A 57,024-nucleotide genomic window follows, 5' to 3' on the forward strand; every position below is an offset into this window, starting at 1 on the left:
CTACGGTGGCGCGGTGCCGCTGTGGGGCGGCGACATGGCGGATCTGACCCGGCCGATCTCCCAGGGCGGTTCCTTCTGGGTGTTCAAACTACCGGACTTCGCCAAGGACATGGCGAAGAAATAACGGCGGTCGTCAACCCGCGAAGGAGCGGCCCTTCAAGGTGCCGCTCCTTCACCACAACAATAACACCGGCCCGCCACAAACCGGGCCCAGGGAGCATGTCATGGCACTGCGTTCCAAACTCCTGCTAAGCAGTCTTCTGGTGGCCGCCGGCGCAATGACGCTGGGTAATACCCCGCACGCCGCCGAAGACGACCTCTGGACGCCACCGGAACACAACGGTTGTGTTCTCGAGGCACAAACCCATTGTCCCGGTGCTGACCTGTCCGGCGCCGACCTTTCCAACCTGGATTTACGCGGCGCCGATTTCAGCAACGCCAATCTGCGCGGCACCGATCTGCGTCATGCGGATTTGCGCGGCGCCAATCTGGAGCGCGCCGATCTGAGCGGCGCCGATCTGACCCGTGCCACGCTGTACAGCACCAACCTGCGCTCCGCCAACCTCAGTCAGGCGAAATTGGTGGCGGTACAAAGCTGGAACCTGTTCGCCCAGAACGCGCGTTTCGACGGCGCCGATCTCACCGGCGCGGATCTGCGGTTCGGCCGTCTCACCCGAGCCAGTTGGCAACACGCCACATTGCGCGCCGCCAATCTGGAAATGGCCTGGATGAATAAATCAAAATTGCAAAATGCGGACCTGCGCGACGCCAACCTGCAGGAAACCAAGTTGAACCTGTCCACTCTGGAAGGCGCCGATGTCACTGGCGCGCGCCTGCGCTTCACCAATTTCCAGGGCACCTACATGAAGAACTGCAGCGGCTGCCCGCAGGACTGGTGAGATGATCACTCGTTTCCTGATCATGTTATTCGTCGCTACCGTCGCGCTGCCGGCGTCCGGTAGCGGCGGTTTCGATGCCAAAGGATATCGTCTGCCGCCCTACCGCTCCCCCACCCCGGAGGCCGTGGAAGGTGCCGTGACGCTGAATACCAAGGCATTGAAAACCATACTGTCCACCGAACCCGGCGTGGTTCTGATCGATGTCTACAATGTTGGTTACGCCAACGGCGGTTTTTTGCAGGACACTCCGCATTGGACGCTGCCCGGAGCAATCTGGTTACCCAACACCGGCAACACACCGCTGGAGCATCGCTGGCGGGACTATCTGGATCGGCATCTGCAACGGCTCACGGAAGACAATAAGGATCGCGCTCTGGTGTTTTTCTGCCGCGCGGATTGCTGGTTGTCCTGGAATGTGGCGAAACGTACCGCGGCCGATGGCTACACTTCGGTGTACTGGTATCGCAATGGCGTGGACGGTTGGCGGGAAGCCGGCGGCAAGGTGGAAGCGGCGCGGCCAGAGCCCCTTCTCTGAATTCAGAGGCAGCTACAAAGCCGCTGAGGGAGATTCTATGGTGCCTTGCGAGCTCTAGCACGCCTGGCTCCCACAGATCATGCTACAAAACCGCCGTGGGAAGCTTGCTTGCAAGCGAATGGCAACGCCCCGGGAGGCATTCGCGGCCAAGGCCGCTTCCCGCGGCAATGGGCTACGAAGCCGCTTGGGCGTTTGCCCGCGAGCCAATCCCCCACCAAAGGCCGCGTTCGCCAGCAAGCTGGTCTCCCACAGATCATGCTACAAAGCCGCCGTGGGAAGCTTGCTTGCAAGCGAATGGCAACGCCCCGGGAGGCATTCGCGGCCAAGGCCGCTTCCCGCGGCAATGGGCTACGAAGCCGCTTGGGCGTTTGCCCGCGAGCCAATCCCCCACCAAAGGCCGCGTTCGCCAGCAAGCTGGTCTCCCACAGATCATGCTACAAAGCCGCCGTGGGAAGCTTGCTTGCAAGCGAATGGCAACGCCCCGGGAGGCATTCGCGGCCAAGGCCGCTTCCCGCGGCAATGGGCTACGAAGCCGCTTGGGCGTTTGCCCGCGAGCCAATCCCCCACCAAAGGCCGCGTTCGCCAGCAAGCTGGTCTCCCACAGATCATGCTACAAAGCCACCGTGGGAAGCTTGCTTGCAAGCGAATCAACCCATCATCCCGTCAGAACATGCTGCAGCGCCAGCTTCAGTTTCATCGGTTTAACCGGCTTATACAGCAACATATAGCCCTGCGTCGCGCAGCGCTGCTTCAACGCCTGTTCACGATCGGCGGTGAGCATGATCACCGGCAAGGGTTCGCTGCGTGCCGCGTTGATCTGTCCGGCAACGGTCAAGCCGTCGTCGGTGTCCGGGTCCAGATGGTAATCCATGATCAACACCTGAGCATCTCCCGCGCCAACATCCACCTGCTGGCGCAGTTCCGGCAGGGATTCCGCCGCCACCACCTGGCAGCCCCACTGTTCCAGTAAGGTGCGCATACCGGCGCAGATGGCTCTGTCGTTGTCCACCACCCAGACCCGCAGGCCGGTCAAAGCGGAGTGTTCCTCGGAGGACTGCGCCAGGGCCTGCTGGCGGGCCTGGCTCACGTTGCTCACCGGTAGGCGCAACAGAAACCGGGAGCCCTGGTTTTCCCGGGAAGTCACCGACAGCGGATGTTCAAGAATACGGCTGATCTTTTCCACGATCGACAAGCCCAGCCCCAAGCCGCGCTCGTGATATTCCACCGCCCGCTTGCCACGCTTGAATTCCTGGAAAATGGAGCGGATCTGATCCTCACCGATACCAATGCCGGTATCCGCCACCCACACCTCCACTTCGGCGCCGCGGCGCCGGCAGCCCAGCAAAACAGTGCCCCGGTCGGTGTAACGAATGGCATTGGAGAGCAGATTACGCATGATGCGGCTGAGCAACTGCGGATCCGAACGCACCACCAGGGAGGTGGGCACGTAGCGGAAGCGCAGCCCCTTCAACCCCGCCATCTGTCTGAACTCCTCCGCCAGCACATCCAGCAGCTGACTCAGAGGGAACGCCATGGTCTCCGCGCTGACCACGCCGGCATCCAGTTTGGAGGCGTCGGACAGCGTGGTGATCAGTGATTCCAGATCGCGCAGCGCGGTGTCGATATGATTCAGCATTGGCGACGCCCGCTCGTCGGAGTCCTCCTGCAAGGCGCTGGTGAACAGACGGGCGGCGTTGAGCGGTTGCATCAGGTCATGACTGACCGCCGCCACGAATTTGGTTTTCGACAGATTGGCCTGTTCCGCTTTATCGGTGGCCTCGCGCAGCCGCTGTTCCACCCGGCGGCGCTCCTCGATCTCCGCCATCAGTTGGCTATTGGTTTCCCGCAGCGCCTGGGTACGTTCACGCACCTGCTGGGCCAGAACCACCGAGTGCTGAAACGCCGCGTAGGGCGCGGTGGGCGCCATGCCACTGCCCTCCACCCGTTCGATCAGGGCATCACAGATCCGCCGGAGGCGGGCGTTCTCCGCCATCAGACGCGCTTCGTGCAAATCCCAGGGGGACTGACGGGCGTTGTCGGAACCGTTCCTGGTATCAGCCATTACCGGCGCCCATTTTGCGCCCAATCACCACGCCGGTCAGGGTGTGGTTGATATGCATGCCATTATATTGCTCACCGTAGGTACAAAAACCCACTACCCGGTGCTGACGCAACAGCTCCGACGCCTGGGGAATCTCCTCATCGGCTTCCAGTTCCGCCCGCCGCAGACAGCAGTCACAGCCGATCACCACCCAGGGCGGTCCCAGACGCGACTCGATGTCATCCAGGGTATTGGTGAGATTGTCGTGCAGCGAGGCGTTGCGCATGGCGGTCAGCACGATGCCGTTTTCCACCGCGCAATAGAACGACAGGCTCATGTCCCGATTGGCCTTTTGAATGGCGCGGGCGTAATAGTGATCATTGATGCGCACCGCCAGCGGGTAGCGGGCGAACACCACGTCATCGAGCTGCTCCACCGGCACCCCGACCAGGCGCGCATAGGCCAGAGCCGCCGGCTCCGCATCCAACTCGTGCACCACCCGTCGTTCCGCATCAGCGGCGGTGACCACCAGCTTCGGCGTGGACGGATGCAGGTGGTGGGTGCTGAATACTTCGAAATCCAGTACCGTGCTGACCATTACGACAATGGCGGCGTCGCTGTAGAAGCGCCCCCCGCAATAGACATAGGTTTGCGCGAGCCGGTAATCATCGCCGGCGGAACCGCCGAAGCTGGGAATCGACCCCAGCGCCGCGTTGAGCGTGGCGATGACGATTTCCTCGTTCACCGACAGGCCATCGAGCAACGTCAATACAAAAGTATTGTCCTCATTCGGCGTGAGCCCCTGGGCCCGTTCCCGGCATTGCGACAGCAGGCCGTCGGTAAGTTGCTGAGCATCGAGCAGGCCGAAGCCGTCCATGTGCTCGATCAGATGATGGCCGGCGGAAAAGAAGCGGGCATCGAAGCCGATTGCCACCAGCGTATTGCGGTCGTAGCCACGGGCGGTGATTTCCCCGGCGGAGGTGCAACCGCAAATGGGCAAATCCCGAAACTCACCGTTCAGGGCATCGGCGAGACGGTCCAGGTCATACTCGATCGAACAGAAAAACAGCACGAACCCCAGATTGGGGTGAATCAGGCTCTCGGCGATCTGACGCGCCGCCACCTGTTCGTCGCGGGCGTCGCTGTAGGCGGTCAACACCGCCTGTGGCGGGGCAGCGGTCATGGTCTACTCCCGGATACTTGTTGTTATTTACCCGGCCTTCGTTACCCGGTTCATGCACTCCGACGGCCAGGACTAACGGGGACTCACCGCCGAATCCCGCGCCGCTACCGAAGGCGCTTTCAGATAGGCGGAAAAATCGATATCGCTGGCGGACAGGATCGCCTGCACCCGATTGGTGGCGCCGAGCTTGCGCAGTATCGCCGAAACGTGGGCCTTGACAGTACTCTCGGCGATATTGAGCTTATAGGCGATGACCTTGTTGGACTCGCCTTGAGCCATGCGTTCGAAAACCTGCAGTTGTTTGCGAGTCAGTGTCTCCAGCAATGCCGGCAGGAACGAGGGATCGTAACGCCCCATCGCCGCCCCGGCGCCCTCAGCTCGGATAATGTGGGAAGGCAGATACACCGAACCATCAAGAATCTGACGCAGCGCCTGAATCATCTGTTTACGGGGCGAGGATTTGGTGATGAAACCCACCGCGCCATAGGTGATGCACTGCAAAATAACGCTTTTTTCTTCTTCCGCCGAGACGATCACCGCCGGTACCGTGGGAAACTCGTTACGCAGCCGTACCAGGCCGCTGAGCCCCTGCATACCCGGCATATGGATATCCAGCAACACCAGGTCCAGGTCGTCGTTTTCGGCCACCAGGCGCAGCGTGGAATCCAGGTCCGATGCTTCCAGCAACGTGGTGCCGGGGAAACCATCGTCAATGACACGGGCGATAGCTTCACGAAACAGCGGATGATCGTCGGCAACCAGAACCTGATACATGGGGTTCCGCTCCTGCCTCAATCGGTCCAAGGTCGGTGTCTCCCGCCATCGGCCGGAGACACTTATACCAAGGAGCATAGCACAGGGTTTTGACGGTCCCCGCCATCAAATGAGGGAATTAGCCGAAAGTACTATAAAGACGGGACTTAGGGATAGGACGCCGGACGCCGGACGCCGGACGCCGGACGCCGGACGCCGGACGCCGGACGCCGGACGCCGGTAATGCAAAACCAGACCCAACGCCCTGGCAAGCACTAAAACGCTTTTTTTTATTTCCGCAATGTTCGAAGAGGAGGTGTTCTAAAGCGTCCGGCGTCCAGCCTCTTACCTAAAGCGTCCGGCGTCCGGTCACCTCGCCTAGTAATCCACCACCACGCCCTTGGGATCCTCGGAACCGCCACGCAGGCGGAAAGTGCCTTCGCCAAACGCCAGCAACCGGTCGTTGGCATCCAACACCTCCATGGACGAGTTGAAGATACGGTTACCGCCGGCCCGCTTCACGCCGATGGCACGCACCAGACCCGGGCCGGCTTGACCGGTGAAGGTGGTGGTCAGCGACAGGGTCAACGCCTTGCGCACCCGCCCCGGATAGGGGCAATAGGTGCCGGAGCAGGCTCCAGACACATCCAGCAGCGTGGCCAGCACACCGCCGTGAATCACGTTACCCAGGTTGAGATGCTTATCTTCCACGTTGAGTCCGAGCACCACCCGGTCCTCTTCCCATTCCAGAAAGTGGAAACCAATGGTCCCCAGAAACCCGTGTTTGAATTTCTCCGCGGCCTGGTTCAGGGCCGGCACCACGTCCGGCGTCATACTACTGCTCACTCACTGCTCTCCCGGACCGGACGCGGAGTCGGCTCACCGATCGTCACACGTCCCGGCCCTGCAACATTTCCTTGACTTGTCCCACCAGCTCCTTGAGCCGGGGGCCGAGATTTTCCACCAGAATCCGCCGGCTCAAACGCAGCGAGGAGCCGCCGCAGTTGAAGGGGATCACGGTGGAATCGTTGTCCAGCACCAGGGGAACCCCCACGGCGCTGATATCGCGGTTCCATTCCCCATCGGAGGTGCAGAAACCGTATTCTTCATATTCGCGATAAGCCTTCCGCAAGCCTTTCTCCCACTCCGGCCAGCCTTCCGGATCGTGCTCGCGGATCAGGCGGTGATGGGTGTCGCGATCCTCTTCGGAGAGACCGGCCAGATAGGCCCGGCCCACCGCCGACCCCGCCATCGGCACCCGTGACCCCACGGTCAATCGCAGCACCAGCGGCCCACTGCCCTGGCACACCTGGATGTAGCTCATCCACGGACCATTGGGGGCGGCGATCGCCACCATGCAATCGGTGGCATCGGCCAGATCCTGCATGAATGGACGGGCGATATCGCGGACGCCCTCCCCGGCCAGATAACGGTAACCGAGATCCAGCACGCCGGGGCCAAGGCGGTATTTTTCCAATCGCTCCACATAACGCAGGTAGCCCAATTGCGTCAGAGTAGCGGTCATTCGCGATACCGTGGGGCGGGGAATATTGGTGCGTTTGGCCAATTCCGCGTTACCCAGGTAATCGTCGGAAGGGCCGAAACAACGCAGGATCTCCAGTCCCCGCGCCAGGGCGGTGACGAAGTTCCGGTCTTTCTCCGCCGACTGGGCCTCTTTACCCATAGGGGCTCGTCGCATTGTGTTCTTTCCTCGGTCAGGCTTCGGGATTATGGCGAGCGGGTTTATCCCGCTCTTTCTTTATGAATGAATCTTATAGTTGTCGATAAAAGCGCCAAATATACCAGACTGACCCGGTATTCGCGTCAATCAGACTTTCATACCAGGCAGGTTCAACGAGGCGGTATTGCCACCGTCCACCGCCAACGCCTGACCGGTGACGTAACTGGCGTCGTCGCTGGCCAGGAAGGCCATGGCCGCGGCGATTTCCGCAGGGCGCCCATAGCGACGCAGTTCGCAACGGCTGCCCAGCTTTTCCTCTTTGTTGTTTTCGCGGGCGTAATCGAATACCGGCTTGGTCATGCCGGTCTCGATCAATCCCGGGCAGACCGCGTTGACGCGAATGTTATAGCCGCCCAGATCACAGGCGGTGGTTTTGGTCAGGCTGATCACGCCGGCCTTGGAAGCACTGTAGGCGTTACCACCAGCTCCGGAACGAATGCCCGCCACCGAGGCGGTATTGACGATGGCACCGCCTCCCTGCTCTTTCATATAAGGCGCCACCGCGCGGATGAAGAACATGGGACCGAGCAGATTCACGGACAGGATGGTGTTCCAGTTGTCGGTATTGTTCTCGGTCACTGGAGAGTGGTCGTTACCGGCGGTACCGGCGTTGTTGATCAGAACCTGGATGCCGCCGTGGGAAGCGGCGATGTCATCCACCAGCGCCTTCACCGCCTGCTCGTCGGCCACATTCACTTCACGCAGCGTGGCCTCGGTTCCGGCGGGCAGCGCGGCCCGGGTTTCCTTGAGCCCCGCCAGGTTACGGTCCACCAGTACCAGGCGCGCGCCTTCCTCGGCAAAGCGCAGGGCGGCGGCACGGCCAATGCCACTGGCGGCACCGGTGATCAGGACAGTCTTCTGATCGAAGCGGTTCATGCATTCTCCTCATTTGTTATTGGGAACCCACTGAAAACCACGACATATCGCCGTTGCCACGACCGGGCCGGCGGAACGGTTCGGATTGGGAGCGTCCGGGAAAGAGCGCAGCCGGGCAAAAACGGCCACCGGTTCGTTCAGGGGGTTCCTTGGATTGTCGTTTTCCAGGAAGATGACATGAGCGGGCCGGCCGGTCAACATTTTGGAATAGTGTTTCATTAATTTGTTTTGACCCTCTGGCCGCCCCGGGGGCATTGTATTGTCCCTGTCCTCTCACGAAGAACGGTCCACCAAATAACAAGGAGCACTCTCATGGAAAACCTGGCTCGGTTTTATATCAACGGCGCCTGGGTAAAACCCGGCGACGACGCCCGCGAATATCCCGTCATCAACCCCGCTACCGAAGCCTCCGAGGGCACTCTGTATCTGGCCGGCAACAGTGACACCGACCGTGCCATACAGGCCGCGCGCGACGCCTTCGATGACTTCGCCGCCACACCGGTGGAAGAGCGTCTGGCGCTGCTGGAAAAAATCCTGGCCGCCTACAAGCGCCGTCTGGACGACATGGCCGACGCCATCAGCCGGGAAATGGGCGCGCCCCGCCACGGTCTGGCCGCTAAAGTGCAGGCCCCCACCGGTCTCGGTCACCTGGCCACCGCTCTGGAAGTGGCACGCAATTTCGAATTCGAAACCAACACCGGCAAAACCCTGATCCGCCATGAACCCGCCGGTGTGGTGTCCATGATCACGCCCTGGAACTGGCCCATGAATCAGGTCACCTGCAAGGTCGGCCCGGCCATCGCCGCCGGCTGCACCATGATTCTCAAACCCAGCGAGTTCGCGCCACTGTCGGCCTGCGTGTTCGCCGAAATCATGGACGAAGCAGGAGTGCCCGCCGGCGTCTTCAACATGATCTACGGTGACGGCGCCGAGATCGGCCCGATGCTCTCCTCCGACCCCCGTGTGGACATGGTGTCCCTTACCGGCTCCACCCGTGCCGGAGCCTCGGTGAGCCGGGAGGCCGCCGACTCCTTCAAGAAGGTGTCGCTGGAACTGGGCGGCAAGTCCGCCAATATCCTGACCCCGGACTGCGACCTGGAGAAGGCCGTGACCCATGGCGTCATGTCGATGATGACCAATACCGGGCAGAGCTGTAACGCCCCATCCCGTATGCTGGTGCCGGCGGACAAGCTGGCCCAGGCCGAGGAAATCGCCGCCAAGGTCTGTGCGTCCATAAAGGTGGGACCGTCCGCCGAAAAGGAGACGCAGATGGGACCGATCGCCAACGCCCGCCAATTCGAGCGCGTGCAGACGCTGATCCAGCGCGGCATCGATGAAGGCGCCAAGCTGGTGTGCGGTGGTCCGGGCAAACCGGAAGGTCTGGAGAAAGGCTACTTCGCCCGTCCCACCGTGTTCAGCGAGGTGAACAATCAGATGACCATCGCCCGTGAAGAAATCTTCGGGCCGGTGCTGACCATGCTGCCGTACAACACCCTCGACGAGGCGGTGGCCATCGCCAACGATTCCGACTACGGGCTGTCCGGCTATGTCTACGCCGCGGATAAGGACGAGGCCGCCGCCATCGCCCGCCGCCTGCGTACCGGCATGGTGCATCTGAACGGCGCCCAGTTGGATCTCAATGCGCCATTTGGCGGCTACAAACATTCCGGCGTCGGCCGTGAGTGGGGCAGCCATGGTCTGGAGGAGTTCACCGAGGTGAAATCGATCATGCTGTGATAGTCGGGGCGGTTCGTGAGCGGAGCGCCAAAATTCGCTGGCACGCTATGTTCAATGCCGGACAGCGGGCCTTGGAAAGATCCATTCAGAGGTCTCGACAAGGCCGCTGTGGGAAGCTTTAGCAGCGATTTACGTGTCAGCGTGGTGGTGTACGCGGGCTGCCCTCAAACCGTGGGACAGCCATGCTTCAGGGGGCGCCATCCCTCTTTCACGCCCCTCTCTCACATCTCTTTTTCACATCTCTTTTTCACAATAATGAGTAACGGAGGCGTCCCATGACCGTCTCTCTGTCCGATATCACCAGAGCGGTGGAATCCTCTTACGACGGTATCTGGATCACCGATGCCATCGGCACCACGCTGTTCATCAATGAAGCGATTTGCCGCATCACCCACCTCAAGCGGGAAAATGTGATCGGTCTGAACATGCGAACCCTGGTCGAGCGGGGAATGTTCGACGTCAGCGCCACTCTGCTGGCACTGGAGAAGCAGGACGTCGTCACCATCCTTCAACACGTCAGCACCGGAGTGGAGACCATCGTCACCGCGACACCGGTATTCAATACCGACGGCACTATCGACAAAGTCATTTCCAACGTGCGCGACATTACCGAACTGAGCGCGCTGAAAGAAAAGCTGGAACGGGCCGAGGCCCGCAACCTGGCCTATCAGAACGAAATCGCCCACCTGAAATCCCGGCTCGACGAAGACGGCAAACTAATCGCCGAAGATCAGAGCATGCAATCGGTGATGCACCAGGCCGAACGCATCTCGGCCTTTGAAACGCCCGTGTTACTGCATGGCGAACCCGGTTCCGGCCGGCATCGTCTGGCCCGCTGGATCCATGATCACAGTGAGCGGCGGCACCAACCGTTCATCAAACTCGGCTGCGGCGCTTTGCCCGAGGAGCGGATGGAGCGGGAACTGTTCGGCAGCGAGGAGACCGGCGATACCCAGGGCTCCCCGCGAGTACGGCCGGGACTACTGGAGCTGGCCCGGGGCGGGACGCTTTATCTTGAGGATATCGCGGCCCTGCCCGTGGCGATCCAGATGAAGCTGGCCAGCGCTTTCGCCTGCGGAGTCCATTATCGCCACGGCGGCGACAAACCGGTTGAGTTGGATGTGAGGGTGCTGTCCTCCAGCATCGACGATCTTGAACAGCAACGCCGTGATGGCCGTATTCGCGACGATTTGTACTACCACGTCAACGTGTACCGTATCGATATTCCGCCGCTACGCCGGCGCCGCAAGGACATCCCACTGCTGGCCCGTCAGTTCCTCGACCAGTTGTCGAAACGCTACGGCAGAAAAATCGGCATCTCCACCGCGCTATTGGCGAAACTTCGCGATGCACCCTGGAGTGGCAATATCCGCGAACTGCGCAACACCATGGAACGCCTTTATGTGAACAGCGAAGGCCACACCATTGTTGGCGGCCTGTCATCGGCGGAAGGGGCCGTCAGCGCCCGGGGGAGGCCCGAAGCCACGTCGCTGAAACAGATCCTGGAAGACACTGAGCGGCGCGTCCTGCAGCAAGCCTACTCGCGATACGAAACCACCTACGGGGTGGCCAATGCGCTCGGCATCAGCCAGACCTCCGCGGTGAGAAAAGCGCGCAAGTACGCCATCAAAGTGCGCCAGCCAGGACGCCCCGGGCTGGCCTGACGTCAATCATCAAACTCGAAGCCGAGCGGTTGGGGACGGGCATTGGTAAACCCCGTCACCGGCTGCTTGCCACCGTCATCGATGACCAGTCGCGCCACGTCCGGGCGGGCGTAGTGCCCGACGCAGTCGATCATGTGCTTGGCTTTGCGAATATCCCCCAGGTCCAGATCCGCGTAGACAATGCCTTCCCGGTCGGTCATGGGCGTGCCGACCGGCTCGCCGAACGGGTTGTACACCGCCGCGATACCGCCGCCGGCGGCAAAGCTCTCCTTCAACTCCGGGCACAGCTGGTGGTAGAAGCGCACTTCCTCCTCGCCAATGCAGGAGGACGACGCCACCACGAAAGTCTGCCCCTCGAAAGCGATAAATCGGCATACGGTATCAATGGTGCGGGTCCGGTCACGGGGCTGACTTTTGAAGTTGGAACCGGGCCAGTTCGCCACATGGATCTGCAGCCCCTGGCTATAGAGTGCGTAACGGGACAACGCCATGGAATTCTCATAGCAGATCAGACCGCCCAGCCGTCCTATTTCGGTCTCCAGTACCATCAGATCGCTGCCATCCCCCCTGCCCCACAAGGTGCGCTCCTCACCGGTGGGCACCAGCTTGCGGCGCAAGCCGATCAGATCACCACGGTTATCGATGAACGCCTGGCTGTTGTACAAAGTGTCGCCGCCGATTTCGTTGAGGCCGATGACCACGTGAACGTTACGGCGGCGTGCCTGGTAACAGATGGACTTGAACGCATCGCCATGTACATCCACCGACTCCCCCGCCAGGCGTTCGTACAGTTCCAGGCGCTTGACGTTATCCACCGCCATCCAGATCCACCAGGGATACATGGGCAGAAAGGTTTCCGGAAACACCACCAGCGACGCCCCTTTGTCCGCCGCTTCGTTAATGATGCCACGGCATTTTTTCGCCGTGGCTTCCAGATCGAAGATCACCGGGGACGCAATCACCGTGGCTATCTTGTGTTTCATCGTCGACCTCGCTCGTCTTTGTTGTTGAATCATTCGAGCTTAGCGGCCGGTGTGCGATGGCTTCATTATCGGAATCGAACTGCTTTTGGTTTGATTTCAGGGGCACGGAAAGAGATTCAAGACGGGGTCATGCCAGAATGAGGGGCACGATCAAAAAGAGTCGTTTTCGGCTCAATAAGTTCGTTCTGACTTATTGGGTTCGCCTGCGGGGCTGGCTCCTACAGGGACTCCTTGGAGACCTCCGCAGGAGCGGCGAATAGCCCTTATTTATTAAGGAAATTCAGCGCCAGACCGGGCCTTTCCCACGGCACCGCCACCAGCCTTCCGGAACTGGACAAGGTGATGTAAGCGATGCGCAGATCCTCACCACCGAAGCAGATGTTGGTGGTGATGGCATCGTCGGTGGGGAAATGACGAATGCTGGAGCCGTCGGGAGCGAAAATGGTGATACCCGGGTTGAAGATGGTGGCCACACAGACATTGCCGTCCCCATCCACCGCCAGGGAGTCAAAGAAGTTCAGCCCCTCGGGGGAACCGACGAAGCGGCCGGGGAAAGGTCCGGGCGCCCGTTTGATCTCTCCTTCTCCGGCGATCTCGAAAGCCCAAAGGCGGCCGGGGATCGTGTCCGCCACGAACACGGTTTTTTCATCCGGTGACAGGCCCACCCCATTGGGACTGACGATGGGAAACACCACTTCCTTGACCATGGAACCGTCGGCCTTGGCGTAGTACAAACCACCCCGGTCCTGAGTGCGGCCACGCCCCTTGCCCAGATCGGTGAACCAGAAGCCGCCGGCTTTATCGAAAACAATATCGTTGGGTCCCTTGAGCGGTTCACCGTCCACCTCGGTGTACAGCACTTCCACCTTACCGGTGTTCAGGTCAATGCGCTCGATACGGCCACCGCTGTAATCCTTGGGCATGTCGCCGGGAAACAGCAGGCCGTTCTTTTCGTGGAAACGCATGCCGCCATTGTTGCACACGTAACAAGCGCCGTCGGGGCCGATGGCGGCACCATTGGGGCCACCGCCGGGCTCGGCCACCACTTCCTTACGGCCATCGGGTAATACCCGGGTCAGGCGTCCGGCGGCGATTTCCACCAGAATCACACTGCCATCGGGCATGGCGATGGGGCCTTCGGGAAACTTCAGGCCCTCGGCAATCACGGTCATCTCGGACATACGGCTCGTCCTTTGTTATGGAATCGACAGGAGCCTCAGGGGTTCTCGTTGAACATGGCGATCCGGCCGCCGTCCACCACCAGATCATGGCTGTTGATGAAAGAACCTTCATCACTGGCCAGGAACACCGCCGCGTAGGCGATATCGTCGGCGAAGCCGGAGCGCGGCATCGGCGTGGCCTTGGCCAGGTTGGACTGCAACTTGGCCATTTTCTTGTCGTTCTCTTCGTCACTGAGATTCTGAGCACGCTGGGAGCCGCCCCAGAAGATCGGCGTGGCCACCGCCCCCGGGGAAATGGCGTTGACGCGGATACCATAAGGGCCGAGGTCCGCGCCAGCCAAACGGGTCATGTGCGCCACCGCCGCCTTGGCGGAGGAATACAGGTAGCCACCTTGATTGCGGCGTAACCCGGCGATCGAGGCGTTGTTGATGATGGCCCCGCCACCACTGTCCTTCATCACCCGGGCGGCATGCTTGATGCCGAACGCCGGAGCGCCGACCAGCAATCGCATAATGCGGGCGAACTCTTCTTCATCGAAGGATTCATACGTGGTGCGGTCACCGGCACCGGCGTTGTTGAACAGCGCGTCCAGACGGCCGAACCGATCCACGGTGAAATCCACCAGGGCGGCAATATCCTCTTCCTTCATGACGTCGGTGCGTTTGAACACCGCGCGCTCACCCAGTTCCTTGGCCAGTTCCTGGCCCTTCTCCTCGGAGCGGCCGGCCAGTACCACGGTGGCGCCCTGCTCGATGAAGCGACGCGCGGTGGCTTCACCAATGCCACTGGTGGCGCCGGTAATGATGGTGATTTTGTCCGCCAAACGATTGCTCATGATTGTTCTCCTGTTATTTCGCTTGCACGCTTGCACGCTTGCACGCCGGCAAAAGCGTATGCATCCAGGTTACGGCGTCAAGATTCCAGCCTGTAATCAAGGTCGGCGAACGACTACCGCCTTTAGCGTGCCAGCGTGTAAGCGTGTCGCGTGCAAGCAGTTTCTAATCAAAACGCCGAAACGCCGCCGTCCACCGCCAACGCCTGACCATTCATAAACGTATTGGCCGGCGACAACAGCATCATCATCACCGCCACGATTTCCTCGGGGCGGCCCAACCGTTTCATCGGTGTACCGGAAGCCATCATCGCCAGTGTCTTCCCGGCATCCTCACCGGCGGCGATACCCTCATTGCCCTCCAGCATCGGAGTCAGCGTGTAATAGGGGCAAACCGCGTTGACGCGAATATTGCGCCGGCCGTAATCCACCGCCGCGGTGCGGGTGACACCAATCACCGCGTGTTTGGCGGCGGCGTAGGGCGCCAGCTTGGGCGCGCCGCCGATACCGGCCATGGAGGCGGTGTTGACCACCGCCCCACCGCCGGCTTCGATCAACGCCGGCAACTGGTATTTCATGCCGAAGATCACGCCTTTGACATTGACGTTGATCTGCCGGTCCAACAGCGCTTCATCGATATCGTGCATGGCGACGAAATCATGAGCGATGCCGGCGTTATTCACCGCCATGTCCAGCCGTCCGAACTCCGTCACGGCGGTGTCCACCATGGCCTTGCAGTCCGCTTCCCGGGATACATCGCAACGCAATGCACGCACCGGAATATCCTGCCCGGCCAGTTCCTCCGCCACCTGTTGCAAGGCAGCTTCATTGATATCCCCGATCACCAGGGAAGCGCCACGGCGCCCCAGTTCCTCGGCCAACATCTTGCCGAAGCCGCTGGCGGCGCCGGTGATCAGTCCCACCTTGCCGGTGAAGTCCAGCATCGGATCCATGCATTCTCTCCTTGGTTAATCACCTGCCTCTATGGCTCACCCGTTCGCATTAAATGGTGAAGCCGCCATCCACCACCACGCATTCGCCAGTGACGTAGCTGGACGCGTCGGACACCAGGTAGAGTACCGTGCCGGCCATTTCACGCGGCTCGGCGTGACGATGCATGGGGATCTGAGCAATGGCGCTGTTGTAGATCTCTTCCTGCTCGAACAACGCCCCGGCGAACTTGGTTTTGGTCAGACCGGGCAACAAAGCGTTCACCCGCACATTGAATTGAGCGCATTCCTGAGCGAAGGATTTGGTCATGCTGATCACCGCCGCCTTGGAGATGGAATAGATGCCCTGCATGTTGCCCGGTGACAGGCCATTGATGGAGGCGGTGTTGACGATGGCGCCGCCGCCATGGTCACGCATCAGTTTGGCGCCTTCCACGGACATATAGAAATAGCCGCGCAGGTTCACGTCCACGGTCTTGTCGAACGCGGTGACCGGAGTATCGAGGATGTGGCCGAAGTACGGATTGGCGGCGGCATTGTTGACCAGGATGTCCAGCTTGCCGTGCTTTTCCTTGATGAAGGCGAAGATGGCCTCGATTTGCGACATCTCACCGATATGACAGGCGAAGGCCTCGGCACTGCCGCCGGCGGCGTTGATCACGTCCGCTACCGCCTGGCAGCCGTCGATCTTGCGGCTGGAGACGATCACGTGAGCGCCCTGCTCCGCCAACAGCTTGGCGATTTCCTCACCGATGCCACGGCTGGCGCCGGTGACCAGGGCGATTTTTCCGGTCAGATCAAACAGGTTGGTGCTCATTCATGCTCTCCTTGAAAATTCTTGGAAGGACCTTTGGAAAGGTCTCTGGAATCCCGCCGGGCGGCAAAGCCGCCCTTTCGCTGGCAGGCCAGCTCCCACAGCGGCTTCGAAACCCGCATCAGCGAGGTGCTGTCTCAAGCGCCCTCGCGGACCACCTGCATGGCCATTTGCGAAAGTGGCTCCACCACCTGGGCGGCCCACCCAGCGGTTTTGCTGGAAGCGTTACCGTCAAGAGCGCGCTTGGCCACGCCCTGGGCAATCGCCGCCAGCCGGAAGAAGCTGAACGCCAGATAGAATTCCCAATGGTCTATGCCGTCAATACCGCGCCGTTGGCAGTACGCCGCCACATACTCTTTTTCCGAGGGGATACCCAGGGCCGCCCGGTCCTTGCCCTGCAGCCCGGACAGGTTTCCACTCTTCGGCGGCATGCGCAGCTGCATGCACTGATAGGCGAGATCGGCCAGCGGGTGCCCCAGAGTGGACAGTTCCCAATCGAGCACCGCGATAACGCGGCTTTCCTTGGGAGCCCACATCATGTTGTCCAGACGATAGTCGCCGTGCACCAGCGAAACCTGGCCGTCATCGGCGGGCTGATTCGCTTCCAGCCAGGTCATCAGTTCTTCCATGGCTTCGATGCGGTGGGTTTCCGAGGCGCGGTACTGTTTGCCCCAACGGCCCAACTGACGTTCAAAGTAACTGCCGGGCTTGCCGTAGTCGGCCAGCCCCACCGCCGCCGGGTCCACGCTGTGCAGCGCCGCCAGCACACGATTCATTTCGTCATACATGGCGGTGCGCTCGGCATTGTCCACTTCGGGAATGGCCGCGTCCCAGAAGATCCGGCCTTCACAGAACTCCATCAAGTAGAACATGGAGCCGATCACGTCGCGGTCCTCGCACAGATGGAATACCTTCGGCACCGGCACTTCGGTGTCCTTCAGCGCGGCCATCACCCGGTACTCCCGGTCCACCGCATGGGCGGACTTGAGCAGTTTCCCCGGCGGTTGCCGGCGCAGTACGTATTCGCCGGAACCGGCCTTGATTCGAAACGTGGGATTGGACTGACCGCCAGCGAATTTTTCCGCGGTGACCGGGCCTTTGAACCCGTCCACATGCTGTTGCAAATAGTCCGCCAGACGTTGGGTATCCAGGGTATCCACCTGGGACATGCGATTCCTCCTTATGCCGATACGCAAAAGCCGGCAACGTCGCTAAGCGACGCCGCCGGCGTTTGTTTCAACGTAACTCAGTGATAACCGGTTGTCCGGTTTCAGCCGAGTTGTTTGGCCAGGTTACGACCCAACTGCATCATGTGCACCTGATCCGGGCCGTCGGCCAGACGCAGAGTACGGGCGTAGGCGAAGAAGCCGGCCAGCGGGGTGTCCTGGCTCAGACCCACGGCACCGTGAATCTGCATGGCACGGTCGATCACCCGCAACGCCATGTTCGGAGCGATGATTTTGATCATGGCGATCAGTTCCTTCGCTTCCTTGTTGCCATAGCGGTCCATGGCGTCCGCCGCTTTCAGAGTCAGCAGACGGGCCTGCTCGATCTCGCAGGCGCTCTTGGCGATGTCCTCGCGCACGGAGCCATGCTTGATCATCGGCTGACCGAATACCACTCGCTCGTTGGCGCGCTTGCACATCAGTTCCAGCGCGCGCTGGGAAGCGCCGATCAAACGCATGCAGTGGTGAATCCGGCCCGGGCCGAGACGCCCCTGGGCGATTTCGAAGCCACGCCCTTCACCCAGGATGATGTTTGCCTTCGGCACGCGCACGTTCTCGAAGATCACTTCGGCGTGGCCTTCCGGCGCATCAGCGGAACCGAGCACGTACATCGGACGTTTAACGGTAACACCCGGAGTATTGGTGGGCACCAGGATCTGTGACTGCTGCTGGTGACGGTTAGGGTTGTCCGGATCGGTCTTGCCCATCACGATCATGATTTCGCAAGACTTGCGCATGGCGCCACTGATATAGAACTTGCGGCCATTGATGACATAATCGTCACCATCGCGGGTGATCGAGGTTTCAATGTTGGTGGCGTCGGAAGAAGCCACTTCCGGCTCGGTCATGGCGAAGGCGGAACGGATCTTGCCTTCCAGCAATGGCTTGAGCCACTGTTCTTGCTGCTGGGCGTTACCGTACTTGGCCAGCACTTCCATGTTTCCGGTGTCCGGGGCGGCGCAGTTGAACGCCTCGGAAGCAATGTGGTGGCGGCCCATCAGTTCGGCCAGCGGTGCGTATTCCAGGTTGGTCAGGCCGGCGGTGAAATCTCCGTGCTCACGCGGCAGAAACAGATTCCACAGCCCTTTCGCCTTGGCTTTCTCTTTCAACTGGTCCAACACCGGCGGCGTTTCCCACGGGCTTTTCGCCAGTTGCTCTTCATAGGTCGGTTCCGCCGGGATTACTTCACTGTCGATGAAGTCGCGCACCTGGGCGATCAGTTCCTTAACCTTGTCGGAATACTCGAAGTTCATTTCTCTCTCCCCGGGGGTTACTGCCCCGTGCCACTGATTTCAGGTATAGGTAACGGCGTCCTGCCGGTCTTCGCGGTCCAGGTGGGGAACCTGATTGAACGCGGACAGGCGAAACGCCTTCTGGTTGAAGAAGCCTTCCGTGACGCTGGTGTTACGTATCTGCAGATTCAGCTCCACCACGGTTTCGTCGGCGGTTTTGAGCAAGTGGTGCATCCACATGGCAATGGCGCCACCGGAGCTGACCACCAGTACCCGGTCGTGATCGCTGTAACGACCCTGCAGGTGGGCCATGGCGGCGGCCACGCGATCGGAGAACTGACGCCAGGTCTCCGGCAAATTGCCGCTCAGACGCTGTTCCCGCCATTCCACCATGGCCCGCTTGAGCAGGCGGTAAAAGGCGGATACCGGCGCACCGGGCTCCGGCATCTGCTCCGGATAGGCACTCAGATAGGCGTCCACCAGGGCATGAAACTGGAATTCATTGAGGCCAGGCTGCCGGTCGGTGGGCAGGTCCTGCCCCAGCCCTTCGCAGATGCCGGCGCCGGTTTCCACATGGCGCACCAGATCGCCGGTGATCAGGGCATCGAACCCGGTGCCCCGCTCGCGAAAATACTCACCCAGCCAGCGGGACTGTTGGTGTCCCAGATCAGAGAGCTTGTCGTAATTGGCCGCGCCAAAGGACGCCTGACCATGCCGGATGAGGTAGAAACGGGCCATGTAACGACTCTGCCTGTGAGCAAATGATGGTTACAGCCTAGAACAGGGGGTAAAGTTAGTGAAATTGATATTTTGAATGTCAGCGGATTAGTTTGGTGCATGACAAGATGCTTGCACGCAACACGCAACACGCAACACGCAACACGCAACACGCAACACGCAACACGCAACACGCAACAAATAGCGTTGCCAGGCCTCACTACCTGTCAACCCCGCTGAGATCAACATCAGCGCGACCGACAGGTCGTCCCCTCATTTGCGTGCCAGCGTGCCGGCGTGTTGCGTGCTAGCGCTCTTTTCTGTTGCAAAACGAAACCGAATTCCGATATTTTCCCAAGCCCTGCCCCCTACAAATGATGCCAACCGGGAGACCGAAATGAGTTCACTGGAGCTGAAAAGCGGCCACATCCGCATTACCGAGCACGACGCCCTGATGCAAGTCACCCTGGATCGCGCCGACAAGTTGAACGCGCTCACCGCCGAGATGTACCGGGACCTGGCCCGCGCCGTGGACCATTTCCGTGATCGTGATGATCTCAATGCCCTGCTGATCGACGGCGATGGCCGTTCGTTCTGTGCCGGCAACGACATCGGTGATTTCCTCAACGCCGATCCGGAAGCCCGCAAGAACGGCAAGATCAGTCCCGCCATGGAGGTGGTGCACCGCCTGATTGAGCTGGACAAGCCCGTGCTCGCCGCCGTCCAAGGCAACTGCACCGGTATCGGCACTACCTTGCTGCTGCATTGCGACCTGGTGATGGCCGCCGACAGCGCCCGCTTCTACACCGCCTTCATTAATCTCGGCCTGGTGCCGGAAGCCGGTTCCAGCCTGATTCTTCCCGGCTTGCTGGGCCGCCAGAACGCCAACCGTCTGCTGATCGCCGGTGACACCCTGACCGCCGAGGAAGCCGAGCGCATGGGCCTGATCGCTTACCGGGTGAGTGATGAAGAACTGCGCGAGCGCGCTCTGGAACTGGGCAAGAAAGTAGCGGCCAAGCCGCCGCAGGCCATGCAGTACACCAAGCAGCTGACCCGCCACGGGGCTGACGCCATCCGTGAGCAGATCAAGAAAGAAACCGTTTTGTTCGGTGAGCGCCTGTTCAGCGACGAGACCCGGGCGATTTTCGACCGGTTCCTGAACAAGTAACGCCGGCACCCTCCCATTCGCGGCCAAGGCCGCTTCCCACAGCGACTCCGTAGTGCCCTCTGTGGGAAGCGGCCTTGGCCGCGAAGTCAGCGGGCTACCCCTTACCCGGCACCACGACGCCGGCCAGGGCCACCCGCACTACCTCCTCGACGACCTCATCACGCGCCCCCGGTCCGCTTTCCCGGCGCGGCTGGTACCAATTGATCACCGAGTTGAGCGCTCCGAACAAGGGCTTGATGGCAATACGCGGCTGTTCCGCCCGCAATTTGCCCTCGACGATGCCCTGCTCCAATACCGTCAGGAACATTTGTTCATAGCGGCGACGGCGGTTTTGCAACCGGGTCAGTTGCGCCCGCTGGGCACGAGTGGTGCTGATGCGTAAATGCATTTGCACGCCCTCGGCAACGGCGCGCTGATAATGCTGGGTCTGAATCAGGGAATGAACGTGGGCGGCACTCATGGTCCGCAGTTTGCTCACCGCGTCCCCCGTGCCCTCGGACAAGGGCTCCACGGCCTTGAACAAGGCGTCCATGCCGATCTGGTGAATCTCGAAGAACAGATCCGCCTTGGAGGAAAAGTAGTGATACACCATGCCTTTGGTGGCGCCCAGGCGACTGGCGATGTCGTCAATGCTGGTGGCGTTGAAGCCACGATCCATGAAGCAGCGCGCGGCGGCATCCAGGATGGTATCGCGGGGGCTCGCGGTGAGGTCGATGTCCGTCATGGTTCTGGTTATTCCCTGTTGGGGCGTTGGAAAGGCCTCATTCTGCCACAGCCGGTGAGGACCGACATATTATTGGCGAAAACGGACATTATGACCTATTCGTTCCAAGTTTTGCATTGGCCTAAGGTCTACGCTCATCTGGCGTTGAGGCCTTTAAATACGCTCTCCCGCCTCCATCGGGCGGCATGTCGCTTTTCACCAATGACACAACTGCCTTTGCCAATGGCGTTTTTCACACTGGACGCTCCACAACCCGCCTCACATACTTTCGGCCGTGTCCATAAATGAAAAACTATTTCAAAACAGGAGGTGGACGGTGTCGGACCTTGAACAGTTCCGCGCGGAAACCCGGGAGTGGTTGCAAGCCAACTGTCCCGAAGAGATGCGCCAACCCGTACGCGGCCCCGAGGACCACTGCTGGGGCGGTCGCAAATGGCAATTCCAATCCGACGCCCAGCGCGTCTGGATGGAGCGGATGGCCGAAAAAGGCTGGACCGCGCCACAATGGCCGCAAGAATATGGCGGCGGTGGTCTGACCCCGGAACAGGCGGCGATCCTCGACGAAGAAATGAAGCGCATCAACGCACGTTCCCCGGTGAGCAACTTCGGTTTCTGGATGCTCGGCCCGGCTCTGCTGAAGTTCGGCAGCGACGAACTCAAGCGCAAGCACCTCCCGCCGATCTGCCGCGGCGAGATCCGCTGGTGCCAGGGTTATTCCGAACCGAATGCCGGTTCCGACCTGGCCAGCCTGCAAACCCGCGCCGAAGACCAAGGCGACCACTTCCTCGTCAACGGCCAGAAAATCTGGACCTCCTACGCGGACAAAGCGGACTGGATTTTCTGCCTGGTGCGCACCGACCCCAACGCCACCAAGCACAACGGCATTTCCTTCGTGCTGTTCGATATGGAAACCCCGGGCGTGACCACTCGTCCGATCGAGTTGATCTCCGGCGAATCACCGTTCTGTGAAACCTTCTTTGACGACGTCAAAGTGGAAAAAGACGCCGTGGTCGGTGAACTGAACCGTGGCTGGGACGTGGCCAAGTATCTGCTCACCCACGAGCGCAACAACATCGGCGGCGAGCCGCCGGGCTACCTGAAAGGGCGCGCCCTGGGGCCGCTGGCCGCCGAGCACGTGGGCACCGAGAACGGCAAGCTGGCGGACAGCGCCCTGCGCGCCGACATCGCCCGCCTGGAAACCGATCACATGGCGTTCCGCGCTCTGGTCGCCAAGGTGCGCGCGGAAGCGGAAGCCGGCGAAGGAGTCGGCGCTCTGTCCGCGGTACTCAAGTACTACGGCACCGAACTCAACAAACGCCGCTATGAGTTGATGATGGACGCCATGGGCGCCGAAGGTCTGGAATGGGAAAGCGAGCGCACTCAGGGCGGCATGTTCGCCAGTGAGTGGCTGCGCTCCAAGGGTAACTCCATTGAAGGTGGTACCTCCGAGGTGATGCTGGGCATCGTTTCCAAACGGGTACTGGGTCTGCCGGACGCTTAAGGAGCCCCTTTTCTGGGAGTAAAGACTATGAGACTGAACGACGAACAACAGATGCTCCAGGACTCCGTGGCCCGGCTGATGGCCGACAAGGGCCCGGTGTCCCGCCTGCGCGAGCTGCGTGACAGCCGCGACGAGAAAGGCTATGACCAGCCCCTGTGGCAAGCCATGGTGGAAGCTGGCCTGACCGGCATTCTGGTGCCCGAGGAACATGGCGGCATCGCCTTTGGCCTGGTCGGCGCCGGCCTGGTGGCCCAGGAAATCGGCCGCAATCTCTCGGTGACTCCGTTCCTGTCCACCGCGGTATTGGGCGCCACCGCGCTGAGCACCGGCGCCACCGCCGAGCAGCAAAGCCAATGGCTACCGGCCATCGCCGAAGGCACCGCGCTGGTGGCCCTGGCCGTGGACGAAGGCGCCAAGCATCGTCCCGACAACCTGAGCACCCGTTATGAAGGCGGCAAGATCAGCGGCGACAAACTGCTGGTCCTGGACGGCCACGTGGCCGACCTGTTGCTGGTCGCCGCCACCGATGGCCAGGATATCGCCCTTTACCTGGTAGACCCGAAAGCGTCCGGCGTCACCATCGAGCGGACCATCATGGCCGACAGCCGTAACGCCGCCCGCATCCACTTCGATAACGTTGACGCCGAACCCATGGCCGACGGCGCCGCCGCTCTGCGGGCCGCTCTGCGCGCCGGCCGCGCGGTACTGGCCGCGGAACTGGCGGGCCTGTCCCGGGAGGTGTTCGAACGCACCCTGGGCTACCTGAAGGAACGCAAGCAGTTCGGCCGTCTGATCGGTACTTTCCAGGCATTGCAGCATCGTGCCGCGCAGTTGATGATCGATGTCACCATGACCGAAGCGCTGGCGCTTCAGGCCCTGGATGCCTGCGACAACAACGCCGACAACGCCGATGCCCAGGTGTTCGCCGCCAAGGGCAAAGCCGCCCGCACCGCCCTGCTGGCCGGCCAGGAAGGCGTGCAGATGCACGGTGGTATCGGTATGACCGACGAGTTCGATATCGGCTTCTTCCTGAAGCGGGCCCGCGCCGGTGGCGAAACCCTCGGTGACGCCAACTTCTGCGCTGACCGCTTCGCCACGCTTGGCGGTTATTGAGCCCGGATGGGAGCGGGTACGCCCGCTCCTCCAGTGACGATCAGGAGATAATAATATGTTCAACAACAAACTCAGCGTCGAACAACTGCGGGCCAAGGTGGGCGAGGATCTGGGTACCTCCCGCTGGTTCCCGGTATCCCAGGAACGCATTGATCAATTCGCCGACCTCACCGAGGATCCGCAGTGGATCCACATCGACCCGGAACGGGCGGCCAAGGAAACACCTTTCGGCGGCACCATCGCCCACGGTTTCCTCAGCCTGTCCCTGCTGTCCGCCATGGCCATGGACGTGGTACCCGGCGTGCAAGGCACGGTGATGGGTATCAACTACGGGTTCGACAAGATCCGTTTTCTCAACCCGGTACGCTCCGGCTCCCAGGTGCGCGGCCACTTCAAACTGGCCCAGGTGGAACCCCGGGGCGACAACCAGTTGTTGATCCGCTATGCCATCTCCGTGGAGATCGAAGGCGTGGACAAGCCCGCCATCGCCTGCGAATGGCTGAGCCTGGTGGTGTTGGGGTAAACGATCGGACGCTGAACGAATCGCAGTCGATGTCCCATAATTCGCTTACACGCAACACGCTGGCACGCCTGCATGCCAATTCGCTGGCAAGCCAGCTTCCCACGGAAGGGGTTACAACGCTGCTGTGGGAAGCTGCCTTGGCAGCGAATACTGTGCCCATTCATGTCTGCAAGACTACGAGGTTTTGCGTGTTGCGTGTAGGCGTGCCAGCGAATTATGAACACCATGAATCACGATCTCCCTGGTGCACCGACAATATTCAGGAGAACATTGATGAGCATTAATTTCGAAGGCCGGGTGGCGATCGTCACCGGTGCCGCCAACGGCCTGGGCCGTTCCCACGCGCTGGAACTGGCCCGGCTGGGCGCCAAGGTGGTGGTCAATGATTTCGGCGGCGCCCGCGACGGCACCGGTGGCTCCAGCGAAGCCGCGGAAAAAGTGGTGGCGGAAATCGTCGAAGCCGGCGGCGAAGCCATCGCCAACGGTGCCGACGTGTCCAATCAGGAACAGGTGCAGGCCATGGTCCAGCAGACCCTGGACCAGTGGGGCCGCATCGACATCCTGGTCAACAACGCTGGTATCCTGCGCGACAAAAGCTTCGCGAAAATGGAAATGAGCGACTGGGACAAAGTGATCGCCGTGCATCTCACCGGCTCCGCCATCTGCACCCGCGCGGTCTGGCCGGTAATGCGTGAGCAAGGCTACGGCCGGGTGATCATGACCACCTCCACCTCCGGTCTGTATGGCAACTTCGGCCAGACCAACTACGGCGCCGCCAAGATGGGCGTGGCCGGAATGATGAACACCCTCTGTCTGGAAGGTGAGAAGTACGACATCAAGATCAACTGCGTGGCGCCCACCGCCGCCACCCGCATGACCGAGGATCTGATGCCCAAGGAAGTGCTGGCCCTGCTGGAACCCGGCGAGATCACTCCCGCGGTATTGTTCCTGGCCAGCGACCAGGCGCCCAACCGTCGCATCCTGCTGGCCGGCGCCGGCTGTTACGCCACCGTGCGTCTGATGGAGAGCGAAGGTATCTATCTGCGGGAAGGTGAGCGCACGCCGGACGCCATCGCCGCCCATTTCGAGGAACTCGCGGACATGAGCAACGCCCGTGAAATGCACAACGGCGGCGAACATGTCTCCAAGATCCTGACCAAAGCCGCCCAGGCCAAAGGCATTAAACTGGGCTAACCTGAACCCCCTTTTTATTTGAGCAACGAGGCCCATCATGAGAGAAGCTGTCATTGTTTCCACCGCCCGCACCCCCATCGGCAAAGCCTACCGGGGTGCCTTCAACGATACCCAGGGTCAGGCTCTGGGTGCCCACGCCATCAAGCACGCCGTGGAGCGCGCCAAGATCGATCCGGAAACCATCCAGGACGTGATCATGGGCGCCGCCCTGCAGCAAGGCAGCACCGGCGGTAACGTGGCTCGCCAGGCCGCTCTGCGCGCTGGCCTGCCGACCTCCGTTTCCGCCATGACCATGGACCGTCAGTGTTCCTCCGGCCTGATGTCCATCGCCACCGCCGCCAAGCAGATCATGGTGGATAACATGGACGTGGCCGTGGCTGGTGGCCTGGAATCCATCTCCCTGGTGCAGAACGACAAGCAGAACCGCTACCGCGCCGCGGATCCATGGTTGAAGGAACACCGCCCGGACATCTACATGTCCATGCTGGAAACCGCTGAGATCGTCGCCGACCGCTACAACGTTTCCCGGGAAGCTCAGGACGAATACGCCTATCAGTCCCAGATGCGTACCGCCGCCGCCCAGGAAGCCGGCAAGTTCGACGATGAAATCGTGCCCATGACCACCATCATGAAGGTCATGAACAAGGAGACCAAAGAGGTTTCCGATCAGGAAGTGACCCTGTCCAAGGACGAGGGCAACCGTCCGCAAACCAAACTGGAAGACCTGCAGAAACTGCAGCCGGTGTTCAAGGATGGCCAGCAGGTGAGCGAAGGCCGCTTCATCACCGCCGGTAACGCCTCCCAACTGTCCGACGGCGCCAGCGCCAGCGTGCTGATGGAAGCCAAGGAAGCCGAGCGTCTGGGTCTGGCCCCGCTGGGTGCCTACCGTGGCATGGCCGTGGCCGGCTGCGATCCGAACGAAATGGGCATTGGTCCGGTGTTCGCCGTTCCCAAGCTGCTGCAACGCTTCGGTCTGAAAATCGATGACATCGGCCTGTGGGAACTGAACGAAGCGTTCGCCAGCCAGTGTCTGTACTGCCGTGACGAGCTGGGCATCGACCCGGAAAAATACAACGTCAACGGCGGCGCCATCTCCATCGGCCACCCCTACGGCATGTCCGGCGCCCGCATGGTCGGCCACGCGCTGATCGAAGGTAAGCGTCGCGGCGCCAAGTACGTGGTGGTGAGCATGTGCATCGGCGGCGGCATGGGTGGCGCCGGTCTGTTCGAGGTATTCTGATCCCATCCCCTCGATAACTCTCCGGCGGCCCTCCCCGGCCGCCGGATTCCCGGTTTTACCGCACCAGCCTGGACGGCCTCCCAACCGGCCGTCCGCGTTGGCCGTGCCCCTACCCTCTCTGGGTACCCTTCCCCGGGCACGACCACATCATGAGGGCCGCTGGTGCGGTTTTTTTCGCCACCATTACTTTCTCCAGATAGAATCTCCCACGGAGTAGCGTGGGAAGCGGTCTTGGCCGCGAATGCCCCCGGACCGTTGCCCATTCGCTTGCAAGCACGCTCCCACAGCGGCTTCGTAGCCCATTGCCGTGGGAAGCGGCCTTGGCCGCGAATGCCCCCGAACCGTTGCCCATTCGCTTGCAAGCGCGCTCCCACAGCGGCTTCGTCGCCCATTGCCGTGGGAAGCGGCCTTGGCCGCGAATGCCCCCGGACCGTTGCCCATTCGCTTGCAAGCACGCTCCCACAGCGGCTTCGTAGCCCATTGCCGTGGGAAGCGGCCTTGGCCGCGAATACCCCCGGACCGTTGCTCACTCGCTTGCAAGCACGCTCCCACAGCGGCTTCGTCGCCCATTGCCGTGGGAAGCGGCCTTGGCCGCGAATGCCCCCGGACCGTTGCCCATTCGCTTGCAAGCACGCTCCCACAGAAGCTTCGTAGCCTGTTGCCGTGGGAAGCGGCCTTGGCCGCGAATACCCCTGGACCGTTGCCCATTCGCTTGCAAGCACGCTCCCACAGCGGCTTCGTAGCCCATTGCCGTGGGAAGCGGCCTTGGCCGCGAATACCCCCGGACCGTTGCCCATTCGCTTGCAAGCACGCTCCCACAGCGGCTTCGTAGCCTGTTGCCGTGGGAAGCGGTCTTGGCCGCGAATGCCCCCGGACCGTTGCCCATTCGCTTGCAAGCACGCTCCCACAGCGGCTTCGTCGCCCATTGCCGTGGGAAGCGGCCTTGGCCGCGAATACCCCCGGACCGTTGCCCATTCGCTTGCAAGCGCGCTCCCACAGCGGCTTCGTAGCCCATTGCCGTGGGAAGCGGCCTTGGCCGCGAATGCCCCCGGACCGTTGCCCATTCGCTTGCAAGCACGCTCCCACAGCGGCTTCGTAGCCCATTGCCGTGGGAAGCGGCCTTGGCCGCGAATGCCCCCGAACCGTTGCCCATTCGCTTGCAAGCGCGCTCCCACAGCGGCTTCGTCGCCCATTGCCGTGGGAAGCGGCCTTGGCCGCGAATGCCCCCGAACCGTTGCCCATTCGCTTGCAAGCGCGCTCCCACAGCGGCTTCGTCGCCCATTGCCGTGGGAAGCGGCCTTGGCCGCGAATGCCCCCGAACCGTTGCCCATTCGCTTGCAAGCGCGCTCCCACAGCGGCTTCGTCGCCCATTGCCGTGGGAAGCGGCCTTGGCCGCGAATGCCCCCGAACCGTTGCCCATTCGCTTGCAAGCGCGCTCCCACAGCGGCTTCGTCGCCCATTGCCGTGGGAAGCGGCCTTGGCCGCGAATGCCCCCGAACCGTTGCCCATTCGCTTGCAAGCGCGCTCCCACAGCGGCTTCGTCGCCCATTGCCGTGGGAAGCGGCCTTGGCCGCGAATGCCCCCGGACCGTTGCCCATTCGCTTGCAAGCACGCTCCCACAGCGGCTTCGTAGCCCATTGCCGTGGGAAGCGGCCTTGGCCGCGAATACCCCCGGACCGTTGCTCACTCGCTTGCAAGCACGCTCCCACAGCGGCTTCGTCGCCCATTGCCGTGGGAAGCGGCCTTGGCCGCGAATGCCCCCGGACCGTTGCCCATTCGCTTGCAAGCACGCTCCCACAGAAGCTTCGTAGCCTGTTGCCGTGGGAAGCGGCCTTGGCCGCGAATACCCCTGGACCGTTGCCCATTCGCTTGCAAGCACGCTCCCACAGCGGCTTCGTAGCCCATTGCCGTGGGAAGCGGCCTTGGCCGCGAATACCCCCGGACCGTTGCCCATTCGCTTGCAAGCACGCTCCCACAGCGGCTTCGTAGCCTGTTGCCGTGGGAAGCGGTCTTGGCCGCGAATGCCCCCGGACCGTTGCCCATTCGCTTGCAAGCACGCTCCCACAGCGGCTTCGTCGCCCATTGCCGTGGGAAGCGGCCTTGGCCGCGAATACCCCCGGACCGTTGCCCATTCGCTTGCAAGCGCGCTCCCACAGCGGCTTCGTAGCCCATTGCCGTGGGAAGCGGCCTTGGCCGCGAATGCCCCCGGACCGTTGCCCATTCGCTTGCAAGCACGCTCCCACAGCGGCTTCGTAGCCCATTGCCGTGGGAAGCGGCCTTGGCCGCGAATGCCCCCGAACCGTTGCCCATTCGCTTGCAAGCGCGCTCCCACAGCGGCTTCGTAGCGTGATCCGTGGGAACCAGCCTGCTGGCAATGGCGTTTTCAGCCCGTCAGGAAGGCCGCATCACGTGGTCGCGAGCGCCGGCCGCGCCACAATCCTGGTCTTCACCACCGCCATGAGAATAAGACCGGCCACCAGCCAGAAGCCCGCCACTAGGTAGAGCGAGGCGTTGGGCGTCCCCGTGGCGGTGTTGACGAAAGACACCACCGAGGGCATGACCGCGGGTCCCAGATTGCCCAGGCTGCTGACCAGCGCGATACCTCCGGCCGCGATCTTCTTGGGAATGACCTCACTGGTGGCGGCAAAGAACAGCGGCGTCGCTGACGACTGGCCAACCGTGAGAATAACCAGGCCCAGAAGCGACAACACCAGCGTGCCTTGAGTGAAGACGAGAACGACCGCACCGATCGCACACAATGAGCAGCAGAACATGAAATGCCGGCGCCGCTCGTTATGCCTGTCGGAGCTGCGCCCGATGAATACCATGGCGAAGACAGTAATCGCCGGGCCGATGGACGAAAGCAAACCGACGGTGAAAACATCCTTCACGCCCCAGCTTTTGATCAGTGTCGGCGCCCAGAACACCATCACGTAAGTGGCGCCCAGAACCAAAAAATACACAAGCGACATCACCCAGACCTGGGGGCTGGCCAGCAGTGTGCCAAATGAACCGTGCGAGGCTCCCTGGCCGGCCTGTGCCTCGTCATCGTCAAGCAGTTGGCGCAAACGGGACTTTTCATCAGCGGACAGCCAGTTGGCGTCTTCCGGTTTGTCCTTGAGATAAAAGAAAGCAAAAACGCCGAGAAATGTGGCGGGCAGGCCTTGCATGACGAACAGCCACTGCCAACCCCGATACCCCATCACACCATCCATGTACTTCATGATGGCACCCGACATGGGGCCCGCGAGCAGATAGGCGATAGTGGCACCGGTCATGAACAGGGCGATCGCCTTGTCACGCCGCGGCCCCGGATACCAATAGGTCAGATACAGAATGATGCCGGGAAAGAAACCGGCCTCGAAGACCCCCAGCAAGAAGCGCAGGACATAGAACACCGTGGTGGTTTGCACAAACATCATGGCCGAAGCGACCAGGCCCCAGCAGAACATAATACGCAGCAGGGTTTTACGCGCGCCGATCCGCTCGAGAATCAGGTTGCTGGGCACCTCGAACAGAAAGTAACCGACAAAGAAGACACCCGCGCCAAAGGCGTAGGCGGCATCACTGAATGGCAGCGACTCCTTCATCTGTAACTGTGCAAAACCGATATTAACGCGGTCGAGGAAGGCGATGATGTAACAGACGATCAACAGTGGCAGCAGACGCCAACTGATTTTGGAAAACAACGCCTCATCCCGTGGGCTGTACTGAACGGTGGGCGCCTTGTGATCCGGAGCATGGTGAGCCATGACAGGTCTCCCTTTTTGTTCTTTCGTTTTATCGTTGTTGGGCTGCTCGACAGGCGTCACACGGCGACACGGCGCCGGGCGTCTTCATCAACCAGATCTTTCTTCGACAGCTTGCCCACGGCGGTCTTGGGCAGTGCCTCACGGATCTCCAGGCCGTGCACCATCTCGTGCTTGCCCAGCTTGTCCTTGAGGAAAACCTGCAGCTGTTCCAGCGTGAAGGGACTGGCGCCGTGCTTGAGCGTGACAAAAGCCTTGGGAGACTGTCCCCGGTACTCATCCGGCACGCCGATAACAGCCACTTCCGCAACGGCGGGGTGTTGGTAGATAGCTTCTTCAAGCACACGCGGATAGACGTTGTAGCCACTGCACAACAGCATGTCCTTGCAGCGATCAACGATGAAAACGAAGCCGTCCTCGTCCATGTAGCCGATGTCGCCGGTGCGGAAGAAGCCGTCGAAGGTAGTGCTCTCGACGGTGGCCTCCGGTTTGTTCCAGTAGCCCTTCATTACATTGGGCCCCTGGATGCAGATCTCGCCTTTCTCACCCAGCGGCACGTAGCGCGTCGGGTCGTCCAGATCGAGCATTTTGATGGTCACGCCAGGATGTGGAATGCCGCAGGAACCGGCCTTACGCTTGCCTGGAATGGGCGAGAAAGTCCCGGTCGGCGAGGTTTCGGTCATACCCCAGCCTTCCGCCAGCCGGGTGCCGGTAATGGCGTTGAAGCGATTTCCCACCTCCACTGGCAACGGCGCGCCACCCGAATTGCACATCTTGAGCGTACGCAGGTCATAGCGGGCGGCATCGGGATCGTTGATGACGGCGGTGAACATGGTCGGCACGCCACAGAAAAAAGTGAGCTTCTTCTCGGTGATATCATGCAGCGCCGTCTTCGGATCGAAGCGCACATGCTGCACGATTTCCGCCGCGAGGCGCACGGCCAGCAGCAGGTTGACGGTCAGCGCGTAGATATGGAAAGGCGGCAGCACCGCGAGCACGCGTTCCTTGCCCATCTCGAACATCGGCGGCGTGCCCAGTCCGGTGGTGACCACCTGCTCCACCGCCGAGGACAAATTACCGTGTGTCAGCATCGCCCCCTTGGGCAGCCCCGTGGTACCCCCCGTGTACTGCAGAATGGCGAGAGTCTCGCGCGGATCGTCGATGCCGTGGGCCCGGTACCAGCCATCGTTATCGACCAGCTCGGCGAAGCACATATGCCGCCCATCGGCAGGAATAGCCACGGTCTCTCCCCTGGCGGCCATCGCCGCCGCCACCTGCTCCGGGGCACCCGCCATTTCCGCCAGATTGCCGACAATCAACGTTTTCAGCCGTGTCGTGCCCAGCATGGCGGCCATCTGCGGGTATAGAGCAGCCATATCCAGCGTAATGAGAAAATCGGTCTGGCTGTCCTCGATCTTGTGCTTGAGCACATTGGCGGCGTCGAGCGGCGAATAGTTCACCACCGTGCCGCCGGCTTGCAGTACGCCAAAAAGGCAGACCAGGTAATGTGGCGTGTTGGGCAGGAACAGGCCGACATGAACGCCCGGCCCGACACCGAGCTTCTGCAGCCCGGCGGCGACCCGATCGGTCAACGCGCCGAGCTCGCGGTAGTTCATGTTTCGCCCCATAAAGTCGATCGCGGGTTGCTCCGGGTGATTAGCCACCGCATCAGCCAGGATCCGCTGTACCGCTTTGGGGGTGGTTTCGGCGTCCCAACGCACGCCCGGGGGGTAGGACTTCAGCCAGGGTTGGTTATTCATTGTATGTCTCCCGAAAAAAAGCCTGCACGCGCTCCATGGGCAGCGTGTCTTTACGTCGGGGAAAGCCGGTGATTACCGGGCACGTTCGAGGCGAGCCTTCACCGGCAGGGTGGATGGAGGCATGTGGGAAGAACATCCGCACCGTCTTTTCCTGACGCTCAACCATCTTTTCGCGCCCCAGGAGGCCTGAAAAGGTGCGAATAGCCGGTCTACCGGTGAGTTCAGGTCAGGCGCGCGACGAGCGGAGGTTTTTCGTGGAGAGCCGTGAGGCGGTTCAGCCGCTTCGTTGAGAACAACCACTTTTTCTCTGAACCGTGACAAAAAAACCCGTCCAGAGGACGGGTCAGCTCAAAGCTCAATGGAATGCGTAAAGGGTAGCGATGGCGACCAGGGCCGCCATCGAAATTCATACTTCGAGCCACTCCTTGCGGATCGCCTCATCGACGCGCAGTTCTTCCGGCGTACCCTCGAAAACGATCTGGCCGTGGCCCATTACCAGCACCCGGTGTGAAATATCCATGGCGATGGAGAGTTTCTGTTCCACCAGCAGAATGGACACACCGGCGTTGGCGATGTCACTGATCAATTCACCGATTTGCTTGACGATCAACGGTGCCAACCCTTCGGTGGGTTCGTCGATCATCATCAGCTCCGGGTCACCCATCAGCGTCCGGCACATGGTCAGCATCTGTTTTTCCCCGCCGGAGAGCACCCCAGCTGGAGAGTCCGCGCGGCGTGCCAGGTTGGGGAACATATCCAGCATCTGCTGAACCTTCCATTTGCCTGGTTTGCGCGGATTCTTTATGCCCAGCTCCAGATTCTGGCGAACCGTCAGGGTGGGGAAAATATCCCGGTCCTCCGGCACATACCCCAACCCGCGGCGGGCGATGGCATGGCTGGGCAGGCCGGCGATTTCCTTGCCCCGGAAGCGGATCGATCCCTGCGGCGGCACTTCGCCCATGATCGATTTCACCGTGGTGGAACGGCCAACGCCATTTCGCCCCAGCAGCGACACCACTTCGCCTTCGTTGAGATGGAAATTCACCCCGTTGAGGATGTGACTTTTGCCGTAGTAAGCGTGCAGATCGTTGACTTCCAGCATCATGCCGCCTCCTCGCCAAGATAGGCTTCCCGTACTTTGGGATCGTTACGGATGTCCTCCGGTTTGCCGGTGGCGATGATTTTGCCGTACACCAGAACCGAGATACGGTCGGCCAGTTCGAACACCACCCCCATATCGTGTTCCACGATCATCAGGGTCCGGCCTTCGGCCACCTGACGGATCAACTTGATGGCCTGGGCGGTTTCGCTATTACTCATCCCCGCGGTGGGCTCATCCAGTAATACCACCGGGGCATCGCAGGCGATGGTCATGCCGATTTCCAGCGCCCGCTGGCTGGCATACGGCAGAGAGCCGGCCGGCACGTCACGCAGTGCTTGCAGACCAATCATTTCCAGCACTTCCTCGGCACGCCGATTGGCTTCTCGTACCCGCGCCGCCGGGCGCCAGAAAACGTAGCCGGCATGGCTTTGCTTGAAGCAGGCGCAACGCAAATTCTCAAACACACTGAGATTGACAAATACGTTGCTCACCTGGAACGAACGCGCCAGCCCCCGTTGCTGAATCTTCTCCGGCGACAGGCCGTCGATGCGTTCCCCGAACAGCTGAATTTCTCCACTGGTGGGAGGAAAAGCGCCGGACAGCAGATTGAAGAACGTGGATTTACCGGCACCGTTGGGGCCGATAACAGCGTGGACCTCGTTTTTCTCCACTTCCAGGTCCACGCCACGGATTACTTCCGCGGGGCCGAACTGCTTTTTCAGCCCCTTGATGGTCAAGGCGCTCATGCGTTCACCTCCCGGTTTTTCTTGGTCGCCCGCATTACCAGCACGCCGATCACCAACGCCGCCACGGCGGCCAGCCAGCCGGTGATGCCACCCGCCTGGAATTGCATGCCGAAGACGTTCACGGTATCGCCACCACCATGGCCGGCGAACATCAGCTCGATGGCAATGATCAACCCTAGCGCGATCAACAAGACCGCCACCGCACCTCCGAGCCAGCCCGGCAGACGTCGCGCCAAATGGCCTTCACGGTAAGCGGTCCGAACATGCTCGATACCGCCGCCCAGACCACGCGGCGCGAACATCACGATGGCCAGGAAAATCAGCCCCACATACAAAATCGAGGCGTCCGAGTAATCGCTCAGCAACGAGTTCATCAGCGTTACCAGCACCGCGCCGACGATCGGACCGTAAAACACACCCAGTCCGCCCACGGCGGCCATCAGCAGAGCCAGCCCCGAAGGAATCAGCCCCAACGACTCCGGCGTGATGATCTCGTAATTCACCGCCGCCATACCGCCGGCAAGACCGCCAAAGGAGCCGGACGCGATGAACACCAGGAAGCGGATATTGCGTGGTTGGTAGCCGATGAACTGCATCCGGTCCGGGTTATCCCGCACCGCGTTGGACATACGCCCCAGCGGCGTGCGGGTGAAAGCCCACATGGCCAGAACCGCGGCGAAGGTCCAGAACGCGATGAACCAGTACACATCCGCTGCCTGTGCCAGCTCCAGACCGAACCATTGCGGTCCGACCATGCGATTACCGTAGATGCCCGCCTCACCACCGAACACGGAGGGGAACATCTGGCCGGCGGCGGCGATCATCTCGCCGAGCCCGAGCGTGATCATGGCAAAGGCGGTACCGGCACGGCGGCAGAACGGCCAGCCCAGAATCAAGGCCACCAGGCCACCGCCGATCATGCCGATCAGCGGCATGACCACCACTGGCACGTGCGCCCAGAATCCCTCTCCCGCATAGGAGGCGTCGTCAATGGCGATCATCGCGTGCATGGCGGCATAGCTGCCAAGGCCAAAAAATACCGCATGACCAAAGGACAACATACCGCCCTGCCCCAACAGCATGTTGTAGGACAGCGCGAAAACAATATTGATACCGATAGCGTTCATCAGCGTGAAGCTGAAGCCATCGGTAAAGATGAAAGGCAGGATCAACAGCACCGCGGCGAACACCAGCCACGGCACCAGCCCGCGCAGAGAAAAACGGTTATTGGAGCGGATCATGGTAGCAGTCATGTCGTCACTCATGGTTCAAGCTCCCCCATCAGACCGCGGGGCCGGAAGATCAGAATCAGCACCAGCAGAATGAAAGGAGTCATCGGAGCCAGGTTGGCCAGGGTGATGCGCGCCACTTCGCCATACGGGTCGATCTGCAATCCGAAGATACCGAGAATGTCGGCAATGGAAGCGTCAATGGCCACGAAGAACGTCTGCAGCAGGCCAATCAGCAAAGAGGCGTAGAACGCCCCGGGCAGCGAACCCATGCCGCCCACCACGACCACCACGAAGACAATCGGGCCCAGAGTGGCCGCCATACCCGGTTCCGTGGCCAGCAGAGGACCACCGATAACACCGGCAAGCCCGGCAAGCGCACAGCCGAAGCCGAACACCAGCATGAACAGCCGCGGTACGTTATGGCCCAGATGTCCGACCATGGCGCCATGAGTGAGGGCGGCGCGGATCATCATGCCAACCCGGGTTTTCTTCAGCAGGTACCAGAGGGCGACGAACATCAAAATGGAAATCAGAATGACCACGCCGCGGAAAATGGAGTAGTCCGTACCGAACAGAGTAAACAAGGGCTCACGCAGGTATTCCGGCTCGCGGTACGGCACCGCCACCGTACCCCAGGTGAGTTGCACCAGTTCGTCAATGACATAGGCCAGACCGAAGGTAAACAATAGCTCGGCCACGTGACCGTTGGCGTGCACGCGGCGCAGACCGAAACGTTCCACCACGCTGCCCACAACGCCCACCAGAATGGGGGCCAGGATCAGAGCCGGCCAGAATCCGGTGTGCATACCCAGGGTGTAGGCAAAATAGGCGCCCAGCATATAGAAGCTGGCATGGGCGAAGTTGAGCACCCCCATCATGGAGAAGATCAGGGTGAGACCGCTGGACAGCATGAACAGCAAAAGGCCGTACAAAATACCGTTCAGCAGCGAAAAGAGGATAATTTCGAGCATGAGCAGGCTCCCGGGGCAGCGGAATCTCCGCTGCCCTTACTGCATCAACAAGGAGTCATGGCCGCCTTTAGTTGGGGCGGCGCATGCGGCAAGTGGTGGGCAGGGTCACGTCCTCACGAGCGATCTCGGCCACCTTGTGGAAGTTGTAGTCGGTGCCTTCCGCGCCGTATTTCATGCCGTCTTGCATTACGGAAATGAACATCGGCAGTTGGATCTGGTGATCCTCGGCCCGCATGGTCACTTCACCGGTGGGCGTTTCGATGCTCAGTCCTTCCAGCGCCTTGGCCAGATCCTTCGGATCGGTGGAACCGGCTTTATCGGCAGCCGCCTTGAGCATGTCGAGCATGGTGCTCAAACGCAGGTAGTAGAAGTCCCAACCGGTTTTTTCATACATTTCCACCTGACGCTTGGCCATCTCCGGATCTTCGAAATCGCCGTAGTACTCGTTGATCTGATAGATGCGGTCCACACCCTTGTCACCCAACTGGGTCACCACGCCGGAGCTGGCACCATAGTAGGTGTAGAACGGCGCTTTCAGACCGAATTCGGCGGCGGCTTTCACCAGCAAGGTGATGTCCTGACCCCAGTTACCGGAAATCACCGCGTCGGCGCCGGAAGCCTGGATCTTGGACACATACGGAGTGAAGTCCTTGACCTTGGCCAGCGGATGGAAGTCATTGCCGACGATTTCGATGTCCGGGCGCTTCTGCTTCAGCATTTCCTGAGCGGACTTGGACACCGCGTGACCGAAGCTGTAGTCCTGGTTGATCAGATAGACTTTGTGAATGTCCTTATTACTGGCGATATAGTTGGTCAACGCGTTCATTTTCATGTCCGCGTTGGCATCGAAGCGGAAGTGCCAGTAGGAGCAGCGATCATTGGTGAACGCCGGATCCACCGCCGCGTAGTTCAGGTACAACACTTCCTCGCCCGGGTTGCGGCGGTTGTGTTTCTCCACGGAGGTAATCAGCGCGGACGCGACGGAGGAACCGTTGCCCTGGGTCACCAGCTGGATACCATCATTGATGGCCTTCTGCAGTTGTACCAGGCTCTCCTGCGGGTTCACTTTGTTATCCAAACCGACGATTTCCAGTTTGGCACCGTTCAGGCCGCCATTGGCATTGATGCGTTCGGCTTCAAGCTTGAGGTGTTCGAACGCCGGTTGGCCGGCGGCGGCCATGGGACCGGTGAGCGGGTCGATCAAAGCGAGTTTCACCGTCTCCGCGGCGCTAACAGCGGTGCCTGCCAGCAGCAAGGAGGCGGTGACGAGGGTACGAACGGACTTCAACATTTAGGCTCTCCACTTTGTTGTTGTTTTGCCGTTTTATTTCATCGCCGCGAGTAGGCGACGATCCACTTTCGTGGAACATCCTTCCGTTTCACAGGCCGGGGACGTTCCTTTGAATGATGCCAAGGAGGCATTCAATGTAATTTCAATGTTTCTGTCAGGGCCGGCGAAAGCGGCCATGCCGTTAAGTATGTTCCTAAGTTTTTTTACCTGTCCAGCCCCATCGCATATCCAATTTACGAACACTAAGTTGCTGTTTTTCCTTCATCTTTCTTCTAATTCCACCTCTATTCTTAAAGTAATGCGCTGTACTCCGTCCACCACCAAAACCGATAGAAATACGGTGAAAACCGTCATCCCCAAGCCCGCCCAGCCCCATTGTCGCCGATGACTGTTTGGTCACAGTGAACGGAGACAGCAGCGCTGCTGTTTTTTTGAACGAAACTTTTTATGTTTCGGCGAATTTACCGCCTTTACGCAGCAGACCAGCCTCTTTTTTTTCGGCGTGTTACTTTTTTTCCCACAAACAGTAACAGCCTTCACCCTGTCTGATCCTCGCCTTTGCTTTTCCGTGGCACGGCCGTACCATGAAAGGCCTTTCCGGCTTACCTGGCCGCTCCCCACCGGACGCCGAGACGTTACGCAAAGTAACACCAGGGGAGAAAAGGTATACATGTCTGTTATTTTTTTCTCTTTTTGAGCATTTCTTGAGCAGATCCCGCCATCACTGATCACTTTTAAACCATTTCAACCCGCTTTCCCTTATTGACCCTCACGGCGGCGGCGGGTTGAATGCCCGCGCATCGTTTTATGCGGCCGCCCTCCATGGCGATCGCCCTCCGGGCGGTCACATCGGTGACGTGAAGAATCACTCCCGGCGTTTTTTAAAACACTGATTTACAAGAACACTCCGCCATGGACGGCGGCCAAACCAAAAGAACAACGCCTGCCTGCTCCATTTCCGGTGCCATGCGGATCGTCCCAATCTTGCCGGATGGCTGCCATGGCCGAAATGGCCAGCCCCGGTGCCCTGTCCGGTACCGGCCTCCACTTCGAAGGATCGTTCACGCGGTGCGGACGGTGACGTCGTCCGGTTTTCGCCGTTGGTCGGAACAGCCCGGCTTGTCGTGACACCAAGAGAAAAACAGTAACGATCAGGGACCATTCGACCGGTCCCCAGCGGAGAGCGAAATACAATGAGGATAACAGTCCTGGCCGGGGCGGCTTGCGCCCTTGGCACCCTGCCCCTGTGCCTGCCGTCCTGGGCCGGAGAAAACCAACTGAACGAGGACGCCGGTGTCGCCTGGACGGTGAAGGGCGCCCTCGGTACCGCCATGCGGGTGCAGTCCGCCAACAAGGACCTGCTGTTCGCCCCGGACGTGCCCGGTGGCGGCCAAACCAATTCGGCGGTGGCCGATGACGGCAACATGAATTACGACGCCGGCGACCTGGTCAACGGCGTGGCGCAGCTGTTCGGCCGCTTCGACTTCAAATACCGGGATTACGGCGCGGTGATCAGCGCCAAGGCCTGGTACGACTACGTCCTCAAGGAACAGGACGTCCCCCACGGCCATTTCCCCAACGGCTACCAACCGGATACCCCCCTCAACGACGATGACTTCGACCGGCGCGCGCGATTCTCCGGCGGTAATGTTCAGGAAGCCTACGTGTACGGCAACTTTGATTTGAACGGCCACCCGCTGTCGGTAAAAGTCGGGGATCAATTTCTGCTGTGGGGCCGTAGTATGTACTCGCGCGGCTCACTGTCGTCCTTGAACGCAGTGGATCTGGCCGCGCTGCACCGTCCGGGTTCTGGCTATCAGGAGTATCTGATTCCATCCGGCATGGTGAGTCTGGAATTCAGCCCATTCGAGCAGCTTTCCGCCAAGGCGTTCTATCAGTATGACTGGGAGAAAGCCGTGCTGGACGGCTGCGGCACTTTCTATTCTTCCCTGGACAACACCGCCATCGGTTGTAACGGCACCTTCTCCGGTGGCACACCGCTACCGAGCCAGGATGCCAAGGAACAGGGATTGTATTTCGTGCGGGAGGGAGACGACGACGCTCGCGACGACGGTCAGTACGGCTTCAAGTTCGACTACCAGTTCGCTAAAGCCAAGGCCAAGGTCGGCGCCTACTATTTCAACTATCACATGCGTTTGCCGATCTACTCCACCCGTAAACTGGATACGCCCACCCCACAACCGTCGCCGTTCAACCGCGTACACTACTTTTATGAGTACCCGGAAGACATCAAGGTCTTTGGTCTGACCGCGGACAAGACCTTCGCCGGGATCGGCAATCTGTCCATGAATCTGAGCTACCTGAAGGACATGCCGATCCAGATCAATACCTCGGACCTCACTTCGCAAACCGCCAACAGTACCCTGGGCGGCAACAACGCCAAAGTGCCCCCGGGCACCCAGGATTACATCAACGCAGTGGCAAACGGCGAAGTGGTCCACGGCTACCGGGAATTCGACATCCAACGGGCCGAGTTCACCTTCACCACGGTAATCCCCGAACTTCTCAAGGCGCAAAAAACCGTCGTGTCCCTGCAAACCGCCTTTGAATGGATTCCGGATCTGCCGGGCACCAGCGAAATGCGTTTCCGCCGCCACACCCAGTACGGAGTGGGCGACCCCGGCGACAAAGGTTACGTAACCGATTTCAGTTGGGGTTACCAGGTGTCGGTGAAATCCACCTACGCCAACCTGCTCGGCCCGGTCACCGTGACCCCGGGCTTGTCATTCCGCCACGGCGTGGACGGCTACGCCAGCGATGATTCCCTGCAGGAAGACCAGCGCTCGCTGGGTCTGTCGCTGGGGTTCGATTATGGCAACAGCACCACCACGCTGTCTTACACCACCTATAATGATCAGGCCTACAGCACTGTCTCCGATCGTGATTACGTGGCACTGAGCACCAGCGTGACTTTCTGATCCGTTTCACAAGGAAGCCGGTGGCCCGCGGTTGCCGGCAAGCAAGAGGAAAACCAATGAAAGCAAGGAAATACGCCCTTCCCGCTCTGCTGTTGATGTTGTTGAGCGGTTGTCTCTCGGTGTACAGCAACACCAGACTGGTGGACGTGAAGCCCGACACAGAGAAGGCGGCGCGGCCCCCCTATCAATCGGTGGTGGTGGGCCTGCTGGTGGACCATGAAATACGGCCCCTGTTGGAGCATGCCATCGTCGACCGGCTGCGCGACCGGGGTATCGACGCCCACGCGGCTCTGGATGTCTACGGCCACAAAGGCATTGAAGGCAAAAGCCGTGATTATCTGGCACAGCGCATGCGTGACGAAGACTTCGACAGTGCCGTGGCGATTCATTTACTCGATAAAAAAGTCGAGGACGTGCATGTGGGGGGCGGAGCCTCCTCCCAGGCGCCGGTCACCGCCGGTCTGACCATGCAACCGGAGACCTTCGGGCCGGACTTTTTTATTACTGAAACACTGTATGTGACCCGCACCGATTTCTGGGACGTGGCGCAGCAGGCGATTGTCTGGCAAGGCACCACGGTGACGGCGAATCAACGCGGCCTGGAAGCCGGCGCGGAAAAATTCGCCGATACCATCGCCGATGGTCTGATCACCGCCGGTTTGTTTCAGGCGCAATAGCCTAGGGCGGAGCACCCGGCGTTTTTGTTTTGTTCCGCCCATTCCCCACGGTATGCTGTCGATTCTGTCGGGCCGGAACCAGCCGCGCCCCCATTCCAATAACAGCAGGCAGCATTTCGACATGGCAAACGCTACAGAGCAGCGCGTGGAAGCAAATGGTCTCACCTTCCACGTCGGTGAGTACGGTGAACGGGGCCACCCCGCCATTATCCTGTTGCACGGGTTCCCCGAATGCGGGTACTCCTGGCGTTATCAGGCCCCCTTTCTCGCCGAGCTGGGCTACCACGTTCTGGTACCGGATCTGCGCGGCTACGGTTACAGTGACGCGCCCAAGGAGCCGATGGCCTATCGGCAGAGCGAACTGGTCAAGGACGTCATGGGCATACTCGATGCTTTTGGCGCCGAGCAGGCGGTGGTCATCGGTCATGACTGGGGTTGCGCCCTCGCCTGGCAGGTGGCCCGCGAGAATCCCCGGCGGGTGCGGGCGGTGGTGGGTCTGTCGGTGCCCTACCCCGGGATCGGTCCCCGTCATCCCACCGAGCAAATGCGTCAAGCCTTCGGCGAGCGCTTTTTCTATCAGCTGTATTTTCAGCAACCGGAAATCCCGGAGCGGGAGCTGGAAGCGGATGTACGGGATTTCCTGCGTCGCATGTACCACGCGTTGTCCGGCCCCGGCATGCGGGAGAAACATCGTGCCGCCAAGCCGGTCACCGGTTTCCTCGACATCCTGCAACCGCCCAAAGGGCCGCAACCGGCCTGGATGAGCGAGGCGGACCTGGATGTCTATGTGCAGCGTTTCGAGCACAGCGGCCTGACCGGCCCCATCAACTGGTACCGGGCCATGGACGCCTCCTGGGAAGAACAGCACGCCGACGGCCGCCAACGAATCCAGCCCACCGCCCTGTTCATTGGCGGCGAGGAGGATCCGGTGATCCAATTCGCCGCCAAGGCGCTGGAGCGCATGCCCTCGCAGATGGATGATCTCACCGATATCATCATCCTCGACGGCATCGGGCACTGGATCCAGATGGAAGCGCCGGACCAGGTCAACCAGCATCTCAAAACCTTTCTGGACAAACTGGACGCTTGAACCTGGACGCTTGAACAATGGCGAACCGCCGCGGCGTCCTCAGTGACGCCGCTGCCTTGCCGATCGCCTCAACGCCTGGGGCGGCAGTTCAAAAGCGCGCAGAAAAGCCCTGCGCATACGCCCGGGATCCTTGAATCCGGCTTCCTCGGCGATCCGTTCGAACGACGCGAACCCCGTTTCCACCGCGTTACGCGCCACTTCCAGGCGCAGACGCTCCACTGCTTTCGCCGGCGTTACTCCGGTTTCCGCCATGAAGCCGCGGGCAAAGTGCCGGGGGCTCATGGCGGCGCGTTCGGCCAGACGTTCCACCGTCAACGGCTCCGCCAGATGCAAGCGCATCCACTGGATCAGTTCAGCGAAACGGCCGCTGCGCCCACCCAGCGACACCAGCGCCGAGAACTGCGACTGCCCTCCCGGCCTGCGGTGATGCACCACCAGTTGTTGCGCGGTACGACGCGCCGGCTCCTCCCCCAGGTCGTCCTCGATCAAGGCCAGGGCCAGATCAATGCCGGCGGAAATACCCGCCGAGCTCCAGATGTGGCCATCTCTGACAAAGATGCATTCCGTGTCCAACCGCACCCGCGGATAGCGCCGACGAAACGCGTCACACCCTTCCCAATGCGTGGTAGCGCGACGCCCGTCCAGCAAACCGGCTTCCGCCAGCAGAAAGGCACCGGAACACACACTGGTGATACGCCGCGCCCTCACGCCGGCGAGCCAGCCGATCAGCGCCCCGACCGCCGACGGCGAGCGCACGATCTCGCCCCCCGCCACCAGGACGGTATCGAAAGGGCCGGCATCCAGCGGTTCGGCCATCACGCTGACCCCGGACGAACTGATCACGGCTCCTGCCTCCGGCGCCAGCCAGCGCAACCGATAGCTACCGGGGCAAAACCTTTCGGCGATCTCGAACGCCGTGGCCGGGCCAGTGGCGTCCAACACCTGAAAACCGGGATGGATAACCACCGCAATGGTTCGCATCATGGCGGTTTTTGCCTGTTTTATGACATTTCAGACAAAGCCTAGCCGGTCTAGGGTAAAGATCAAACAATCCCATGGGAGACGGCACGATGACTCGGCGACTTGGGTTATGGGGCGGCCTTGGCGCCGCCGGTTTGTTTCTTATCCTGGCCGGAGGCGGGTTGCTGTCCCTGCCACCGACACCGGCCGCCAGCCCGCGGCCACCGATCGCCCGGCAGGAAATCGACGCCACACTCCGGGCTCTGGCGCCACCGAAACGCGCGCGCCCCCTGATCGCCATCATCGGCATCAATGACGCCACCGAAACCAACGATTACCTGACCAGCTACGGTATCCTGAAGCGTGCCGACGTGGCGGATGTGGTGGCGCTGGCCACCGGCCCCGGCCCGATGCGGCTCTATCCGGCACTGAAACTGGAACCGCAGGCCACCATCGCTGATTTCGACCTGCGCTACCCGAACGGCGCCGACTATGTGGTGGTGCCCGCCATGACCCGCGATGACGATCCGGTCGCGCTACGTTGGATTCAACAGCAAGCGCGGAGCGGCGCGATCATCATCGGCGTCTGCGCCGGCGCCAAAGTGTTGGGCGCCGCCGGGCTGCTGGATGGCAAAAGGGCCACCACACACTGGTACTATCTCGAGGCGCTGCTGCAGCGGAGCCCGTCCGTGCGTTATGTCCCGAATCGCCGTTTCGTGGTCGACCAGGGCGTGGCCACCACCACCGGCATCACCGCCTCCATGCCGATGATGCTGACACTGATCGAGGCGATCGCCGGTACCGACCGGGCCCGGCGGGTTGCCGAGGGCCTCGGCGTGAGCCGCTGGGACGCACGCCACGACAGCCGCCCCTTCACCTTCACCCGCCCATTCGCGCTCACCGTGATCGGCAACACCCTGGCGTTCTGGAACCGGGACCAATGGGCCATGCCTTTGCGCGACGGCGTGGACGAAGTGTCCCTGGCCCTGACTCTGGACGCCTGGTCGCGCACCTATCGCTCCACAGCGATCACCTTCGCCGCCAGCGCCAGCGTGGCCAGCCGCGGCGGCATCCGCCTGCTCGCCGATCAGGTGCGGCGGGACTGGCCACGGTCTCAGCGCCTGCCGCCGCCGGCACAACAGCCGCCGGCTGGAGTACTGGACCAGACCCTGCGTGAGATCCGTCAACGCTATGGCCAAGGCACCGCCCGGGTGGTCGCGATGCAGCTTGAATACCCCTGGGACGCGTCCCCCTGACACCAGGTCAGGGAGGCCTTCAGCGCGCGGATCGCGCCAACATGCCGCGCACCTCGGCCACCAGCGCCGACACCGCCGGCGTCGACGAGGTCATATGAAAACGGACTGGCGGCAGCCGGGGCAGGTTGAGCGCGCCAGCGCTCCGTGTCAGCCCCTCGGGTACCGCCGAGGCGTTCAGGCAAGCAACGCCGAGCCCCGCGGACAACGCCAGGTGCATACCCGCCACGCCGGACGCCGAATGGGCGATGTAATAGGGTCGCCGGTGGGATTCCAGCATGCCCATCGTGTACCGATGCAAGGCACAGCTGGCCGGCAGCGCCACTATCGGCACCGGTTCGGAGGACGTCAGCTCAAGAGAAGAATGGGCCACCCAGCATAAGGGCTCACGGCGCAACAGCCGTCGTTGTCCGGCATCAGCGAAGGACTCCGGCACCACGTCAGGCAGCACCATGGAAATGCCCAGATCGTATTCCCGCGCCGTCACTTCCTGCTCGATCAGGGCGCTCTTCAGAATCGCCACATGCAAACGCAGGCGCGGATAGCGGCCACGGATGCGACGCAGCAAGGTGGGCACCCAGTCCGGCCGGAAATAATCGGTGATCGCCAACCGCACGTCCCCCGCCATCAGCAAGCCCTGCATGTCCTGATAGGCGGTGTCGTTCAGCGCCAGCAGCTTGCGGGCATGGTCGACCAGCCGCTCTCCCGCCGGTGTCGGCACCACCCCCTGCTTGCCACGCACCAGCAGCGGCACACCGCACTGTTGCTCCAACTTTCTCACCTGCTCACTAAGGGTGGACTGAGAACGGCACAGGATCGGCACCGCCGCCGACAGGCTGCCCTGTTCCACCGCCGTCACCAGGGTGTTCAGCAACTCCAGATCAAAGCGTTTCACCACGCATTCTTCCAAGCTTGCGCCAGCCATCGGTCTGGCCGATGGACAGTATCTTATATTCCCGTTATTCGGATGACCAAATCTGTTCTAACCTGCCTTCTGCTCACCCCTGAAACCTCACTCGATGGAGACCCGAGTCATGCCCGGGATTGATCTGACCCTGTCCGCTGGCCCCGACCCCGACCCCGAACAGGCCCGACGTATCGCCCAAGCGCTCACTACCCTGACCTGCCGGGTACTGGACAAGGAAGTGCAACGCACCATGGTGCAAATCCGCTATCTCCCCCGGGAGCAATGGTTCATCGGCGGGCGCTCACTGGCCGAACTGAATCAGGATTCCTTCCGGCTGGTGGTCACCATCACCGACGAGACCAATACCAAGCGACAGAAAGCGGACTACCAGGCGCTCGCTTTCAAGGAAATGTGCCAGCTGCTCGGCGATGTGCACCCCCATTCCAACATCCACATCGTCGACTGCCGCGCCGCCGCCTACGGCTACGGCGGAATTTCCCAGGAGGCTTACGCCTACCGCGCCTGAGCACCATCGCGGACAAACCGGAAGCCCCGGCTTCCGGTTTGCTTTGCCCCCGCCTCTCGGCTAGCCTCTGCGGCTCCGTCCACTACCGATTCATGAGAGCACCGTGTCCGCCTCCCGACTTGTCGCCCTGCTTCTCGGCCTCGCCGCCGTTATCCTCGCCGCCTGGTTCTTCTTTGGTTTCGATGAAATGTGGCGCCTGATTCCCACCGGTCTGCTAATCGGCTTTGCCTATGCGGCACTGAAAACCGCGGCGTCGAAAGAGGACAAGGGAGACAACAAGTAACCCGGCACCCCTACTCTCCACGAAAACTCGCCGGGTGGCCGACGGACGGCCGCCTTCGCCCTCCCCTGGGTTCGTGCCACTTCAATGACACCCGGAGCATGGCGGGGATGGTTTCGGAAATGATCAGGTTTAGAGCGTCCGGCGGCGGACTGGGAAACGGCGATTCTGCCCCAATTTTGCCCCAGTGATCGGCCTAAAACGAAAAAAGCCCTGAAAAATCAGGGCTTTAATTTGGCGGTGAGGGAGGGATTGACTCGCTGACGCTCGGGGCTTCGCCCCGTCGCCCAAGGGCGACGTCCTGCGCCGGCCAAGGCCGGCTGGTCGAACCGGAGGGCCCTTATCAAAGCCGCCCACGACCACCAAATAAAAAGCCCCGCTTACGCGGGGCTCTTTATTTGGCGGTGAGGGAGGGATTCGAACCCTCGATACGTTTCCGTATACACACTTTCCAGGCGTGCTCCTTCGGCCACTCGGACACCTCACCGGGGAAACTCTTTGTCGTCCCAGCCCGTAGGCTGAGGGCGCGTAGAGTACCGGAGGGGCGCGGGTTAGGCAAGGGTTGGGAGGGCGACTGTTCAGGGTTTAATCAGATCACAAAGGATCGGAAAGGTATCCACCGCCAGCCAGGCCAGCAGCACCATCTGCACCAGTAAAAAGGCGAAGCGGATCTGCACCAGCCAGTGGTTCACCCCGAGCAGATGAACCAGGCTCTGACCGATACGGGCGGCGAGAATCCAGGGCAGCAGCCGGCCGGCCAGGTCGTTGCCAACAACCATCGCCGCGCCGGCAATGACAATCACCACACCGAGCAGTTCCAGGGTGTTCTGATAGGCGCGCGAGAGACGGCTGAGAAATTCCGCCGGCTCATAGTGATACGGCGGGAAAGCATCGGCACGTCGGCGGCCGGACATCACTTGTAGCCCGCGGCCGGCGACCAGGGCGAAGAGCAGAAACAACGCCCAGCTACCGAAGCCGAGCAGATAGAGCAACGCGGAAGTATCCAGGGTCATGGTTTCAGTATCCGGGCAAGAAAGGTGCCCTGATACTGGCAGACCGGCTGCCCCTGTTCATTGTCCGCCCGCGCCATAATGCGCAGCGACGCCTTGCCGCGCCGTTGCAGCCGCTCGCGGAAACGTTCCCGGTCAGCGGCTTCGGATTCGGCGGTGATCACCATATCGATGTCGAGTGGCAGCAAATAGTCCAGCGACGAGGTGACCGCCACCACGTCCACCTTCTGATCCGGCAGGATCCGTTCCGCCAGCACCGAGGTCAGTGACCAGCCCGCCAGGGTCACCAGCGCCGCCTGGCTGCCGGCGAAAAAGGTACCCTTGTCGTTATGGTTGGGCGCCAGTGGTGCCCGCAACCGCAGCTGTTCGCCATCGAAATCCAGGTACTCGAACGCCAGGTGACGGGTCAGCGGGATCGCCGCGCGAACTTTTCCGGCCAGGGCCGTGAGATCAGTCATCGGGCAGCTCCCGTACATACCGATCCGGCGTTTCGTCCGGCACGGTCTTGAGCGCGCCGGCCGGCGTACCCAGGTAAATGAACGCCACCACCTGATCCTTGTCGGCGAAGCCCAGGCGCCGTTTCACCGCCGCGTCCTCGGCGATGGCGCCGGTACGCCACATGGCGCCGATACCCAGCGCATGGGCGGCAAGCATGATGTTCTGGGCCGCCGCGCCAGCCGCCAGCACCTGCTCCCAGACCGGCACTTTGTGGCCTTCGGTCACTTCCGCCGCCACCACGATCACCGCCGGTGCGCGCAGCGCTTTGTTGCGGGCATTGGCGAGGGTGCACGGGTCCGCTTCGGCGACGGTCTCGGCGGCGTGTTTTTCCATGATGTCCGCCAACCGCTCACGCCGGTCACCACGCAGCACAATGAATCGCCAGGGTCGCAGCATGCCGTGGTCCGGTGCCCGGATCGCGGCGCGCAGCAGCAGGTCGATCTGCTCATCGCTGGGGCCGGGATCGGTCAGCCGCGGCACTGACACCCGCGTGGTCAAGGCGGTGAGGGTATCCATGCAATCTCCTTTTTTAATAAGAGCGCCATTGTAGCCTCGTGGCGCGGAGACGCCACCAGGGCAAGCGGCAGAGGCGGCCGTTTGTCCGCCGGCAAAAATCATTCTTTTTTCTTATAAAAAATTCTAATAAGCTCTTCGGTTACCCCCAGGACAAGGAGTCAACCATGCGCCGTGCCGCCGCCGCTCTCGCGGTGTTTTCTTTGCTTCCGGTCGGGATCGACACCGTCCATGGCTGACCCCGCCCTGTCATCACGCCAGTTCCTGGATCTGAAGGAACAGACCCGCCGGCAAACCCATCTGACCCGGATACTGGCGTTTCTGGTCGCCAGCGGCATGCTCGGGGCGGGTATCGGCCTGCGGGTCTATCCCTTCTCTTTATTGTGGGCGGTGGCGCCGCTGCTGGCCTATCCGTTGCTGATCCAGTTGTTGGCGATGGTGGCGGAAAAGCGCGGTGTGGCGGCGGCCACGCTGTCACAGACACTGCTGCAGGCGGACGCTCTGTGCATTGGTTTTGCCTGTGCCTGCCTGTGGTTCGCGGTGGTGCCCAGTCTGGCGTTGCTGGCCATTGTGCACGCCAACGCCATGAGCCATGGGGGCTGGCGTCCCTGGCTGGGCAGCGTGGTGATGACCGCGCTGGGCGCGGGCGTCGGCGGCGCTCTGTTCTATCTGCTGGATCCCGCTTTCGAGCCGGTACCACAGGCTCCGTTATCCTTGATTATCCTCGCCCTGCTGGGGCTGGCGGTGTACATGGGGGCCAGCGCCTTCTTCGCGCAGCGCCAGACCCGGTATCTGCGCCTGGCACAGCAGCAAGTGCGCGAGCAGCAGCGGCAGGCGCTGAATATGTCGCGCAAACTGGCCAAGTATCTGCCACCGCAGATCTGGGGGTCGCTGTTCACCGGCAAACGGGACGCCAAACTGGAAACCCGGCGCAAACGCCTCACCGTGTTTTTCTCCGACATCAAGGGGTTCAGCGCGATCTCCGAGGAACTGCCTCTGGACACGCTGACAGCCATGCTCAATACCTACCTGAGCGAGATGACCCGCATTGCTTTGCGTCATGGCGGTACCATCGACAAATTCATCGGTGACGCGGTGATGGTGTTCTTCGGCGACCCGAAAAGCGAAGGCGCCCAGGAAGACGCCTTCCGCTGCGTGGCCATGGCCATCGAGATGCAGCGCCATATGCGGCTGCTGCGTCAGCGCTGGAAGCACGAGGGCATCAAGCAGCCGCTGGAGATCCGTATCGGCATCAACACCGGCTATGTCACGGTCGGCAACTTCGGTACCGATAGCCGCATGGACTACACCATTCTCGGCACCGATGTGAATCTGGCCAGCCGGCTGGAATCCGCCTGCCGTCCGGGCCAGGTGCTGATTTCCGAATCCACCCATGAACTGGTGCGGGAACGGATTCAATGTCGCAGCGTCGGCGACATCAGCGCCAAGGGCTTCAGCCGCCCGATTCCGGTCTACGAAGCCCGCGATCTGAAGCGCCACGCCGGATCCCGAAGCCGTTATGTCAGTGCCGAAACCGGGGGGTTCGCCTTGCATATGGACCTCGAGCGTATTCACAATTTCGACAAAAAACGCATACTCGGGACATTGGCCCGTTCGGCCACGGACTTGAAAGACAACAAACCGGTGTCCCTGGACTTCGAAGCGGAAGGCTTCGTGCTGCACCTGGACTCCGGCCGCCTGCATCATCGGGAGCGTCCCCGGGTACTGGAATTCATGGGGCGGGCGGCGCGGCGGGTACAGGAGCAGCTCCGTCTCTGAGCTCTCCAACCCGGACAAAGGGACACCACCGGGAGCGACTATGGCGATTTCTGCATCGGCGGGCTGGTTGAGCCGCCTGGAACGGCTGGGCAACCGGCTGCCCCACCCCACCCTTCTGTTCGTTTGGCTGTGCCTGCTGATGCTGCCTCTGAGTGCGATCCTGGCGGCGCTGGGCACCAACGCCTTCCACCCTCAAGAGCAAACGGAAATCGTGGTGCGTTCGCTGCTTGATAGCGAGGGCTTGCGGTACCTGTTCAGCCACATGGTCAGCAACTTCACCGGTTTCGCCCCCCTGGGCGTGGTGCTGGTGGCGATGCTTGGCCTGGGCATCGCCGAGCATTCCGGTCTACTGGGCGGCAGCCTGGCGGCGCTGGTACGCCGGGCGTCCCACCGTACGCTGGTGGCCACGGTGGCGTTCGCCGGCGTCATGTCCAGTATCGCCTTCGATGCCGGCTATGTGGTGCTGATCCCGCTGGCCGGGTTGTTGTTCCAACTGGCCGGCCGTTCCCCGCTGGCCGGTATCGCCACCGCTTTCGCGGCGGTGTCCGGCGGCTACAGCGCCAATCTGTTGCTGGGCCCGGTGGACGCGGTGCTGGCCGGGATTTCCACCGAAGCGGCGCACATCATCGATCCCCAGCGCGACGTCAGCGCCGCCGGCAATTACTGGTTCATTATCGTTTCCACGGTACTGGTGACCGCGCTGGTGACCCTGGTGACGGTGCGCTTTGTCGAACCCCGGCTGACCGCCGGCACGATGGACGGGAGCAGCCGGGACGAGCAGCCGCGCCTGCACCGGCGCGCGGCGATCTGGACCCTGGTTACGCTGATTCTCGGGCTGGCGTTTCTGGCCTGGCTGGGGCTGCCGTCGGGCGCGCCGCTGCGTGATGCGGACACCGGTTCTCTGCTGCAATCCCCGTTCATGTCCAGCATCGTGGTGTTGATCGCGCTGGTGGCCGCCGCCTGCGGCGTGGTCTACGGCCGCGTCAGCGGCGCATTCCGCTCCGCCGGTGATGTCATCACCGCCATGGAAACCACCATGGCGTCCATGGCCGGTTATCTGGTACTGATGTTCTTCGCCGCCCAGTTCGTGGCCTGGTTCAACTACAGCCAACTGGGACTGGTGCTTGCCATTCGCGGCGCCGCCTGGCTGGGCACGCTGTCCTTGCCCACGGTATTGCTGCTATTGCTGTTCGTGTTGATGAGCACCACCATCAATCTGCTGATCGGCAGCGCCTCGGCCAAATGGTCGATTCTGGCGCCGGTGTTCATCCCCATGCTGATGCTGCTCGGTATCGACCCGGAAGCCACTCAGGCCGCCTATCGGGTAGGCGATTCCAGCACCAATATCATCACCCCACTGATGCCCTACTTCGCCCTGGTGTTGGGCTTCGCCCGCCGCTACCAGGCGGACACCGGCGTCGGCACCCTGATCGCGCTAATGCTGCCCTACAGCCTCACGCTGCTGCTGGGCTGGTCGATCCTGCTCGGCGTCTGGATCACGGTGGGATGGCCGCTGGGAACGTAAAAGAGAGTTGACAGTTGATAGTGGACAGTTGACAGCGAAAGAAAAAAGTCGATCCATGAATTCTCTGTGGGAAGCTTGCTTGCAAGCGAATGGAGCTCACCTAGGCGTTTGTAATATTCGCTTGCAAGCAAGCTCCCACAGCGGCTAAAGATTAGCTGCTTTTTATTTTTCGTCTTTCGCTGTCAACTGTCCACTATCAACTGTCAACTGCCCCCCTTCACTGTCTTATCGTGCGTCGGTTCTCCCGCGCCGGTTCGAAGTTGCTGCGGAACGGGTTGATGTCGAGACCGCCGCGGCGGGTGAAGCGGCCGAGGACGGAGAGTTTGGCGGGGGCGCATTGGCGTTGCAGGTCGACGAACATCTGCTCGACGATCTGCTCATGGAAGCCCTGGTGGTTGCGCAGGGAGACCACATAGCGCAGAAAACCCGCCGGATCGATGGGCCTACCTTCATAACGTACCACCACGGTGCCCCAGTCCGGCTGATTGGTCACCGGGCAATGGCTGCGCAGCAGGTGCGAATAGAGCTCGCCCTGATGGTCCTCGCCGGTGCCGGCGGTGAGCAGAGCCGCGTCGTACGCGAAGGTATCGATGGTCAGGTCCAGTTCATCCACGCAGACGCCGTCGCCATGCCAGACCGGTTGCGCCGCGGCGTCCCCCAGAGACAGAATCCGTACCGTCACCTTTTCTCCAGCCACCTTGCCCAGATCGGCGGTGATGATTTCCCGTACCGCATCGGCGTCGGTATAGCGGCTGTTGGCGAACGAGTTCAGGTACAGCTTCAGCGACTTGGATTCGATGATGTTGTCCGAGGTACACGGCACCCGGATTTCCGCCAGCGCCACCCGGGGTTTGCCGCCCTGGTCCAACCAGGACAGCTCGTAGCCGGTCCACAGGTCCTCGCCCTGGAACGGCAGGGCGCCGTTTTCCAGGGCCAGGCTTTCCCGCGCCAGCGCCCGGGGCACCGGATACAGCAGTTCCGGTGCGTATTGGTCCACGTAGTCACTGGTTTGCCCCAGCGGGGCGTCTTTCAGATAGCTCATCGGTCTTGTCTCAGGCGCGAATACCGGTGCCACGCCGCAGCAGCCACAGGGCCAGAATATAGAACCCCAGCACGAACAGCGCGATGGTCCCCAGGGAGGTGTACACATTGACGTCGCTGACCCCCAGGATACCGTAACGGAAGGCGTTGACCATGTAGACGATGGGGTTGGCCAGGGTCACCGCGCGCCAGAAATCCGGTAGCAGCTCCAGCGAATAGAACACTCCGCCCAGGTAGGTCAGCGGCGTCAGCACGAAATTGGGAATAATGCTGATGTCATCGAAGTTACGGGCGAACACCGCGTTGATGAAACCACCGAGAGAGAACAACGCCGCCGTCATCACCACCACCGACAGCGTGATCCAGGCGTGCTGGAGAGTCAGGTGGGTGAAGAACAGACTCAGCACGGTGACGATGCCACCGACCATCAAGCCCCGCGCGATCCCTCCCACCATGTAACCGGTGAGGATGACGTGGGCCGGCATTGGCGACACCATCATTTCCTCGATGGAATGCTGGAACTTGGTGGAAAAGAACGAACTGACCACGTTGCCGTAGCTGTTCTGGATCACGCTCATCATGATCAGGCCAGGGACGATGTACTGCATGTAATCGAAGCCGCCCATGTCGCCGATGCGGCTGCCCACCAGGTTGCCAAAGATAACGAAATACAGGGACATGGTGATTGCTGGGGGCAGCAAAGTCTGCGGCCAGATGCGCACGAAACGGCGAATTTCCTTGGTCACCAGGGTGAGAAACGCCACCCACTGTTCGGTAAAACTCACGAGGCGGCCTCCTTGCCGGCAAGATCCGCGTTGCGTTCCACCAGTCGCACGAACAATTCCTCCAGCCGGTTGGCTTTGTTACGCATGCTCAGCACCTGAATGTCCTGTTCCGCCAGGGCGCCGAACAGGCGATTGAGACTTTCGGTTTTGGGCACATCCACTTCCAGGGTGGCGGCGTCACGCAGGCGCACGTGAAAACCGCATAATTCCGGCGCGCTTTGCAACGGCCGTTGCAGGTCGAGCACGAAGGTCTCCACCTGCAGTTTCTCCAGCAACGATCGCATATCCGTGTTCTCGACGATCACCCCATGGTCGATGATGGCGATGCGCCGGCACAGCGACTCCGCCTCTTCCAGATAGTGGGTGGTGAGAATGATGGTGCGGCCCTGTTCGTTCAGGCCGATGAGAAAATCCCACATGGAGCGGCGCAACTCGATGTCGACGCCGGCGGTGGGTTCATCCAGGATCAGCAGCTCCGGTTCATGCACCAGCGCGCGGGCGATCATCAAGCGGCGCTTCATACCCCCGGAGAGCATGCGCGCGGCGGACTGGCGTTTCTCCCACAAGCCAAGCTGTCGCAGATATTTCTCCGCCTGCCGTCTGGCCTCGGCGATGGGGATGCCGTAGAACCCGGCCTGGGTGACGACGATGTCGTACACTTTCTCGAATTGATTGAAATTGAATTCCTGCGGCACCACGCCGATCTTCTTTTTCGCCAGCGCCCGCTCCCGGTCCAGCGAGTGGCCGAAGATCTCGACGTCGCCGCCACTTTTGTTCACCAGGGAACTGACAATGCCGATGGTGGTGGATTTGCCGGCGCCATTGGGACCCAGCAATGCGAAGAATTCGCCTTTTTCAACGGTCAGGTCGATGCCCTTGAGCGCCTGGACACCGTTGCTGTAGGTTTTGGTCAGATTACGAATGCTCAAGGCCGACAAAAATCACCTCTCTTTCCGGTCTGGGGCGGAAAACGGTTTTAAACCGAATGCTTTACTCATCGATGCGTGGCGGACAAACAGGACGGTGCCGGGTGCCCCCAATCAGGATATAACCGCCCGCCCCGGCTGCCGCACCATAACGCGATCACAGCAACGGACGGTTGCCCAATCCAGCTTAATTGGGGGTAGCCGAAGACAAAATCAAGCGGAGGCGCGCAGCGCGCGGCGGCCGCGCTCGCCGCGCCACACCCAGTGCATACCGCCGTCCTGGAACCAGACCCAGAGGCCTTCCATCATCCAGGGCCAATCGTCCTGGTTGATGGAGCGCCGCCCTTCCAGCTCCGCCACCAACACCGCGAGAATGGTGTCATGGGTCACGTGAACCGCCAGTTCGCCGCTGTCCGGTTCCCGGTCACGCAAATAGCTGGCCAGTTTGGCACACCCCTCCGCCGGCGACAGCATGCCCTCGAATGGATTCTGCAAATGGCGATTGAGGAATCGCATGGCGCCCATCTTGAGAAAGGTGGGCCCCACCCGGTTCATGTCCTGCACATAGCAACCCGGTTCCACCAGCGTGTTGTCGGTGAGCACATCCATGGGGCGATCGATCAAGCCAGCACGCAGCGCCCCCTCGGCCATGGCCTTGGCGGTGTCCACGCAACGCCCCACCGGGCTGGAATAAAACGCCGACACCGGGCGCGCCAACTGCCCTCCCCAATCCCGGGCCAGTTCAATGCCTTCCGGCGTCAACGGCAGCCGGTAATCCGCAAACCCGTTCTTGGCCAGCTCGCGAACCGAATGGCGGGTCAACAAATGCACCGGCCGGTCCGTCGGCAACAGATTCAGGGCGTGCAATAAACGCGGATGTAATCGGGCCATGGTCGGGGTTGGGGCCTTTTCCTGACTATCCGGACCATCTTAGAGCCTGAGGTTCTTTTCTGCACCTCCAGTGGAGACCTTATTACATATAACCAGCGGCCGACATGCCCGGGACGCATGCCAACCATGCGTATTGGTACATTGATACCGGCTTTGCGCCGCCGCTATGGTTGACGCTTCCGGGATCAGGGGCATCGCATTTGGACAAGGACCTTCCCACGGCAACGGCGACGGTGACGACGCCGATCACCGGCCGTCTTACCCTGTTGTTCGCCGTGGCGGTGGGCATCATTGTCACTAATCTGTTCGCGCCACAAACGCTGGTGGGGATGATTGGCGGCTCACTGGGGCTGTCGCAAAGCCAGCAGGGACTGGTTGCCATGGCACCGCTGGCCGGCTACGCCGCCGGGCTGTTGTTGCTGGTGCCGCTGGCTGACCGTCTGGAAAACCGTGCCCTGGTGCTGCGTCTGCTATTGATTGCCATCATCGCCGCCAGCCTCTGCTCGGTGGCACCCAACGCGCCCCTGTTGCTGGTCGCGCTGGTGGTGCTGGGGCTGAGTTGCTCGGCGATCCAGGTGCTGGTGCCGCTGGCCGCGTCCATGGCGCCAGCGGCGCAACGCGGGCGGACCATCGGCAATGTCATGTCCGGCCTGATGTTCGGCATTCTGCTGTCCCGGCCCATGGCCAGCCTGATCGCCGATCTGTACCAGTGGCGCGCTTTTTATCTCTGCAACGCGACCTTGATGTTACTGCTCTGGGCCGCGCTCTACCGCGCCCTGCCCCGCCGCCATCCGGGCAACCCGCAACGCTATCCGGCACTGCTTCTGTCCCTCTGGGAACTACTGCGCGAGCAGCCGGTACTGCGCCAACGGGCACTGACCGCAGCCCTGGTGATGGCCACGTTCAGTCTGTTCTGGACCACCGTGGCCCTGCGTCTGGTGCGGCCGCCGTTTCAATTGGACTACAAGGAGGTCGCCCTGTTTGCTCTGGTCGGTGTCACCGGCGCCCTGGCCACGCCCTGGTTCGGCCGCCTGGGCGACCGTGGCGGTACTCGCCCCGGCACCGTGGCCAGTCATTTGATGGTCATCGCCGCCTTTCTGATCGCAGCCCGAGCCGGCAACGGGGCGCTGCCGTTCTGGCCCGGGCTGGGTCTGCTGGCCTTCAGCGCGGTGCTACTGGATGTCGGTGTTACGGGTGATCAAACCCTGGGCCGGCGCGTGATCAATTTGATTGAACCGGATAGCGTGCGTGGACGGATCAACGCCCTGTTCGTAGGCCTGTTCTTCGTCGGCGGCGCCCTGGGTTCCGCGCTCAGTGGCCTGGCCTGGGCCCATGGTGGCTGGAGCCTGACCTGCCTGTTGGGCGCGGGGCTGGCACTGACGGCCCTGGTAGCCCAGGCCCGGCAACGCTGAAACGATGCCATCGGCGAGCAGGGCCGGGCTGGCCGGGACAGCCCGGCGTTTCCTCGACCCGCCAGCGTTCGCCGTCTAGTCTGACGGATAGCGCCCGTTGAACGGGGCTCTCTGAATCCACCATCGCGGTGTGTCGGCGCGCCGGATCGGACAGCGCACCAGAGCATCGCCGTCAATGCTGATGGCGCGGCCATGCTCATGGCGCAACACGGCGGTGGTCTCTCTCCCCGTGGCACCATCACGCAAGGCGGTGTCCTGATCCGGGCCGTCGCCGCAACGCAGTTGCAGGGTGCTTTGGAATTCACCGGGCGCGGGTGTTTCTCCCCCGGCCGC

At 61.4% G+C, this 57,024-nt stretch carries 53 protein-coding genes and 1 tRNA gene (2 of these 54 cut by a window edge); 20 read left to right on the plus strand and 34 right to left on the minus strand.

All coding sequences use genetic code 11. The features are described from left to right. The 3 genes from exaA to E0L37_RS15675 form a co-directional block, all read left to right on the plus strand. On the plus strand, window positions 1-124 hold the 3' end of the coding sequence (exaA, locus tag E0L37_RS15665; protein WP_236564051.1) for a quinoprotein ethanol dehydrogenase. Its footprint begins 1,694 nt before the window's first position; 124 of the gene's 1,818 nt are visible here — the last part of the coding sequence; its start codon lies beyond the left edge, outside the window; its stop codon occupies window positions 122-124. 100 nt (window positions 125-224) lie between these two features. Beyond that, window positions 225-899 (plus strand): pentapeptide repeat-containing protein, encoded by a 675-nt coding sequence (locus E0L37_RS15670; protein ID WP_133492651.1) that lies wholly within the window; start codon window positions 225-227, stop codon window positions 897-899. A gap of 1 nt (window position 900) precedes the next feature. Then, complete coding sequence (locus E0L37_RS15675) at window positions 901-1,434, plus strand: rhodanese-like domain-containing protein (RefSeq protein WP_240687486.1); 534 nt, start codon at window positions 901-903, stop codon at window positions 1,432-1,434. Window positions 1,435-2,089: 655 nt separating this feature from the next. Here the strand turns inward: E0L37_RS15675 and E0L37_RS15680 are convergent. The 6 genes from E0L37_RS15680 to E0L37_RS15705 form a co-directional block, all read right to left on the minus strand. Then, window positions 2,090-3,496: a hybrid sensor histidine kinase/response regulator gene (locus tag E0L37_RS15680; protein ID WP_133492652.1), complete on the minus strand. Its 1,407-nt coding sequence runs from the start codon at window positions 3,494-3,496 to the stop codon at window positions 2,090-2,092. Further along, on the minus strand, window positions 3,489-4,658 hold the full coding sequence (gene nosP, locus E0L37_RS15685; RefSeq protein WP_133492653.1) for a nitric oxide-sensing protein NosP: 1,170 nt from the start codon (window positions 4,656-4,658) through the stop codon (window positions 3,489-3,491). The genes E0L37_RS15680 and nosP overlap by 8 nt, the downstream gene beginning before the upstream one ends. Window positions 4,659-4,730: 72 nt before the next feature. Further along, a complete protein-coding gene (locus E0L37_RS15690) occupies window positions 4,731-5,432 on the minus strand; it encodes a response regulator transcription factor (protein WP_133492654.1) in 702 nt (233 codons plus the stop codon). A gap of 357 nt (window positions 5,433-5,789) precedes the next feature. Next, window positions 5,790-6,257, minus strand: coding sequence for a PaaI family thioesterase (locus E0L37_RS15695; protein ID WP_236564047.1), 468 nt, complete (start codon window positions 6,255-6,257; stop codon window positions 5,790-5,792). 43 nt (window positions 6,258-6,300) lie between these two features. Next, window positions 6,301-7,110, minus strand: a complete 810-nt coding sequence (locus E0L37_RS15700; protein WP_236564046.1) for an IclR family transcriptional regulator — start codon at window positions 7,108-7,110, stop codon at window positions 6,301-6,303. Window positions 7,111-7,239: 129 nt separating this feature from the next. Beyond that, window positions 7,240-8,028: an SDR family NAD(P)-dependent oxidoreductase gene (locus E0L37_RS15705; protein ID WP_133492655.1), complete on the minus strand. Its 789-nt coding sequence runs from the start codon at window positions 8,026-8,028 to the stop codon at window positions 7,240-7,242. A gap of 312 nt (window positions 8,029-8,340) precedes the next feature. Here E0L37_RS15705 and E0L37_RS15710 point away from each other — a divergent pair, with 312 nt between their 5' ends. Together E0L37_RS15710 and E0L37_RS15715 are read left to right on the plus strand one after the other, a co-directional pair. Then, the gene (locus tag E0L37_RS15710) at window positions 8,341-9,765 is read left to right on the plus strand and encodes an aldehyde dehydrogenase family protein (protein WP_133492656.1); all 1,425 of its coding nucleotides are present in this window, start codon (window positions 8,341-8,343) and stop codon (window positions 9,763-9,765) included. A 275-nt stretch (window positions 9,766-10,040) separates the two neighbouring features. Next, the gene (locus E0L37_RS15715; protein WP_133492657.1) at window positions 10,041-11,429 is read left to right on the plus strand and encodes a sigma 54-interacting transcriptional regulator; all 1,389 of its coding nucleotides are present in this window, start codon (window positions 10,041-10,043) and stop codon (window positions 11,427-11,429) included. 2 nt (window positions 11,430-11,431) lie between these two features. On the opposite strand, the gene E0L37_RS15720 is transcribed toward E0L37_RS15715, so the two are convergent. The 8 genes from E0L37_RS15720 to E0L37_RS15755 form a co-directional block, all read right to left on the minus strand. After that, window positions 11,432-12,412 carry a carbon-nitrogen hydrolase family protein gene (locus E0L37_RS15720; RefSeq protein WP_133492658.1) on the minus strand — a complete coding sequence of 327 codons (981 nt, stop codon included), beginning with the start codon at window positions 12,410-12,412 and terminating at the stop codon, window positions 11,432-11,434. Window positions 12,413-12,675: 263 nt separating this feature from the next. Next, a complete protein-coding gene (locus tag E0L37_RS15725) occupies window positions 12,676-13,593 on the minus strand; it encodes an SMP-30/gluconolactonase/LRE family protein (protein ID WP_133492659.1) in 918 nt (305 codons plus the stop codon). 35 nt (window positions 13,594-13,628) lie between these two features. After that, window positions 13,629-14,429, minus strand: a complete 801-nt coding sequence (locus tag E0L37_RS15730) for an SDR family NAD(P)-dependent oxidoreductase (protein ID WP_133492660.1) — start codon at window positions 14,427-14,429, stop codon at window positions 13,629-13,631. A gap of 167 nt (window positions 14,430-14,596) precedes the next feature. After that, entirely contained in the window at window positions 14,597-15,379 is a 783-nt protein-coding gene (locus E0L37_RS15735; protein WP_133492661.1) for an SDR family NAD(P)-dependent oxidoreductase, read from the minus strand. A gap of 49 nt (window positions 15,380-15,428) precedes the next feature. Beyond that, entirely contained in the window at window positions 15,429-16,193 is a 765-nt protein-coding gene (locus E0L37_RS15740; protein ID WP_133492662.1) for an SDR family oxidoreductase, read from the minus strand. Window positions 16,194-16,327: 134 nt separating this feature from the next. Further along, entirely contained in the window at window positions 16,328-17,359 is a 1,032-nt protein-coding gene (locus tag E0L37_RS15745; RefSeq protein WP_133492663.1) for a phosphotransferase family protein, read from the minus strand. A gap of 101 nt (window positions 17,360-17,460) precedes the next feature. Continuing rightward, entirely contained in the window at window positions 17,461-18,669 is a 1,209-nt protein-coding gene (locus tag E0L37_RS15750) for an acyl-CoA dehydrogenase family protein (RefSeq protein WP_133492664.1), read from the minus strand. A 39-nt stretch (window positions 18,670-18,708) separates the two neighbouring features. After that, complete coding sequence (locus E0L37_RS15755; RefSeq protein ID WP_133492665.1) at window positions 18,709-19,386, minus strand: histidine phosphatase family protein; 678 nt, start codon at window positions 19,384-19,386, stop codon at window positions 18,709-18,711. Between the two features lie 376 nt (window positions 19,387-19,762). Here E0L37_RS15755 and E0L37_RS15765 point away from each other — a divergent pair, with 376 nt between their 5' ends. Continuing rightward, window positions 19,763-20,533, plus strand: a complete 771-nt coding sequence (locus E0L37_RS15765; protein WP_133492666.1) for an enoyl-CoA hydratase/isomerase family protein — start codon at window positions 19,763-19,765, stop codon at window positions 20,531-20,533. 94 nt (window positions 20,534-20,627) lie between these two features. Here the strand turns inward: E0L37_RS15765 and E0L37_RS15770 are convergent, their stop codons facing one another. After that, window positions 20,628-21,257, minus strand: coding sequence for a TetR/AcrR family transcriptional regulator (locus tag E0L37_RS15770; protein WP_133492667.1), 630 nt, complete (start codon window positions 21,255-21,257; stop codon window positions 20,628-20,630). 316 nt (window positions 21,258-21,573) lie between these two features. Between E0L37_RS15770 and E0L37_RS15775 the strand changes: the two genes are divergently transcribed. From E0L37_RS15775 to E0L37_RS15795, 5 genes are all read left to right on the plus strand, one after another. Further along, the gene (locus E0L37_RS15775; RefSeq protein WP_133492668.1) at window positions 21,574-22,758 is read left to right on the plus strand and encodes an acyl-CoA dehydrogenase family protein; all 1,185 of its coding nucleotides are present in this window, start codon (window positions 21,574-21,576) and stop codon (window positions 22,756-22,758) included. Between the two features lie 27 nt (window positions 22,759-22,785). Further along, window positions 22,786-23,871: an acyl-CoA dehydrogenase family protein gene (locus tag E0L37_RS15780; RefSeq protein WP_133492669.1), complete on the plus strand. Its 1,086-nt coding sequence runs from the start codon at window positions 22,786-22,788 to the stop codon at window positions 23,869-23,871. 55 nt (window positions 23,872-23,926) lie between these two features. Next, window positions 23,927-24,394, plus strand: a complete 468-nt coding sequence (locus tag E0L37_RS15785) for a MaoC family dehydratase (protein ID WP_022994025.1) — start codon at window positions 23,927-23,929, stop codon at window positions 24,392-24,394. Window positions 24,395-24,667: 273 nt separating this feature from the next. Continuing rightward, window positions 24,668-25,588, plus strand: a complete 921-nt coding sequence (locus E0L37_RS15790; RefSeq protein ID WP_133492670.1) for an SDR family oxidoreductase — start codon at window positions 24,668-24,670, stop codon at window positions 25,586-25,588. 37 nt (window positions 25,589-25,625) lie between these two features. Next, complete coding sequence (locus tag E0L37_RS15795; RefSeq protein ID WP_133492671.1) at window positions 25,626-26,828, plus strand: acetyl-CoA C-acyltransferase; 1,203 nt, start codon at window positions 25,626-25,628, stop codon at window positions 26,826-26,828. A 2,405-nt stretch (window positions 26,829-29,233) separates the two neighbouring features. On the opposite strand, the gene E0L37_RS15800 is transcribed toward E0L37_RS15795, so the two are convergent. From E0L37_RS15800 to E0L37_RS15835, 8 genes are all read right to left on the minus strand, one after another. Further along, window positions 29,234-30,580 carry an MFS transporter gene (locus E0L37_RS15800; RefSeq protein ID WP_133492672.1) on the minus strand — a complete coding sequence of 449 codons (1,347 nt, stop codon included), beginning with the start codon at window positions 30,578-30,580 and terminating at the stop codon, window positions 29,234-29,236. Between the two features lie 56 nt (window positions 30,581-30,636). Beyond that, window positions 30,637-32,337, minus strand: a complete 1,701-nt coding sequence (locus tag E0L37_RS15805; protein ID WP_133492673.1) for a long-chain fatty acid--CoA ligase — start codon at window positions 32,335-32,337, stop codon at window positions 30,637-30,639. A 221-nt stretch (window positions 32,338-32,558) separates the two neighbouring features. Continuing rightward, entirely contained in the window at window positions 32,559-32,747 is a 189-nt protein-coding gene (locus tag E0L37_RS15810; RefSeq protein WP_133492674.1) for a hypothetical protein, read from the minus strand. Further along, window positions 32,744-33,442, minus strand: a complete 699-nt coding sequence (locus tag E0L37_RS15815) for an ABC transporter ATP-binding protein (protein ID WP_205655633.1) — start codon at window positions 33,440-33,442, stop codon at window positions 32,744-32,746. Before E0L37_RS15815 ends, E0L37_RS15810 begins: the two co-directional genes overlap by 4 nt. Beyond that, window positions 33,439-34,185, minus strand: a complete 747-nt coding sequence (locus tag E0L37_RS15820; protein ID WP_133492675.1) for an ABC transporter ATP-binding protein — start codon at window positions 34,183-34,185, stop codon at window positions 33,439-33,441. The genes E0L37_RS15815 and E0L37_RS15820 overlap by 4 nt, the downstream gene beginning before the upstream one ends. After that, complete coding sequence (locus tag E0L37_RS15825; RefSeq protein ID WP_133492676.1) at window positions 34,182-35,450, minus strand: branched-chain amino acid ABC transporter permease; 1,269 nt, start codon at window positions 35,448-35,450, stop codon at window positions 34,182-34,184. The genes E0L37_RS15820 and E0L37_RS15825 overlap by 4 nt, the downstream gene beginning before the upstream one ends. Then, window positions 35,447-36,388: a branched-chain amino acid ABC transporter permease gene (locus tag E0L37_RS15830; protein WP_133492677.1), complete on the minus strand. Its 942-nt coding sequence runs from the start codon at window positions 36,386-36,388 to the stop codon at window positions 35,447-35,449. The genes E0L37_RS15825 and E0L37_RS15830 overlap by 4 nt, the downstream gene beginning before the upstream one ends. Before the next feature lie 67 nt (window positions 36,389-36,455). Continuing rightward, a complete protein-coding gene (locus tag E0L37_RS15835) occupies window positions 36,456-37,679 on the minus strand; it encodes a branched-chain amino acid ABC transporter substrate-binding protein (RefSeq protein WP_133492678.1) in 1,224 nt (407 codons plus the stop codon). Window positions 37,680-38,872: 1,193 nt separating this feature from the next. On the opposite strand from E0L37_RS15835, the gene E0L37_RS15840 reads away from it, so the two are divergent. The 3 genes from E0L37_RS15840 (at window position 38,873) to E0L37_RS15850 (ending at window position 42,385) form a co-directional block, all read left to right on the plus strand. Next, window positions 38,873-40,618, plus strand: a complete 1,746-nt coding sequence (locus tag E0L37_RS15840; RefSeq protein ID WP_240687487.1) for a DUF1302 domain-containing protein — start codon at window positions 38,873-38,875, stop codon at window positions 40,616-40,618. A 56-nt stretch (window positions 40,619-40,674) separates the two neighbouring features. After that, window positions 40,675-41,295, plus strand: a complete 621-nt coding sequence (locus E0L37_RS15845; protein WP_133492679.1) for a hypothetical protein — start codon at window positions 40,675-40,677, stop codon at window positions 41,293-41,295. Between the two features lie 121 nt (window positions 41,296-41,416). Next, window positions 41,417-42,385, plus strand: coding sequence for an alpha/beta fold hydrolase (locus tag E0L37_RS15850; protein WP_240687488.1), 969 nt, complete (start codon window positions 41,417-41,419; stop codon window positions 42,383-42,385). A 39-nt stretch (window positions 42,386-42,424) separates the two neighbouring features. On the opposite strand, the gene E0L37_RS15855 is transcribed toward E0L37_RS15850, so the two are convergent. Further along, window positions 42,425-43,369, minus strand: coding sequence for a GlxA family transcriptional regulator (locus E0L37_RS15855; RefSeq protein WP_133492681.1), 945 nt, complete (start codon window positions 43,367-43,369; stop codon window positions 42,425-42,427). A gap of 86 nt (window positions 43,370-43,455) precedes the next feature. On the opposite strand from E0L37_RS15855, the gene E0L37_RS15860 reads away from it, so the two are divergent. Next, window positions 43,456-44,601: a DJ-1/PfpI family protein gene (locus tag E0L37_RS15860; RefSeq protein ID WP_133492682.1), complete on the plus strand. Its 1,146-nt coding sequence runs from the start codon at window positions 43,456-43,458 to the stop codon at window positions 44,599-44,601. Between the two features lie 19 nt (window positions 44,602-44,620). Here E0L37_RS15860 and E0L37_RS15865 read toward each other — a convergent pair whose 3' ends face one another. Beyond that, the gene (locus E0L37_RS15865) at window positions 44,621-45,496 is read right to left on the minus strand and encodes a LysR family transcriptional regulator (RefSeq protein WP_240687489.1); all 876 of its coding nucleotides are present in this window, start codon (window positions 45,494-45,496) and stop codon (window positions 44,621-44,623) included. Between the two features lie 136 nt (window positions 45,497-45,632). Here E0L37_RS15865 and E0L37_RS15870 point away from each other — a divergent pair, with 136 nt between their 5' ends. Both E0L37_RS15870 and E0L37_RS15875 read left to right on the plus strand, forming a co-directional pair. Further along, entirely contained in the window at window positions 45,633-46,031 is a 399-nt protein-coding gene (locus tag E0L37_RS15870; RefSeq protein WP_133492683.1) for a tautomerase family protein, read from the plus strand. A 103-nt stretch (window positions 46,032-46,134) separates the two neighbouring features. Then, window positions 46,135-46,314 (plus strand): hypothetical protein, encoded by a 180-nt coding sequence (locus tag E0L37_RS15875; RefSeq protein WP_133492684.1) that lies wholly within the window; start codon window positions 46,135-46,137, stop codon window positions 46,312-46,314. A 396-nt stretch (window positions 46,315-46,710) separates the two neighbouring features. Here E0L37_RS15875 and E0L37_RS15880 read toward each other — a convergent pair. From E0L37_RS15880 to E0L37_RS15895, 4 genes are all read right to left on the minus strand, one after another. After that, window positions 46,711-46,798, minus strand: a tRNA-Ser gene (locus E0L37_RS15880). A 91-nt stretch (window positions 46,799-46,889) separates the two neighbouring features. Further along, window positions 46,890-47,324: an MAPEG family protein gene (locus tag E0L37_RS15885; RefSeq protein ID WP_133492685.1), complete on the minus strand. Its 435-nt coding sequence runs from the start codon at window positions 47,322-47,324 to the stop codon at window positions 46,890-46,892. Further along, entirely contained in the window at window positions 47,321-47,779 is a 459-nt protein-coding gene (locus tag E0L37_RS15890) for a YiiD C-terminal domain-containing protein (RefSeq protein WP_133492686.1), read from the minus strand. Before E0L37_RS15890 ends, E0L37_RS15885 begins: the two co-directional genes overlap by 4 nt. After that, on the minus strand, window positions 47,772-48,335 hold the full coding sequence (locus tag E0L37_RS15895) for a nitroreductase (protein ID WP_133492687.1): 564 nt from the start codon (window positions 48,333-48,335) through the stop codon (window positions 47,772-47,774). The genes E0L37_RS15890 and E0L37_RS15895 overlap by 8 nt, the downstream gene beginning before the upstream one ends. A gap of 228 nt (window positions 48,336-48,563) precedes the next feature. Here E0L37_RS15895 and E0L37_RS15900 point away from each other — a divergent pair, with 228 nt between their 5' ends. Then, window positions 48,564-50,111 (plus strand): adenylate/guanylate cyclase domain-containing protein, encoded by a 1,548-nt coding sequence (locus E0L37_RS15900; RefSeq protein WP_133492688.1) that lies wholly within the window; start codon window positions 48,564-48,566, stop codon window positions 50,109-50,111. A 40-nt stretch (window positions 50,112-50,151) separates the two neighbouring features. Then, entirely contained in the window at window positions 50,152-51,636 is a 1,485-nt protein-coding gene (locus E0L37_RS15905; protein WP_201303739.1) for an AbgT family transporter, read from the plus strand. Window positions 51,637-51,853: 217 nt separating this feature from the next. Here E0L37_RS15905 and queF read toward each other — a convergent pair whose 3' ends face one another. The 4 genes from queF to E0L37_RS15925 form a co-directional block, all read right to left on the minus strand. Then, entirely contained in the window at window positions 51,854-52,678 is an 825-nt protein-coding gene (queF, locus tag E0L37_RS15910; RefSeq protein WP_133492689.1) for an NADPH-dependent 7-cyano-7-deazaguanine reductase QueF, read from the minus strand. A 10-nt stretch (window positions 52,679-52,688) separates the two neighbouring features. Then, complete coding sequence (locus E0L37_RS15915; protein ID WP_133492690.1) at window positions 52,689-53,462, minus strand: ABC transporter permease; 774 nt, start codon at window positions 53,460-53,462, stop codon at window positions 52,689-52,691. Next, window positions 53,459-54,400: an ABC transporter ATP-binding protein gene (locus tag E0L37_RS15920; RefSeq protein WP_133492691.1), complete on the minus strand. Its 942-nt coding sequence runs from the start codon at window positions 54,398-54,400 to the stop codon at window positions 53,459-53,461. Before E0L37_RS15920 ends, E0L37_RS15915 begins: the two co-directional genes overlap by 4 nt. Before the next feature lie 201 nt (window positions 54,401-54,601). Continuing rightward, window positions 54,602-55,279 carry a histidine phosphatase family protein gene (locus E0L37_RS15925; RefSeq protein ID WP_133492692.1) on the minus strand — a complete coding sequence of 226 codons (678 nt, stop codon included), beginning with the start codon at window positions 55,277-55,279 and terminating at the stop codon, window positions 54,602-54,604. 200 nt (window positions 55,280-55,479) lie between these two features. Between E0L37_RS15925 and E0L37_RS15930 the strand changes: the two genes are divergently transcribed. Continuing rightward, window positions 55,480-56,691: an MFS transporter gene (locus E0L37_RS15930; protein WP_205655634.1), complete on the plus strand. Its 1,212-nt coding sequence runs from the start codon at window positions 55,480-55,482 to the stop codon at window positions 56,689-56,691. Window positions 56,692-56,766: 75 nt separating this feature from the next. On the opposite strand, the gene E0L37_RS15935 is transcribed toward E0L37_RS15930, so the two are convergent. Further along, a protein-coding gene (locus E0L37_RS15935; RefSeq protein ID WP_133492694.1) for a hypothetical protein crosses the window boundary here: on the minus strand, window positions 56,767-57,024 show its 3' end. Its footprint extends 909 nt past the window's final position; only the last 258 of its 1,167 coding nucleotides appear in the window; its start codon lies beyond the right edge, outside the window; the stop codon is at window positions 56,767-56,769.

The sequence above is a fragment of the Alcanivorax sp. 24 genome (genome assembly GCF_004360225.1).
In the GTDB taxonomy this organism is placed as follows: domain Bacteria; phylum Pseudomonadota; class Gammaproteobacteria; order Pseudomonadales; family Alcanivoracaceae; genus Alloalcanivorax; species Alloalcanivorax xiamenensis.

What these genes read in the sequence shown, in the direction of transcription:
- E0L37_RS15670 (WP_133492651.1), top strand. Translation starts at nt 225, where the DNA reads ATGGCACTGCGTTCCAAACTCCTGCTAAGCAGTCTTCTGGTGGCCGCC.
- E0L37_RS15675 (WP_240687486.1), top strand. Translation starts at nt 901, where the DNA reads ATGATCACTCGTTTCCTGATCATGTTATTCGTCGCTACCGTCGCGCTG.
- E0L37_RS15680 (WP_133492652.1), bottom strand. Translation starts at nt 3,496, where the DNA reads ATGGCTGATACCAGGAACGGTTCCGACAACGCCCGTCAGTCCCCCTGG.
- nosP (WP_133492653.1), bottom strand. Translation starts at nt 4,658, where the DNA reads ATGACCGCTGCCCCGCCACAGGCGGTGTTGACCGCCTACAGCGACGCC.
- E0L37_RS15690 (WP_133492654.1), bottom strand. Translation starts at nt 5,432, where the DNA reads ATGTATCAGGTTCTGGTTGCCGACGATCATCCGCTGTTTCGTGAAGCT.
- E0L37_RS15700 (WP_236564046.1), bottom strand. Translation starts at nt 7,110, where the DNA reads ATGCGACGAGCCCCTATGGGTAAAGAGGCCCAGTCGGCGGAGAAAGAC.
- E0L37_RS15705 (WP_133492655.1), bottom strand. Translation starts at nt 8,028, where the DNA reads ATGAACCGCTTCGATCAGAAGACTGTCCTGATCACCGGTGCCGCCAGT.
- E0L37_RS15710 (WP_133492656.1), top strand. Translation starts at nt 8,341, where the DNA reads ATGGAAAACCTGGCTCGGTTTTATATCAACGGCGCCTGGGTAAAACCC.
- E0L37_RS15715 (WP_133492657.1), top strand. Translation starts at nt 10,041, where the DNA reads ATGACCGTCTCTCTGTCCGATATCACCAGAGCGGTGGAATCCTCTTAC.
- E0L37_RS15720 (WP_133492658.1), bottom strand. Translation starts at nt 12,412, where the DNA reads ATGAAACACAAGATAGCCACGGTGATTGCGTCCCCGGTGATCTTCGAT.
- E0L37_RS15725 (WP_133492659.1), bottom strand. Translation starts at nt 13,593, where the DNA reads ATGTCCGAGATGACCGTGATTGCCGAGGGCCTGAAGTTTCCCGAAGGC.
- E0L37_RS15730 (WP_133492660.1), bottom strand. Translation starts at nt 14,429, where the DNA reads ATGAGCAATCGTTTGGCGGACAAAATCACCATCATTACCGGCGCCACC.
- E0L37_RS15735 (WP_133492661.1), bottom strand. Translation starts at nt 15,379, where the DNA reads ATGGATCCGATGCTGGACTTCACCGGCAAGGTGGGACTGATCACCGGC.
- E0L37_RS15740 (WP_133492662.1), bottom strand. Translation starts at nt 16,193, where the DNA reads ATGAGCACCAACCTGTTTGATCTGACCGGAAAAATCGCCCTGGTCACC.
- E0L37_RS15745 (WP_133492663.1), bottom strand. Translation starts at nt 17,359, where the DNA reads ATGTCCCAGGTGGATACCCTGGATACCCAACGTCTGGCGGACTATTTG.
- E0L37_RS15750 (WP_133492664.1), bottom strand. Translation starts at nt 18,669, where the DNA reads ATGAACTTCGAGTATTCCGACAAGGTTAAGGAACTGATCGCCCAGGTG.
- E0L37_RS15755 (WP_133492665.1), bottom strand. Translation starts at nt 19,386, where the DNA reads ATGGCCCGTTTCTACCTCATCCGGCATGGTCAGGCGTCCTTTGGCGCG.
- E0L37_RS15765 (WP_133492666.1), top strand. Translation starts at nt 19,763, where the DNA reads ATGAGTTCACTGGAGCTGAAAAGCGGCCACATCCGCATTACCGAGCAC.
- E0L37_RS15770 (WP_133492667.1), bottom strand. Translation starts at nt 21,257, where the DNA reads ATGACGGACATCGACCTCACCGCGAGCCCCCGCGATACCATCCTGGAT.
- E0L37_RS15780 (WP_133492669.1), top strand. Translation starts at nt 22,786, where the DNA reads ATGAGACTGAACGACGAACAACAGATGCTCCAGGACTCCGTGGCCCGG.
- E0L37_RS15785 (WP_022994025.1), top strand. Translation starts at nt 23,927, where the DNA reads ATGTTCAACAACAAACTCAGCGTCGAACAACTGCGGGCCAAGGTGGGC.
- E0L37_RS15790 (WP_133492670.1), top strand. Translation starts at nt 24,668, where the DNA reads ATGAGCATTAATTTCGAAGGCCGGGTGGCGATCGTCACCGGTGCCGCC.
- E0L37_RS15795 (WP_133492671.1), top strand. Translation starts at nt 25,626, where the DNA reads ATGAGAGAAGCTGTCATTGTTTCCACCGCCCGCACCCCCATCGGCAAA.
- E0L37_RS15800 (WP_133492672.1), bottom strand. Translation starts at nt 30,580, where the DNA reads ATGGCTCACCATGCTCCGGATCACAAGGCGCCCACCGTTCAGTACAGC.
- E0L37_RS15805 (WP_133492673.1), bottom strand. Translation starts at nt 32,337, where the DNA reads ATGAATAACCAACCCTGGCTGAAGTCCTACCCCCCGGGCGTGCGTTGG.
- E0L37_RS15810 (WP_133492674.1), bottom strand. Translation starts at nt 32,747, where the DNA reads ATGAATTTCGATGGCGGCCCTGGTCGCCATCGCTACCCTTTACGCATT.
- E0L37_RS15815 (WP_205655633.1), bottom strand. Translation starts at nt 33,442, where the DNA reads ATGATGCTGGAAGTCAACGATCTGCACGCTTACTACGGCAAAAGTCAC.
- E0L37_RS15820 (WP_133492675.1), bottom strand. Translation starts at nt 34,185, where the DNA reads ATGAGCGCCTTGACCATCAAGGGGCTGAAAAAGCAGTTCGGCCCCGCG.
- E0L37_RS15825 (WP_133492676.1), bottom strand. Translation starts at nt 35,450, where the DNA reads ATGAGTGACGACATGACTGCTACCATGATCCGCTCCAATAACCGTTTT.
- E0L37_RS15830 (WP_133492677.1), bottom strand. Translation starts at nt 36,388, where the DNA reads ATGCTCGAAATTATCCTCTTTTCGCTGCTGAACGGTATTTTGTACGGC.
- E0L37_RS15835 (WP_133492678.1), bottom strand. Translation starts at nt 37,679, where the DNA reads ATGTTGAAGTCCGTTCGTACCCTCGTCACCGCCTCCTTGCTGCTGGCA.
- E0L37_RS15840 (WP_240687487.1), top strand. Translation starts at nt 38,873, where the DNA reads ATGAGGATAACAGTCCTGGCCGGGGCGGCTTGCGCCCTTGGCACCCTG.
- E0L37_RS15845 (WP_133492679.1), top strand. Translation starts at nt 40,675, where the DNA reads ATGAAAGCAAGGAAATACGCCCTTCCCGCTCTGCTGTTGATGTTGTTG.
- E0L37_RS15850 (WP_240687488.1), top strand. Translation starts at nt 41,417, where the DNA reads ATGGCAAACGCTACAGAGCAGCGCGTGGAAGCAAATGGTCTCACCTTC.
- E0L37_RS15855 (WP_133492681.1), bottom strand. Translation starts at nt 43,369, where the DNA reads ATGATGCGAACCATTGCGGTGGTTATCCATCCCGGTTTTCAGGTGTTG.
- E0L37_RS15860 (WP_133492682.1), top strand. Translation starts at nt 43,456, where the DNA reads ATGACTCGGCGACTTGGGTTATGGGGCGGCCTTGGCGCCGCCGGTTTG.
- E0L37_RS15870 (WP_133492683.1), top strand. Translation starts at nt 45,633, where the DNA reads ATGCCCGGGATTGATCTGACCCTGTCCGCTGGCCCCGACCCCGACCCC.
- E0L37_RS15885 (WP_133492685.1), bottom strand. Translation starts at nt 47,324, where the DNA reads ATGACCCTGGATACTTCCGCGTTGCTCTATCTGCTCGGCTTCGGTAGC.
- E0L37_RS15890 (WP_133492686.1), bottom strand. Translation starts at nt 47,779, where the DNA reads ATGACTGATCTCACGGCCCTGGCCGGAAAAGTTCGCGCGGCGATCCCG.
- E0L37_RS15895 (WP_133492687.1), bottom strand. Translation starts at nt 48,335, where the DNA reads ATGGATACCCTCACCGCCTTGACCACGCGGGTGTCAGTGCCGCGGCTG.
- E0L37_RS15900 (WP_133492688.1), top strand. Translation starts at nt 48,564, where the DNA reads ATGGCTGACCCCGCCCTGTCATCACGCCAGTTCCTGGATCTGAAGGAA.
- E0L37_RS15905 (WP_201303739.1), top strand. Translation starts at nt 50,152, where the DNA reads ATGGCGATTTCTGCATCGGCGGGCTGGTTGAGCCGCCTGGAACGGCTG.
- queF (WP_133492689.1), bottom strand. Translation starts at nt 52,678, where the DNA reads ATGAGCTATCTGAAAGACGCCCCGCTGGGGCAAACCAGTGACTACGTG.
- E0L37_RS15925 (WP_133492692.1), bottom strand. Translation starts at nt 55,279, where the DNA reads ATGGCCCGATTACATCCGCGTTTATTGCACGCCCTGAATCTGTTGCCG.